The organism is Pelagibacterium xiamenense (genome assembly GCF_021166475.1).
GTDB lineage: Bacteria > Pseudomonadota > Alphaproteobacteria > Rhizobiales > Devosiaceae > Pelagibacterium > Pelagibacterium xiamenense.
Map to the genome: position 1 here is coordinate 1,572,802 of NZ_JAJOYS010000001.1, position 49,704 is coordinate 1,622,505.

At 63.2% G+C, this 49,704-nt stretch carries 46 protein-coding genes and 1 tRNA gene (1 of these 47 only partly in view); 22 read left to right on the top strand and 25 right to left on the bottom strand.

Features of this window, described 5'->3' with window-relative positions; translation table 11 throughout:
* Positions 1-485, bottom strand: partial view of a MarR family winged helix-turn-helix transcriptional regulator gene (locus LSG43_RS07680; protein WP_231802655.1) — the 5' portion only. It extends 121 nt beyond the left edge of the window; the window shows 485 of its 606 coding nt (coding positions 1-485); the start codon lies at positions 483-485; its stop codon lies off the left edge, out of view.
* A 106-nt stretch (positions 486-591) separates the two neighbouring features.
* Here LSG43_RS07680 and LSG43_RS07685 point away from each other — a divergent pair, with 106 nt between their 5' ends.
* Positions 592-2,103, top strand: a complete 1,512-nt coding sequence (locus LSG43_RS07685; RefSeq protein ID WP_231802657.1) for an MDR family MFS transporter — start codon at positions 592-594, stop codon at positions 2,101-2,103.
* 27 nt (positions 2,104-2,130) lie between these two features.
* Here the strand turns inward: LSG43_RS07685 and LSG43_RS07690 are convergent, their stop codons facing one another.
* From LSG43_RS07690 to LSG43_RS07710, 5 genes are all read right to left on the bottom strand, one after another.
* Positions 2,131-3,432: a surface lipoprotein assembly modifier gene (locus LSG43_RS07690; protein WP_231802659.1), complete on the bottom strand. Its 1,302-nt coding sequence runs from the start codon at positions 3,430-3,432 to the stop codon at positions 2,131-2,133.
* 56 nt (positions 3,433-3,488) lie between these two features.
* A complete protein-coding gene (locus LSG43_RS07695) occupies positions 3,489-4,295 on the bottom strand; it encodes a transferrin-binding protein-like solute binding protein (protein ID WP_231802661.1) in 807 nt (268 codons plus the stop codon).
* 146 nt (positions 4,296-4,441) lie between these two features.
* A complete protein-coding gene (locus tag LSG43_RS07700; RefSeq protein ID WP_231802664.1) occupies positions 4,442-5,215 on the bottom strand; it encodes a transferrin-binding protein-like solute binding protein in 774 nt (257 codons plus the stop codon).
* A 50-nt stretch (positions 5,216-5,265) separates the two neighbouring features.
* Positions 5,266-6,048 carry a transferrin-binding protein-like solute binding protein gene (locus LSG43_RS07705; RefSeq protein ID WP_231802666.1) on the bottom strand — a complete coding sequence of 261 codons (783 nt, stop codon included), beginning with the start codon at positions 6,046-6,048 and terminating at the stop codon, positions 5,266-5,268.
* 371 nt (positions 6,049-6,419) lie between these two features.
* Positions 6,420-7,259, bottom strand: coding sequence for a transferrin-binding protein-like solute binding protein (locus tag LSG43_RS07710; protein ID WP_231802668.1), 840 nt, complete (start codon positions 7,257-7,259; stop codon positions 6,420-6,422).
* A 289-nt stretch (positions 7,260-7,548) separates the two neighbouring features.
* Between LSG43_RS07710 and LSG43_RS07715 the strand changes: the two genes are divergently transcribed.
* Both LSG43_RS07715 and LSG43_RS07720 read left to right on the top strand, forming a co-directional pair.
* Positions 7,549-9,645, top strand: coding sequence for a molybdopterin-containing oxidoreductase family protein (locus LSG43_RS07715; RefSeq protein ID WP_231802669.1), 2,097 nt, complete (start codon positions 7,549-7,551; stop codon positions 9,643-9,645).
* Positions 9,642-10,640, top strand: coding sequence for an acetyltransferase domain-containing protein (locus LSG43_RS07720; RefSeq protein ID WP_231802670.1), 999 nt, complete (start codon positions 9,642-9,644; stop codon positions 10,638-10,640). Before LSG43_RS07715 ends, LSG43_RS07720 begins: the two co-directional genes overlap by 4 nt.
* Here the strand turns inward: LSG43_RS07720 and LSG43_RS07725 are convergent.
* Positions 10,637-11,401: a sulfite exporter TauE/SafE family protein gene (locus LSG43_RS07725; protein WP_231802671.1), complete on the bottom strand. Its 765-nt coding sequence runs from the start codon at positions 11,399-11,401 to the stop codon at positions 10,637-10,639. The genes LSG43_RS07720 and LSG43_RS07725 overlap by 4 nt on opposite strands.
* 323 nt (positions 11,402-11,724) lie before the next feature.
* Between LSG43_RS07725 and LSG43_RS07730 the strand changes: the two genes are divergently transcribed.
* The 7 genes from LSG43_RS07730 (at position 11,725) to LSG43_RS07760 (ending at position 19,647) form a co-directional block, all read left to right on the top strand.
* Positions 11,725-12,147: a glyoxalase superfamily protein gene (locus LSG43_RS07730; RefSeq protein ID WP_439652016.1), complete on the top strand. Its 423-nt coding sequence runs from the start codon at positions 11,725-11,727 to the stop codon at positions 12,145-12,147.
* A gap of 146 nt (positions 12,148-12,293) precedes the next feature.
* Positions 12,294-12,995, top strand: a complete 702-nt coding sequence (locus LSG43_RS07735) for a glutathione S-transferase N-terminal domain-containing protein (RefSeq protein ID WP_231802673.1) — start codon at positions 12,294-12,296, stop codon at positions 12,993-12,995.
* Positions 12,996-13,103: 108 nt separating this feature from the next.
* Positions 13,104-14,153, top strand: a complete 1,050-nt coding sequence (locus LSG43_RS07740; RefSeq protein WP_231802674.1) for an ABC transporter ATP-binding protein — start codon at positions 13,104-13,106, stop codon at positions 14,151-14,153.
* Positions 14,154-14,264: 111 nt separating this feature from the next.
* Positions 14,265-15,245 carry an ABC transporter substrate-binding protein gene (locus LSG43_RS07745; RefSeq protein WP_231802676.1) on the top strand — a complete coding sequence of 327 codons (981 nt, stop codon included), beginning with the start codon at positions 14,265-14,267 and terminating at the stop codon, positions 15,243-15,245.
* Positions 15,246-15,253: 8 nt separating this feature from the next.
* Positions 15,254-17,011, top strand: coding sequence for an ABC transporter permease (locus tag LSG43_RS07750; RefSeq protein ID WP_231802678.1), 1,758 nt, complete (start codon positions 15,254-15,256; stop codon positions 17,009-17,011).
* 134 nt (positions 17,012-17,145) lie between these two features.
* Positions 17,146-18,186, top strand: coding sequence for a LacI family DNA-binding transcriptional regulator (locus LSG43_RS07755; RefSeq protein ID WP_231802680.1), 1,041 nt, complete (start codon positions 17,146-17,148; stop codon positions 18,184-18,186).
* Between the two features lie 183 nt (positions 18,187-18,369).
* Positions 18,370-19,647: an HAD family hydrolase gene (locus LSG43_RS07760; protein ID WP_231802682.1), complete on the top strand. Its 1,278-nt coding sequence runs from the start codon at positions 18,370-18,372 to the stop codon at positions 19,645-19,647.
* Positions 19,648-19,652: 5 nt separating this feature from the next.
* On the opposite strand, the gene LSG43_RS07765 is transcribed toward LSG43_RS07760, so the two are convergent.
* Positions 19,653-21,599 (bottom strand): DUF5054 domain-containing protein, encoded by a 1,947-nt coding sequence (locus LSG43_RS07765; RefSeq protein ID WP_231802684.1) that lies wholly within the window; start codon positions 21,597-21,599, stop codon positions 19,653-19,655.
* 27 nt (positions 21,600-21,626) lie between these two features.
* Entirely contained in the window at positions 21,627-22,703 is a 1,077-nt protein-coding gene (locus LSG43_RS07770) for a LacI family DNA-binding transcriptional regulator (RefSeq protein WP_231802686.1), read from the bottom strand.
* 249 nt (positions 22,704-22,952) lie between these two features.
* Between LSG43_RS07770 and LSG43_RS07775 the strand changes: the two genes are divergently transcribed.
* Genes LSG43_RS07775 through LSG43_RS07785 form a run of 3 tightly spaced genes read left to right on the top strand, consistent with a single transcriptional unit; the run spans position 22,953 to position 26,096 of the window.
* Positions 22,953-24,290 carry an extracellular solute-binding protein gene (locus tag LSG43_RS07775; RefSeq protein WP_231802688.1) on the top strand — a complete coding sequence of 446 codons (1,338 nt, stop codon included), beginning with the start codon at positions 22,953-22,955 and terminating at the stop codon, positions 24,288-24,290.
* A gap of 1 nt (position 24,291) precedes the next feature.
* A complete protein-coding gene (locus LSG43_RS07780) occupies positions 24,292-25,248 on the top strand; it encodes an ABC transporter permease family protein (protein WP_231802690.1) in 957 nt (318 codons plus the stop codon).
* Positions 25,249-25,250: 2 nt separating this feature from the next.
* A complete protein-coding gene (locus LSG43_RS07785; protein WP_231802692.1) occupies positions 25,251-26,096 on the top strand; it encodes a carbohydrate ABC transporter permease in 846 nt (281 codons plus the stop codon).
* Between the two features lie 6 nt (positions 26,097-26,102).
* Here the strand turns inward: LSG43_RS07785 and LSG43_RS07790 are convergent, their stop codons facing one another.
* Positions 26,103-27,548, bottom strand: coding sequence for a CehA/McbA family metallohydrolase (locus tag LSG43_RS07790; protein WP_231802694.1), 1,446 nt, complete (start codon positions 27,546-27,548; stop codon positions 26,103-26,105).
* 284 nt (positions 27,549-27,832) lie between these two features.
* Between LSG43_RS07790 and LSG43_RS07795 the strand changes: the two genes are divergently transcribed.
* On the top strand, positions 27,833-28,393 hold the full coding sequence (locus LSG43_RS07795; protein WP_231802696.1) for a bifunctional transcriptional activator/DNA repair enzyme AdaA: 561 nt from the start codon (positions 27,833-27,835) through the stop codon (positions 28,391-28,393).
* A complete protein-coding gene (locus tag LSG43_RS07805) occupies positions 28,393-28,908 on the top strand; it encodes a methylated-DNA--[protein]-cysteine S-methyltransferase (protein WP_255714058.1) in 516 nt (171 codons plus the stop codon). The genes LSG43_RS07795 and LSG43_RS07805 overlap by 1 nt, the downstream gene beginning before the upstream one ends.
* Positions 28,909-28,955: 47 nt before the next feature.
* Here LSG43_RS07805 and LSG43_RS07810 read toward each other — a convergent pair.
* Positions 28,956-29,045 (bottom strand) — tRNA-Ser (locus LSG43_RS07810).
* A gap of 138 nt (positions 29,046-29,183) precedes the next feature.
* Here LSG43_RS07810 and LSG43_RS07815 point away from each other — a divergent pair.
* Positions 29,184-29,492, top strand: a complete 309-nt coding sequence (locus LSG43_RS07815) for a hypothetical protein (protein WP_231802698.1) — start codon at positions 29,184-29,186, stop codon at positions 29,490-29,492.
* On the opposite strand, the gene LSG43_RS07820 is transcribed toward LSG43_RS07815, so the two are convergent.
* Positions 29,489-30,148 (bottom strand): phosphoribosyltransferase, encoded by a 660-nt coding sequence (locus LSG43_RS07820; RefSeq protein WP_231802700.1) that lies wholly within the window; start codon positions 30,146-30,148, stop codon positions 29,489-29,491. The genes LSG43_RS07815 and LSG43_RS07820 overlap by 4 nt on opposite strands.
* 75 nt (positions 30,149-30,223) lie before the next feature.
* Positions 30,224-30,922 carry a FadR/GntR family transcriptional regulator gene (locus tag LSG43_RS07825; RefSeq protein WP_231802702.1) on the bottom strand — a complete coding sequence of 233 codons (699 nt, stop codon included), beginning with the start codon at positions 30,920-30,922 and terminating at the stop codon, positions 30,224-30,226.
* 203 nt (positions 30,923-31,125) lie between these two features.
* On the opposite strand from LSG43_RS07825, the gene LSG43_RS07830 reads away from it, so the two are divergent.
* Together LSG43_RS07830 and LSG43_RS07835 are read left to right on the top strand one after the other, a co-directional pair.
* Positions 31,126-31,929 carry an NAD-dependent epimerase/dehydratase family protein gene (locus tag LSG43_RS07830; protein ID WP_231802704.1) on the top strand — a complete coding sequence of 268 codons (804 nt, stop codon included), beginning with the start codon at positions 31,126-31,128 and terminating at the stop codon, positions 31,927-31,929.
* Positions 31,926-33,443, top strand: a complete 1,518-nt coding sequence (locus LSG43_RS07835; protein WP_231802706.1) for an aldehyde dehydrogenase (NADP(+)) — start codon at positions 31,926-31,928, stop codon at positions 33,441-33,443. The genes LSG43_RS07830 and LSG43_RS07835 overlap by 4 nt, the downstream gene beginning before the upstream one ends.
* Positions 33,444-33,503: 60 nt before the next feature.
* Here the strand turns inward: LSG43_RS07835 and LSG43_RS07840 are convergent, their stop codons facing one another.
* The 10 genes from LSG43_RS07840 to LSG43_RS07885 form a co-directional block, all read right to left on the bottom strand.
* Positions 33,504-34,229 carry a PRC-barrel domain-containing protein gene (locus LSG43_RS07840; RefSeq protein ID WP_231802708.1) on the bottom strand — a complete coding sequence of 242 codons (726 nt, stop codon included), beginning with the start codon at positions 34,227-34,229 and terminating at the stop codon, positions 33,504-33,506.
* A gap of 256 nt (positions 34,230-34,485) precedes the next feature.
* A complete protein-coding gene (locus LSG43_RS07845; RefSeq protein WP_231802710.1) occupies positions 34,486-35,358 on the bottom strand; it encodes an SMP-30/gluconolactonase/LRE family protein in 873 nt (290 codons plus the stop codon).
* Complete coding sequence (locus LSG43_RS07850; protein WP_231802712.1) at positions 35,355-35,960, bottom strand: 2-dehydro-3-deoxy-6-phosphogalactonate aldolase; 606 nt, start codon at positions 35,958-35,960, stop codon at positions 35,355-35,357. Before LSG43_RS07850 ends, LSG43_RS07845 begins: the two co-directional genes overlap by 4 nt.
* A complete protein-coding gene (locus LSG43_RS07855; RefSeq protein WP_231802714.1) occupies positions 35,957-36,880 on the bottom strand; it encodes a 2-dehydro-3-deoxygalactonokinase in 924 nt (307 codons plus the stop codon). Before LSG43_RS07855 ends, LSG43_RS07850 begins: the two co-directional genes overlap by 4 nt.
* A gap of 52 nt (positions 36,881-36,932) precedes the next feature.
* A complete protein-coding gene (locus LSG43_RS07860) occupies positions 36,933-37,982 on the bottom strand; it encodes an osmoprotectant NAGGN system M42 family peptidase (RefSeq protein ID WP_231802716.1) in 1,050 nt (349 codons plus the stop codon).
* Complete coding sequence (locus LSG43_RS07865) at positions 37,979-38,803, bottom strand: FadR/GntR family transcriptional regulator (protein WP_231802718.1); 825 nt, start codon at positions 38,801-38,803, stop codon at positions 37,979-37,981. The genes LSG43_RS07860 and LSG43_RS07865 overlap by 4 nt, the downstream gene beginning before the upstream one ends.
* A 7-nt stretch (positions 38,804-38,810) precedes the next feature.
* Positions 38,811-39,614 carry an ATP-binding cassette domain-containing protein gene (locus tag LSG43_RS07870; RefSeq protein ID WP_231802720.1) on the bottom strand — a complete coding sequence of 268 codons (804 nt, stop codon included), beginning with the start codon at positions 39,612-39,614 and terminating at the stop codon, positions 38,811-38,813.
* Positions 39,611-41,401, bottom strand: a complete 1,791-nt coding sequence (locus LSG43_RS07875; protein ID WP_231802722.1) for a dipeptide/oligopeptide/nickel ABC transporter permease/ATP-binding protein — start codon at positions 41,399-41,401, stop codon at positions 39,611-39,613. The genes LSG43_RS07870 and LSG43_RS07875 overlap by 4 nt, the downstream gene beginning before the upstream one ends.
* On the bottom strand, positions 41,398-42,345 hold the full coding sequence (locus LSG43_RS07880; RefSeq protein ID WP_231802724.1) for an ABC transporter permease: 948 nt from the start codon (positions 42,343-42,345) through the stop codon (positions 41,398-41,400). The genes LSG43_RS07875 and LSG43_RS07880 overlap by 4 nt, the downstream gene beginning before the upstream one ends.
* A 68-nt stretch (positions 42,346-42,413) precedes the next feature.
* On the bottom strand, positions 42,414-43,967 hold the full coding sequence (locus tag LSG43_RS07885; protein WP_231802726.1) for an ABC transporter substrate-binding protein: 1,554 nt from the start codon (positions 43,965-43,967) through the stop codon (positions 42,414-42,416).
* A 127-nt stretch (positions 43,968-44,094) separates the two neighbouring features.
* Here LSG43_RS07885 and LSG43_RS07890 point away from each other — a divergent pair, with 127 nt between their 5' ends.
* From LSG43_RS07890 to LSG43_RS07900, 3 genes are all read left to right on the top strand, one after another.
* The gene (locus tag LSG43_RS07890) at positions 44,095-44,736 is read left to right on the top strand and encodes a DUF1028 domain-containing protein (RefSeq protein WP_231802728.1); all 642 of its coding nucleotides are present in this window, start codon (positions 44,095-44,097) and stop codon (positions 44,734-44,736) included.
* Between the two features lie 173 nt (positions 44,737-44,909).
* Positions 44,910-45,827 carry a pseudouridine-5'-phosphate glycosidase gene (locus LSG43_RS07895; RefSeq protein WP_255714136.1) on the top strand — a complete coding sequence of 306 codons (918 nt, stop codon included), beginning with the start codon at positions 44,910-44,912 and terminating at the stop codon, positions 45,825-45,827.
* Positions 45,824-46,726: a carbohydrate kinase family protein gene (locus LSG43_RS07900; RefSeq protein ID WP_231802732.1), complete on the top strand. Its 903-nt coding sequence runs from the start codon at positions 45,824-45,826 to the stop codon at positions 46,724-46,726. The genes LSG43_RS07895 and LSG43_RS07900 overlap by 4 nt, the downstream gene beginning before the upstream one ends.
* Here LSG43_RS07900 and LSG43_RS07905 read toward each other — a convergent pair.
* Together LSG43_RS07905 and LSG43_RS07910 are read right to left on the bottom strand one after the other, a co-directional pair.
* Positions 46,723-47,652 (bottom strand): electron transfer flavoprotein subunit alpha/FixB family protein, encoded by a 930-nt coding sequence (locus tag LSG43_RS07905; RefSeq protein ID WP_231802734.1) that lies wholly within the window; start codon positions 47,650-47,652, stop codon positions 46,723-46,725. The two genes, LSG43_RS07900 and LSG43_RS07905, sit on opposite strands and share 4 nt — an antisense overlap.
* On the bottom strand, positions 47,649-48,398 hold the full coding sequence (locus tag LSG43_RS07910; protein WP_231802736.1) for an electron transfer flavoprotein subunit beta/FixA family protein: 750 nt from the start codon (positions 48,396-48,398) through the stop codon (positions 47,649-47,651). Before LSG43_RS07910 ends, LSG43_RS07905 begins: the two co-directional genes overlap by 4 nt.
* 222 nt (positions 48,399-48,620) lie before the next feature.
* On the opposite strand from LSG43_RS07910, the gene LSG43_RS07915 reads away from it, so the two are divergent.
* Positions 48,621-49,704, top strand: a 1,084-nt coding sequence (locus LSG43_RS07915) for a Cache 3/Cache 2 fusion domain-containing protein (protein WP_231802738.1), incomplete at its 3' end; no start/stop codon positions are given.

The following is a 49,704-nucleotide window of genomic DNA, read 5'->3' on the forward strand; positions in this document are numbered from 1 at the left end:
GGCACGAAAGCAGTGATTTCCGCTTCGGTCCAGTCCGAGAGGAAGTCCCCCATCATCAGCCACTTATACGACTGCACCGCCCGCACCACGGCCTCTCCGGCAGGCGTTAATTCGAGTATCGACCGGCGCGCATCCGCCTGCGAAACCGCCCGGCGCACATATCCGGCAGCCACCATCTCGGCAACGATCCGGCTCGCCCGCGAGGGGTCGATGGCCAACCGCTCGGCCACGGTCGAAACCATTGTTTCGCCTTCGCCCGGATCGAATTCCCTCAGCGGCGCCGCGATGGCAAAGAGCACGTCGAGCTGTGCCAGTTCGATATCGAGATTGAGCAGCGCAAGCGCCCGCTTGCCCAGTTCGCGCTTGGAAATCCTGCGGCGCCATTTCTGCAGCGTCGCATCGATATCCATCACCGCCTCGATCACTTTGGGATCGGCGCCTGCGCCGCGCAAAAGGCTCTGGATATCGTCTTCGGGCTTGGACATGGGGTTCCTTCCGGACAGAAACATGCAACCAGCAATTGCGTGCTATTGACATGTAATATCGGCAAGCCGATACATCAATGGAAAATACGTGCCCCTGGAGTAAGCCGTGACAGCGCCATCGGACAACCCCGATCATCACCCCGACGCCGGCGTCGCCCTGACCATGGGCGCGGTCGTCAGCGTTCTCCTCCTTGCGGCGCTCGGCCAGACGATCATTACCGCAGCGCTGCCGATCATCGTGGGCGATCTCGGCGGGCTCGAGCACATTTCCTGGGCCATCACCGCCTATCTCCTCGCCGCCACCGTCGCCTCGCCGGTCTATGGCAAGCTCGGCGACATGTTCGGCCGCAAGATCGTCCTGCAGGCGGGCATTCTCGTCTTCCTCGCCGGATCGCTTATCGCGGCCTTCTCCTTCAACATGACGATGCTCGTCATCGCCCGTTTCGTTCAGGGGCTGGGCGGCGGAGGCCTCATCGTCACCGCCATGGCCGCCGTGGCCGATGTCCTGCCGCCGCGCCAGCGGGGCAGGGCGCAGGGCGTCCTCGGCGCGGCGTTTGGCCTGTCGACTGTCATCGGCCCGCTCCTTGGCGGCCTTATCGTCGATCATCTCTCCTGGCCGTGGCTGTTTGCCGTCAATCTGCCGGTCGGGCTCGTCGCGCTCGCCGTCATCGCCTTTGCGTTCAAGGGCAAGCCCGAGCGCGTCGCGCGCAAGATCGATTATCTCGGCGCCACCAGCCTCGCGGCCTTCCTCGCCGCCCTCGTGATGGTCACGAGCCTGGGCGGCACGGTCGTGCCCTGGCTTTCGCCCGTCTCGATCGGGCTCGCCGCCGTCGCCATTCTTGCGCTTGCGACGTTCATTGTCGCCGAGAGCCGCGCCGCCGAGCCGATCCTGCCGCTCTCGCTTTTCCGCAACAACGCTTTTCTCGTCTCCAACGCGGTCGGCTTTGCCGTCGGCACGGCCATGTTCGGTGCCATCACCTTCGTCCCGCTCTTTTTGCAGATCGTCAAAGGCTTCTCGCCCACCCAGGCGGGCATGGGGCTCCTGCCCATGATGCTGGGGCTGATCGGCGCCTCGACCGCTGCCGGCCAGATCATGGCGCGCACCGGGCGCTACAAGCACCTGCCCATCGCTTCGACGGCGCTCCTCGCCATCGGTGCCTTGCTGATGTCGACCATTACCGCGCAGACGCCATACCCGCTCGTCATGGCCTATCTCGCCACCATCGGCTGCGGCATCGGCCCCGTGATGAGCGTCGGCGTCACCGCCATCCAGAACGCCGTCCCGCGCGCCGTCATGGGGGTCGCCACCGCCAGCGCCAATATGTTCCGCCAGACCGGCGGTTCGGTCGGCACGGCGGTGCTCGGCGCCGTCTTCGCCCACCACCTCGCCCTTGAGGTCGGCGAAACCGGCACGCGCGGCCTGAGCGCCGAGGTCATCGCCCGCATGCCGCCCGAGACGGCGCAACGCGTCATGGACGGCTACGCCGCTGCCCTCCACCCGGTTTTCTGGATCGCCGCCGCCGCTGCCCTCTTCGCTTTCGCAATCGGCTGGCTGCTGGTTGAAGTGCCCCTCGAGGACACGTTCGAGCCCCGCAACGAACCCTCGGCTGCGGAGTAAAAGGGCACCCGAGCGTTAGCCTCGGCCCTAAAAACGCGTCCGGAATGTCAGCCCGATATCGTGGCTGTTGTAGTCGTAATAGATGTTATCCGACCAGCTCCGCGTATACTGATAATAGACCGACGGCATCACCGGCCCGATCGCAAACTCGCGGTGGCTCAGGTCGATCCTGCCCGTTAAGAACGTGTCCGTCTGGTCGGCCCCCTGCGAGAGCGGCGGTGGGCGGTTGTGAAAGCGGCGCCCGATCGTGCCCTCGAGACCCACAAGCAGCCCGTCCCACAAAAGCGTGTCGAGCCGCCCGCGCGCGCTCACCTCGAGCGTGTGCAGTGTCGCATCGTCGGTATGGTCGAACTCCGCGTCGAGCGCCGTCGTGAGCATGACGGTCTCGGTCAGGACCGTGGTGAGCGCCACGGACCCGTCGATCGAATACCCGTTCCGGCGCGGGTCCTCCGGCCGCTCGAGCGCGGCGAAAGTGAGCTCCAGCGCCAGCCGCTGTTGCTCGGAAAGCGACAGCGACGCCCGGTTGCGCAGCCCGATTTCGGTGAGCGTGTGCACATTGTCGGAAAGCCCGAACCGTACATAGGGGGAGGTCGCATAGGTCGTACCTGCGTCGCGCCGGAATGTGAGCGGCAGTTCGGCCGTGAAATAGGGATCGAATTCCTTGTCGACCGTCGAATACCGGACATCGGTCCGCAGCACGCCCGAAAGATAAAGGTCGTCCGTGCCCCAAAGCCGCTGCGCGACCGCCGCCCCGGCCTGGAAGATCACCCCGGCCTGACCCCGCGCTTCCTCCGGAATGATCCAGGGCAGTCCGGGGATCAGTTCGTTCTGCGACGTCTGCCGGTTGGCGTTCGAGGACGGCACGACGTTGAAATATCCGCTCACCGTCGGCTGGAACCGCGCCTCTTCGTTCTGCAGAAGCTGATCGACCACATCGCGTTCCGGCCCCGGCGGAATGACCCCCGAAAGCGCCCGCAGCCGGTCGGCGGCGACATCGCTGCGCCCCAATTGGCTGTAGCACCGGTAGGCGATCATATAGGCGGGCGCGAAAAACGGAATCGCGGCGATCACCGCGTCCGCAAGCGTTGCCGCCTCGACGCATCGCCCCGCTTCCTCATAGCGGGCCGCGGCCACATAGGCGGCGAGAATGTCGCCCCGTCCGGCCTCGGCATCGATCTGCCGCGCCATCGCGTCCGCCCGCGTCCAGTCGTCCGTCGCCATCGCCGCGACGACATCAGCGAGCGCTGGAGTCTGGGCACGCACGGAACCTGTCGCGGCAACGAGTGCGATAGCGGTGGCAAGCACGGCGAAGATGCCCTTGAACGCCATCGATCCCCCTTTTTACACCATTTTGGGGGCGGCACAGGCCGCCCCCTGAAACGCAACTATCGCTGATGCCCGTAAAGAACGCCATAAGTCGGCTGACTGCCGGCGGCGGCCTCGTCGCCCACGATAATGCCGGCCATTTCCTCGGCGTTGGGGCCGTAGAAATTGCCCGTGACGTTGTTGTTGCTGTCCTTGTCGAACACGCCTTCGTTCAGATCGAAGGTGCTGTCGAATGTGCTGCCGGAGATCGAGCCATAGCCGTTGCCGGCATAAACGGCGTCTTCGTTTCTGATGGTGAAGGCGATCGTCCGGGCATCGAAATTTGCATTCGCCTGGTAAATGCCCACGTCGTTATCGCCTCCGCCGATATGTGCGATCTCCCACGCGCCCTCATAGACCGCGCTCTGGTTGGGCAGGCCGCTGGTGGGCGTCTGGACGCCCCCATGCATGATGTAAATATTGGTGCGGCTTTGATCGAGCATGCCGGCCACCGCCATATACTCCCCTGCAATGACCTCGGCGCCGTCGGCACCGCTCTCGAACTGGTAGACGTCATAGCGGACCTGGTTCACCCAGTGCGGATTGGTGACCGATGTCTGCCAGGTCCCCTGCATGTCGTAGACCCGCCCGTCGATGGCTACCCGCAGGTCGTCGCCATTGCGGTCCATGGTGACAGTTCCGGTAGTGGTCGCAAGCGAATTCTGATTCGCTCGAACTGCGTAGGCGGACATCCCGCTCTCGAGCGCATCGTAAATATCCCGGTCGGATCCGCCGCCGCCGCCTCCGCCACCACCGCCGGTGAACGAGCAACCGCCAAGCAAAAGCGCGGCGAGAACGGGTAAAGCGAGAGTATGCGGATGTGTCATGGAAGCCCTCCAACACATTTGCCCCCGCGAGCTCATGAAAGACGCGCTTTGCACGTCCGGTCAAGCCCGGTTTTGGGTGCTTGGGTTTGATCGTCGCGAGGCAGGAACGCGGGCGCGCCATATTGGCTCCCCAAAATCATGCCGCACTATTTTTTTTGTCCGAACAGAAGACCCGCGGAGGCTTCTCCTCCCCCGGTCCCCGCGATCAGGCCCGCCATTTCTTCGGCGGACGGTCCGTAGAAATTTCCCTCCACGGTATTGTTGCTGGTATTTGGTCCGCTAGTCAAATTGTACGAGCTCGAAAACGTGTTGCCGTCGAGTGTACCCGAGCCGCTCCCGAGCGCTGCCGCGCCGTCCGCGTCGCTGATTGCGAATACGATCGTGCCCGCGTCGAAATCGGCCGTCGCGTCGAAGACGCCTTCGGCGGTGCCGAGCGCGCCGGAGACCCCGCTGATCGTCCAGAACCCCTCATATTGCGCGCGGGTCTCGGGCAATCCGGCTGCGGGCGTATTGAATCCGCCCTGCGCGATAAGCGTATTGCCCGCCGCGCTCGCCACTGCGGTCACCACGTAGGTCCCGATGATCACCTCCGCGCCGCCCGATGGCCCGGCAAAGCCGAAAACGGTAAAGTCCCCGGCATCCTCCCATCCGGCGACGGAGAACGGCGCCCCGGCGCGCTCCAGCGCCATCGTATAGTTCGCATCCCCCGCCGCGACGGTCATCGTCGCGCCGTCCTCGGCGATCCTGAGGCTGGCCAGTGTCCGGTCGGCGTCGGTTCCGTCGCTCGAAAGGGCAGGGACCGTAATCCCCTCCGCGAGCGCCGTGGTAAGGTTGGGTGAGCCGGTTCCGGTGCACGCGGCAAGTCCCGCCGCAAGGGGGAGGGCGCCGAGGGGCATCAATCGCCTCGTGATGGCCGCCATTCGCAGCCGCCTGACGCCGGCCGGCCCATCAACTGCGCCCGAACGAACCGTCATTTCTGATGTCCGAAAATAAAGCCGAATGTCGGTCCGGTGCCGTTCCCGGCGACAAGTCCAGCCATTTCTTCGGCATTGGGGCCGTAGAAGTTGCCATCCACGTTGTTGACGCTGGTGTTGATGCCGCTTGTCACGTTGAACGAACTGGCAAAGGTGCTTCCGCTCACAGTGCCGGCGCCAAGACCGATCTGCGTATCGCTGTCGTCGTGGATAGCAAACGCGATCGTCCCGGCGTCGAAGTCGACGCTGGCGTCGAAAACGCCGTCGACGTCCAGCCCTCCGGTGTCGTAGACCTCCCAATAGCCCTCATAGGCCGCCGTCTGCGCGGGCAGCCCGTCTGCCGGTGTCTCAAGTCCCGCTTGTACGAGGTATTCGGTGCCTGTCGCGGCGATATTGGCGCCCCCCACGGCCATATACCGCCCGACATAGAGACCGCCGGCATTGGTGCCATCGTCGAACTGATATTCGGTATAGTTGGCGGGGTACTCCCAAAGGGGCGAACTCACCAGTTCCGGGTCACCGTCTGGTCTCAGGGTATAGTCTGTGCCGCCGACGCTGAGCGTGAACGACCCGCCGTCCTGGTCCATCTGGACTCGCGCCGTCGTACGCCCGACAGCCGCGCCGTCGTAATAGACCGCATCGCTTTCGAGGCCATCCGCAAGCGAGGACGAGACGCTATCTGGAAAAGGCTCTGCAACCGTACCGTTCGTCATGCGGGTGCATCCGCTTGCACCAGCCGCCACGAGCAGAACCGGCACGATAAAACGCAGTCGGATCATCGGGATACTCCCCTTTGTGCTCCCATTGCGGGACCATAGGAAACCCCGGGACGCTGCGGCAAACGGCTACTGGTCGGGCTGGTTACCCTTTTCATAAAATGGGTCTGGCCATTGCCATTGGGATAATCGTCCTTTTGGCAATTAATACCGCTATCACAAAGGGTTAAGGAAGAACCCGGAATCGTGCCGTCAGGCATTTGAATCAATATTTGAGCGAGTTGAATCAATTTCCGAGGCAACTTGGTTCGCTGGTGCTGCGCACCCGCGGGGAAGCGGCGCTTGAAATTGCGCCGCCACCCGATGATGCTCCCGGCATCAACGCTGCCCGCATTGGGCCGACTTGCCGGCGCTGCGGGCCGAACCTGGAGGCACTATTGCTGGTGCCCGAAGAGATAGCCGAACGTTTGTCCGGTCCCGCCGGTCCCCTGAATGAGCCCAGCCATTTCGTCCGCATTCGGGCCGTAGAAATTGCCATTCACATTGTTGGTGCTCACGACACCGCCGCCCGTGAGGTTGAACGAACTGGAAAACGTACTGCCGGAAATCGTACCCGCGCCGGCGCCCAGTGAGGTGCCAAAATCGTCTTCGATGGCAAAAGTCATGGTGCCGTCATCGAAGTTGGCGCTGGCCTCGTAAATACCGGCCTCGCTGAGCGCGGCAATTTCCGAAACGAGCCACGCGCCTTCATAATTCACCGTCATGTTCGGCAGACCGTCGGAGGGCGTTTCATTACCGCCCTGGGTCAGATAATAGTCACCCCCCGCATCGACCATGGCGCCGATGAAAAGATGCTCGCCCAAAAGGAATGCGCCGTCTTCGGTTCCTGAACTGAGGGGATAGCGGGTGTAATTGACCGGTTTGGACCAGCCTGGCTCGGTCACAACGTCACTCGCCGCGTTGGCCACCAGGACATAGCTTGAGCCATCGACAGTGATGGTAGCCGCGCCGCCACCTTCATCCATTTGCCACGAGCCGGTGCCCGAAGTAATCACGGCCGCGTTGCTGTGAAGCGTGGTGATATTGTCGAAACCCGCCGCCAGCGTTGCGTCGACATCATCCGGAAAGGGGTCCGGAGTTGGCCCCGTCGATGCACAGCCGCCTACACATAACGCTGCCAGTGCTGGCAGAAAGGTATAATTCAAGCGTCCCACAATACCCTCCTGAATAGGGATACCGGCGGCAGTTAAGCGGAAAAGTATACGGTCAGTCAATATTGTTAATTGTTGTTAATCTTTGCGTACAATGCGAGTCAAAATCAGACAAGGACTCATGATAAGGTTATATAATCACTTTTGGTGACTTAATATGATTATCGATATGAAATCGAAGGAGAATTGTTATTGCTGGACGCAGCGTTGCGCTCGGTGGCGTGGCTTTTGATTGTTCGCCGGTGCCGGGACCGCGGGGTCCGCATCGCGCTCGGTCCAGCGCTTGCTGCCCGCTGACACACGGCCCGCTTCAGCCTACAATGGCCGCCAAATCAGGGAACGACCTCGCCATATGAACAAGCCTTTCGCGCCCCGCACCGCTCGCTCCGTCTGCCCGCACGACTGCCCCTCGACCTGCGCGCTCGATATCGAGATCGTCGACGCCAACACCATCGGCCGCGTGCGTGGTGCCAAGGACGACCCCTATACGGCAGGCGTCATCTGCGAAAAGGTCGCCCGCTATGCCGAGCGCGTCCATCACCCCGGCCGGCTCCTCCATCCCATGCGCCGCACTGGAAAGAAGGGGGCAGGGCAGTTCGAGCGCATCTCCTGGGACGAGGCGCTCGACGAAATCGCCCGCCGCTTCCTTAAGATCGAGGCCGAGTACGGCCCCGAAGCCATCTGGCCTTATTACTACGCCGGCACCATGGGCCACGTGCACCGCGACGGCCTCAACCGCTTGCGCCGCGCCAAGGGCTATTCCGAGCAATACGACACCATCTGCACCATGATCTCCTGGACCGGCTACATCGCCGGGACCGGCATGCTCACCGGGCCGAACCCCGAGCAGATGGCCGAAGCCGACGTCGTCGTCATCTGGGGCACCAATCCGGTCAACACCCAGATCAACGTCATGACCCACGCCATCCGCGCCCGCCGCGAGCGCGGCGCGAAGATCGTGGTTGTCGACATCTACAGGACCGCCACCATGGAGCAGGCCGACATACCGCTCCTTATTCGCCCCGGTTCTGATGGCGCGCTCGCGCTTGCGGTCATGCACGTCCTCCTGCGCGACAATCTCGCCGATACCGCGTTCCTTGAAACCCACACCGATTTCGATGCGGGCTTTGCCACCCACCTGGGCACCCGGACCCCCGAATGGGCCGCAGGGATAACCGGTCTCGCTGTTGAAGATATCGAAGCCTTCGCCCGCCTCGTGGGCGAAAACCCCAGGACATATTTCCGCCTCGGCTATGGGTTCTCGCGCCAGCGCAACGGCGCCACCAACATGCACGCCGCGCTCTCCATCCCCGCGATGACCGGCGCATGGCAGCATCGCGGCGGCGGCGCCTTTCATTCCAATTCCGGCGCATGGGGTTTGGACAAGTCGTCCATCGTCGGGTCATCGTGGAAAAACCCGGAGGTCCGCGCGCTCGACTTTTCCCGTATCGGCCCCATCCTCACCGGCGACGCCAAAGCCCTCAAGAACGGCCCTCCGGTCAAGGCGCTTCTGATCCAGAACACCAACCCGATGGTCGTGACTCCCGATCACAGCCTCACCCGGCAAGGCTTTGAGCGCGAAGATCTTTTCACCGTCGTCCACGAGCAGTTCATGACCGAGACCGCGCAGATGGCCGATATCGTCCTGCCCGCCACGACCTTTGTCGAGCACAACGATTATTATACCCGCGGCGGCCACACCCGCGTTCTTTTCGGCCCCAAACTCATCGACGCGCCCGGCGAGGCGCGGCCCAACAATTTTGTCATCGAGGCCATCGCCGAACGCGTCGGTGCACCCGAGGCCGTGACCGGGAAAACAGACCGCGACCTCGTCGCCGAGACCTTCAGGAAATCGGACTATGGCGAGCTCGACGAAATCGCCAAAACCGGCTTCGTAGATCGCGCGCTCCCCGATGAAAAAGCTCGCTTTGCCAATGGCTTCGGCTGGCCGGACGGCAAATTCCGCTTCAAGCCCGACTGGGAAGAAACGCGCATCAAACGCGGCACCGAATGGGTCTGCGACCCGGCCGAAATGCCCCGCTACGCCGACTATATCGACTGGAACGAGCCCACGACGGAGCAAACCCCGTTCCGCCTCACCACCAGCCCCGCGCGGACCTTCCTCAATTCCACCTTCGGCGAAACCCCCGGCAGCCAGAAGCGCGAGGGCGCGCCGTCGCTTCTCATGCACCCGCAAGACGCTGAAAACCTTGGCCTTTCCGAGGGCAGCTACGTCACCGTCGGCAACCACCGCGGGGCTGTCGATCTCACCCTGCGCCTCTTTGACGGGCTCCGCCCCGGCGTCGTCGTCGCCGAGGGCCTCCACCCCCACAAGGCCCACAGAAAGGGCAGGGGAATCAACACACTGATCGGCTCGGACCCCGTCCGCCCCTTCGGCGGCGCGGCCTTCCACGACGCCGCGGTCTGGATAAAGGCAGCCGACGCGTGACCAGCACGACCGACCTGACCGGCGGCCCGCGGCGCCCCCGCCTCGCGGTCATCGACATCGCCCGCGGCCTCGCGATCCTCGCCATGGTCGTCTACCATTTCGCCTGGGATCTGGCCTATCTCCAGTTCATCGCGCTCGATCTGCGCGCCGAAATCGGCTGGGTGATCTTCCAGAAACTCATCGTCGGCAGCTTCATATTCCTGACCGGCGTTTCGCTCGTTCTCGCCCACGGCGACGCCATCCGCTGGCGCGCCTTCTGGCGCCGTTTCGCCCTCGTCCTGGGCGCCGCGATGCTTGTCACCATCGGCACTTTGTTCTTTTCCCCCAATGCCTTCGTCTATTTCGGCGTCCTCCACGCCATAGCCCTGTTCTCCCTCGCCGGCCTCGCCTTCCTGCGCGCACCGCTCTGGCTCGTCATCGCCCTGGGCGCCGCAATCCTCGCCACCGCGACATTCGTCCAGCACCCGCTTTTCGGCGAAAAGATCTGGTCCTGGATCGGCCTATGGGACGAACCGCCCCCCGCCGAGGACCTCGTGCCCATCTTCCCCTGGTTCGGCGTTGCGCTCTTCGGCATCGCCTTCGCCCGCTGGGCCCGCACCTCGGGCCTCTTCGACCGCCTCGCCGCCATCCCTGCGAGCGCCACGCCCGCGCGCGGCCTCGCCAAAGCTGGCCGCTGGAGCCTGCCGATCTACCTGATCCACCAGCCCATCCTCCTCGCCATCCTGATGGGCATCGCCGCGCTCACCAACCCCGGCGCCGCCATGCAGAGCCGGCTCTTCACCCAAAGCTGCGAGCAAAGCTGCCGGCAATCGGCCGGCGACGCGGCCTTCTGCACCGCCTATTGCGGCTGCGCGCTCACCGAGATCGAGGACAACGCCCTCTGGCCGCTCGTCAACAATCCCGCCCGCACCCCCGACGAGGACCTGCGCCTCACCGAGATGGTCAACCAATGCACCGCCGACGTGATCGAGGGACGCCTCGCTCCGGGCAACTAACCGTACGTCGTCCAGAAGAAATAAGCCGTCAGCCCGACCCCGTAGACGATCACGAACCCCCGGATCACCTTCGCCGGCACAAGGTGCGAGAAATACGCCGCCGCGAACCCGCCGACGACCGCCCCCGCCAGCGCCACCGACCCCTCGACCCACGCGATCGACCCCGTCGCCGCGAACCGCGCCACCGCCGTCACCGAGACGAGCGCCGAGATGAAGAGCTTGAGCCCGTTCATCGCGTGCACGTCCTCGAACCCGGCCAGCGCCAGATACGCCAGGAGGATGATCCCCAGCCCGGCATTGAAGAACCCGCCGTAAAACGAGATCGCCAGCAGGACCAGCGCCAGCCCCAGCGCCCCGGCCCGCGCCGCATGCCTCGCCCCGCTCGACCACCCCCGGACCCACCGGTTGATCCGCTGCCCGAAGACGTAAACCGTCACTGCAAATGCCATAAGCCACGGAATGATCGCGGAAAATTGCGCGTCGGAGGTCCGCATCAGCGTCTCCGCGCCCAGATACCCGCCGATAAGCCCGATCACCGCATAGGCGATGAGCTTGTCCCGATAGGGCGCGATATGCTTCCAGTACCCGACCGTCCCGCTCATATAGCCGGGCAGGCAGGCATAGGTGTTGGACGCATTGGCGAGCACGGGCGGCACGCCGGCGAACAGCAGCGCCGGAAACATCACGAACGACCCGCCCCCGGCCAGCGAGTTGATGGCGCCGCCGAGCACTCCGGCGGCAAAAAGCAGAATAAACGTCACGACTTGACCCCACTCTCAGTCAGGCGAGCTATACGCGGCATGGGCGCGATGTCCAGTTCCGCGTTCGGCCAGGATTGGGGAACCAGTGCGCTCCGCATGCCAGCCATGCGTTGACAAACCCCGCCCTCGCGCCTATTTCCCGCCTCGGTTGAAGCGCCGGCCGCCTGCGGGGTATTGCCCTATGGTGAACGCTTCCACGCCGCGAAATCCCGCCGCGTGCCCCATTTCATCGTCCTTCTCGTCCGGCGGTGCATGGCAATGCAGGCTCCCAGGCAGCAAATTCCCGCCGTGGAGAACTGACGATGCGCAAACCGGCATCCTCACTGACCACGACCGACCTCAAGACCGAAGCGCGCCAATACCGCGTCGACCAGGCCCAGGCCGGCCACCCCGTTACCCATTCCCAGGCGCTCGAGATGGTCGCGCGCTTTCACGGCTTCCGCGATTGGAACACCGCCTCTGGCGTGCTCCCGATCACGCGCGGCCCCGCCTTCGCGGTCGGCCAGCGGGTGAGGGGGCATTACCTCAAACAGGCGTTCAAGGGCACGATCATCGGTGTGAGTGCCCTCGGTTCGGGCGAAATGCACCGGCTCACCATCCAGTTCGACGATCCCGTCGACGTGGTGACCTTCGATAGCTTTTCCGCCTTCCGCCAGCGGGTGACGACCACCGTCAACCGCGACGGCGTCTCCCCGGGCCGCACGAGCGACGGCGAACCGCATATGCGTCTGGCGTCGCTTTCCTAGAACATTAGACGCCGGTGCCGCCCCCAAGGCACCGGCGTTTTTCGTTCCGGCCCTTGCATTCATCGGCAAATACCGATGAAATGGTGCCGTGCGTCCGGCCGGGCGCGACTCGATTTCCGTCAAAGTACAGGAGCGGTCGATCTCTCATGACCACCCAGACCAAGCCGATTGAGCTTTACTATTTCCCCACCCCCAACGGCCACAAGATCACGATCATCCTCGAAGAGCTCGCGCTGCCCTATAACCTGCACCCGATCCATATCGGCAAGGGCGACCAGTTCAAGCCTGAATTCCTCGAAATCTCCCCCAACAACAAGATCCCCGCGATCGTCGACCCCGAGGGCCCCGGCGGCGATCCGATCTCGGTCTTCGAATCCGGCGCCATCCTCAAATATCTCGCCGAAAAGTTCGGCAAGTTCTATCCCGCCGACCCGCGCGCGCGCGTCAAGGTCGACGAATGGCTCTTCTGGCAGATGGGCGGCTTCGGCCCCATGCTCGGCCAGAATCATCACTTCAAGCAGTACGCCCCGGAAAAGATTCAGTACGCCATCGACCGCTACGTCAACGAAACGCACCGCCTCTATGGCGTGCTCAACAAGCAGCTCGAAGGCCAGGATTTCATCGCCGGCGAATATTCCATCGCCGATATGGCCACGCTGAGCTGGTCGCTGGGTTGGGAAAAGCAGGGCATGGACCTTGCCGAATTCCCCAACATTGCCGCCTGGCATGAGCGCCTCAAGGCCCGCCCCGCCGTCGCCCGTGGCCTCGCCGTCAAGCTCCCCGAGGAGCAGAAGATGAACCTCGCCGAGGACAAGGACGCCCAGAAGGTCCTCTTCGGCCAGCGATAGAGCCTGGCAGCGCCGCACGCGCCAACCGGCGCTGCGGCGCACCGCGGGCCCTGTCGTCAAACCGTCGCAAACCCGCGCTAGCGCTCGGGGCAAAACGACGGGCGGGCAATGGCTGGCATCGCACTCAACCGCATCACCAAGCGCTTCGACCGCAAGGCCGTGGTGTCCGGTGTCGACCTTACGATCGACGACGGCGAATTCCTCGCGCTTCTTGGCCCCTCCGGCTGCGGCAAGACCACGCTCCTGCGCATGATCGCCGGCCTTGAGCGCCCCACAAGCGGCGAAATCCGCATTGGCGCCGACTGCGTCGCGTCGGACACTGTCTTCGTTCCACCCGAGCGCCGCAACCTGGGCATGGTTTTCCAGTCCTACGCGCTCTGGCCGCACATGACGGTCTTCGGCAACGTCGCATTCGCGCTCCGCGTGGCCGGTATGCGGGGCAGGGCGCTCGAAACCCGCGTGACCGAGGCGCTCGCCGCGGTGGGCCTTGCCGATTTCGCGGCCCGCAAGCCCGAGCACCTTTCCGGTGGCCAGCGTCAGCGCACGGCGCTCGCCCGCTGCCTTGCCATGCGGCCGCGCCTCATCCTTCTGGACGAGCCGCTGGCCAATCTCGACGCCAATCTGCGCGGCACCATGCAAAAGGAATTCCGGCGTCTGCACCGCGAATCCGGCACGACCTTCGTTTTCGTCACCCACGATCAGAACGAAGCCATGGCGCTCGCCGACCGCGTCGCGGTCATGCACGACGGACGGCTGATGCAGCTTGGCACCCCGCAGGAGGTTTACGCGCGCCCCGCCAGCGCCACTGTCGCTAGGTTCGTCGGCAAGGGGGCGCTGCTGCCGGTCAGGGTCACCGAAACGCTGGGGCAGGGGCGCCTGCGCGCGCTCCTGTCCGAACGGGCCATCGACGTCTCGGGCCCCGAGGGTCCTGGCGAGCGCACTTTGTGCCTGCGCGCGGGCGATATCGACCTGACGGCCTCCGATCCCGCCTTCGGTGCGACCGTAACCTCGGTCGAATACCGCGGCGGCGCCTTCACCCTCGAACTCGCTCCCGACCACCTGAATGGCACCCGCCTCGAAGCGGTTTCCCCCGTCCCCCACACCGAAGGCGACCGCATCGCTTTCGGCATTAAAGGCGGCTGGGTTCTGCCGGATTAGGGGCGTGAGCGGCTCCCGCCAATCAACCCCTGCACTGTCACCGCACTGTTACCGACGCTCAATACGACTGCGCGCGTCATCGGTAACACACACCTCCGAAAGGCCATTGCCATGCATCGCCATTTCCTCCCTGCCACGCTTCTCCTCGCTGGCCTCGCCGCGCCCGTCTTCGCGCAGGACGGCACCATCACCGTCTACACGTCCCAGCCGACCGAGCAGATGGAAGCCGTCGTCGCGGCGTTCAACGAAGACTATCCGGACATCACCGTCGAGGTCTTCCGTTCGGGCACGACTGAAGTCATGACCCGCCTGCAGTCGGAAATCGCCGCCGGCGACGTCCAGGCCGACGTCGTGCTGATCGCCGACGCCGTCGCGATGACGCAGCTCAAGAATCAGGGCCAGCTCCACACCTATGCGGACGCCCCGGTCGAAAACCTGCCCGCAAGCGTCGTCGACCCCGACATGACCTTCTTCGGCACCAAGCTCATCACCACCGGCATCGTCTACAACACCGACCTTGTCGAAGACGCCCCGGCCTCCTGGAGCGACCTGACCACCCCCGAAGTGGCCTCCGGCCTTATCATGCCGAGCCCGCTTTATTCTGGCGCCGCCGTCATCCACGTCGGTACCATGGTCCAGCAGCCCGAATTCGGCTGGGACTACTACGAAATGCTCGCCGATAACGGTGCCATCGCCGGTCAGGGCAATGGCAGCGTGATCGAAGCGGTCGCGCGCGGTGAAAAGCCCTATGGCATCATCATCGAATACATGGCCTTGAACGCCAAGGCCGACGGCTCTCCGGTCGAATTCGTGTTCCCCGCCGAAGGCGTCTCGTCGATCACCCAGCCGGTCGCGATTATCGAAGGCACCGACAATCTCGAAGCCGCCCAGGCTTTCGTCGATTGGCAGCTGTCCGAGGCCGCTCAGGAACAGTCGGTCGCCCAGGGCTATTTCCCCATCTATAACGGCGTCGAACCCCCGGCGGGCTACCCGCAGGTCTCCTCGCTCTCGATCCTCGCCGCCGATCCCGCCGCGATGCTCGAAGCCGATGAAGACAACAAGCGCGCCTTCGCCGACCTCTTCGGCGGCTAACGGCCGCAATGGCCGCAGCCGCAAGATACCAACGCATCCTGTCCGGCGAGAACCTGGTTCTCGCCGGCCTTTCTCTTTATGTCCTCGTCATCGTTGTCCTGCCCCTCGCGCGCCTTCTTCTCGAAGGCCTCGCGCCGGGCGAGGAGGGGCAACTTCTCGGCCTCGCGCGCGACACCTGGGGTGGCCGCTCGGTCGGTCGCGCCCTCACCAACACCATCGTCATTTCCACGTTGAGCACGGCGGTATCTGTGGCCGTCGGCGTCGCCCTCGCGCTCTGCGTGCGCCTCACCGACATGTGGGGCCGCAAGGCGATCGTCTTCCTCGCCATGCTCCCGATGCTGATCCCGCCGCAGATTTCCGCGCTGGCCTGGATCGAACTCCTCGGCCCTTCGAGCGTCATCCTCCAGTTCGCCGGTCTCGCGCCGCCACCCGGCACCACCAACCCGCTCTATTCGATGGGCGGCATCGTCTGGGTCATGGGGCTCGAGCACGCCCCGCTGGTCTTCCTCGCGGTCACCGCCGCCGCGAGCGGGCTGTCCAACGATCTCGTCGAGGCCGCCCGCATTGGCGGGGCCGGCGCCTGGCGTATCGTCCGCTCCGTTATTCTCCCGCTGCTCGCGCCGTCGGTCGTTGCCGGCGCCGCGCTCGCCTACGTCTCGGCCATCGGCAATTTCGGCGTTCCCGCGCTTTTGGGCATCCCGGGCCGCGTTACGGTCCTGACGACCCTCATCTACCAGCGCCTCAACGGTTTCGGCCCCTCGGTCCTTGGTGAAGTTGCCGCCATCGCCTATCTCCTCATCGGCCTGGCCGTGCTCGGCATCCTCGTCCGCATCGTCTTTGAAACCCGAAGCCGCACCGCGCAGGCTCGCGTCGGCCCGCCCATACGGAGCTTTTCGCTGGGCCGCTACCGCGTCGCCGCGAGCGCGCTGGTCTGGTTCGCGACGCTCTTTCTGTCGATCCTTCCGCTCGTCGCCCTCGCGTCGCGCGCCCTCGTTCCAGCGCTCGGCGTCAAGCTGAGCCTCGAAACGATCTCATTGGAGAATTTCGCTTTCGTGCTGTTCGAAAGCGCCGCCATTCGCCGTGCCTTCGCCAACAGCTTCGCGCTTGCGAGCGCTGCCGCCATCCTCCCCGCGCTCGCTGCGATTCCCTTGGCCTATTTTTCCACCGTTTGCCGCGCCCCCCTCGCGCGCCTGCTCGACGCCGCGGCGGACGCTCCGTATGCGGTGCCCGGAACCGTCCTCGCCATCGGGATCATCCTCGTCTTCCTGCCGCCCCTGCCGTTCCTCGGCTTCTCGCTTTACGGTACGATCTGGATTCTCCTCATCGCCTATCTCGCGCGCTTCCTGCTGCTTGCGCTAAGGCCCGTCGGCGCCGCTTTCTCGACGCTCGAAACCGGCCTCGACGAAGCCGCCGCCATTGCCGGCGCCCGACCCATGCGCCGGCTTGCCGCCATCGGCACGCCACTGGTTGCCCCGGCCGCGGTCGCCGGCGCCATGCTCATCTTCATGACCGCTTTCAACGAACTGACCCTCTCGGCGCTCCTCTGGTCCACCGGAAACGAAACCCTCGGGGTCATGGTCTTTTTCCTGCAGTACGAGGGCAATTCCCCAGCCGCCGCGGCGCTCGCCACCGTCGTCGTCGCGGTCACGCTCGCCCTGGCCCTTCTCTGTGACATATTCGGCCGCCGCTATGCCCCCGCGGCCGTCCCCTGGCACATTGCGGCATCGGTCCCCGACTTATCCCCGCGCCGGTCAGGCGTCGAATAATCTTGAAAACGGTTTCAAGCTTGCGCTAGGCTGCTCGCAACGCGTTTTCGGCCCGTTTTCGGGCGCCACGATTGTGTCATTGTCGTCAGCGTCGCCCGCTACGATGACAGCGTACCGCGAGGAGGGTCAGTGTCGTGATCACGATCAAGGATGTGGCCCGCACCGCCGGTGTCTCGATCGCCACGGTCTCGCGCGTGATCAACGACTACCCCCACGTCCGCCCCGAAGTCCGGACCCGCGTGCAGGCCGCGGTCGCCAGGCTGGGCTATGCGCCAAACAAGCTCGCCGCGAGCTTCCGCACCCAGCGTTCCCGGGTTGCCGGGGTTTTCCTGCGCCAGCAGCGCACGCCGTTTTCGAGCGCATTGGCCTACGCCATCGAGTCCGCGATGTTCGACGCCGGCTACCGCGCGCTGCTGTGCTCGACCAATGGCGACCCCGACCGTGAGGAAGCCTATGTCGAATCGATGATCGAGTTGCGCGCCGAGGGCGTCGTCATTCGCCCCACAGGCGCGCCCACCCGCACCGCCCGCCACGTCAAGCGCCTCAAGGAGGCTGGAATTGCTGTGGTTTTCGCCGATATGAAGCCCAGGTTACCCGGGATCAGCGCCGTCATCTGCGACAATGTTTCGGGCGGCTACGAGGGCCTGCGCCACCTCATCGGGCTGGGTCACCGGACCATCGGCGTCATTGCCGGCCGCCAGGCCCAGGCCGAGGGCGTCAACCCCGGCAATGTCGGCTCCGAGCGCGTGCGCGGCATGCTCCAGGCTGCGGGGGATCTTGCCTCCGGCGTCGAACTCGTCTTTTCCGGACCGTTCGAGGAAGCCAGTGTTGATGTCGGCGCGCGCGAAACCGCCGCGATCCTTGACGCCCGGCCGGACGTCACCGCCATTTTCGGTACCACCGACATCCTCGCCATCGGCGCCATGCAGGCCGCGCACCAGCGCGCCATCCGCGTTCCGGGCGACCTGTCGATCCTCGGCTATGACGGCATCATGGAATCCGGCATCACCTTCCCGACGCTCTCCACCGTCCGCCAGCCCATCCACGAAATGGGCACGCTCGCCGCCCGCACGCTCCTGAGCCTCATGCGCGACCCGAACGCTCCGGCCCAGCAGGTCGTCCTCGAAAACGCAATTCTCACCCGTCAATCGTCGGGCCCCGCACCTGTGCGATAATGGAACCGAGTCGCGCGCTACGATGAAAAAAGTCGACTTCGCGGAAAATCCAAGCGTGGAAAATAGAGGTGAGAAAGGCGTATGAATGGACGAAAATTGAAATCGTTTTCAAAAATCTGTAACAGAACGGCAAACCCGGCGGCCTATTAAGATCACCCGCCACGACGACGATGAGACCGATCCATGCCCTATGACCCCCGTGCCGCCGTCAAGGCGCTCCCGACGCAGGCCGACATCGACCTTGCACGTCGCCTCGCGCCGGTCATCCGCTTTGCAGCGAACGAGCCCTTTCTGCCCGGCAAGGTCGGCATCACGGTCCTTGATTCTCCAGGCGTTTCGCCCACCGCACCGCGCGAGATCGCCTTCGAGCCCGGCGTCTCAAGGGTCATCGAATACGCCATCTGGTGGGACTGGGACATCCAGCACCTTTATGAACTCGAACACGTCTGGCTCAAGCTCGACGAGAACGACGCCCTCGTCGGCGTCGACGCCAGCGCCCACGGCAGGCTCTTTCCCATGCGCCGCCCCGATGGGTCGCTGCCTATCGAAGAGGGCAGGGTGACCCTCTATTCCGAGCCTGGCAAGCACGCCTTCCACGCCGCGCCCGAGCCCATCCGGGAGCGCGAGGCCCAGCTCACCGCATCCTGTACGTCCATGACCAGCGCCGGCCGCGTCCTCGTAAATCACATGTTCGAGGACGTGTTCGATATCGCGCCGGAAGATCACCGCGCCGTCCGCCGCCACCTGCAGAGCCGCGCCTTCGTTCCGTCCTACGATTTCACGCAGGCCTTCGATCTCGCGGGCAGCGACTTTGTCTCCTGGCCCGACCTCCACGCCTACATCGCGGTCCGCGTGCCGCAGGTTCTCGCGCAGGTGAAAGCCGATCAGCCGCTTATCAGGGCCGTCCTGCTCGACAGCGGCGACACGATGGTCGACGAGGCCACCGAGGTGCGCGACGGGGACGATCATGTCATTGAGGCGAACCTCATCCCCGGTGCGAAAGAAATGATCGAAACTCTTGTAAAAGAAGGCTACCGTATCGCGCTTGTTGCCGACGGCCGGGTCAAGAGCTTCGCCAACGTCCTGGGCGGACACGGCATATCCGGGCACTTCGAAGCCGAGATCATTTCCGAAGCGCAGGGCGTCGAAAAGCCCGCCGCAAAGATGTTCGAGGCAGCACTCGAAGCCCTGGGGCTGACCCGGGACGATGCTCAGCAAGTGGTGATGGTCGGCAACCATCTGGGGCGCGACGTCAAGGGTGCCAACGCCATGGGTATGACCTCGATCTGGCTCGACTGGGCGCCGCGCCGCCACAAGGTGCCGGTCGATCCGACCGAGCACCCCGACTACACGATCACGAACCCGAGCCAGCTCCCCGTGGTCCTCGCCGAAATCGAGTGCGCGATGGGGCGCGTATCGCAAAACCCGCACATTGCCATCGCCCGGCGCGCCGCCGAATAGGCGGCTCAGCCGCCGGTTGGCGTGAGCACGAACCGGAACACGAAATCGCCCTCGCACCACATCGAGAAATTGGTGCCCCATTTGTTGTTGAAGACCGCAAACCGGCCGCCCTTGGCCATGTCCGGAAGGTCGCGGGCGAATATGAGGAAGGGCTGACCGCCGGGCACAAACAGCGGCGCGTCGAGCGTCTCGAGCGCGAACCCGCCCCCGGAACTCCGGGCCGTAATCCGGTCCACGGCATGAAGCTGCCGATTGCCGTTGGCGATGACCGAGAGCGGATCGATCTCGAACCCGAGCTTACCCAACCGCCAGCTCTCGGGATCGGCCTTGGCGGCAAAGGTGATGAACCCCGCCTCGGGCATCCTGTTGGCGGGCTTGTCCAAAAGCGCAACACTCACCGAAAGCGCGTCGCCCTCGACCGTGTAGGTCGTCTGGATCGTCGCGGGCGCACCAAGCGTGTCGACGGCGTGCGGGTCGCCATCGGCGATGACCGTAATGGCGCCGTCTGTCGTGGCGATCCGCGCATGGGAGGCTGAAAACCGCCGGGAAACGGCCGTTACGGCATTCTCCAGACCCGGTTTGCCGTGATCCTGAATGCCCCAGCGATAGCGCGCCGTAAGGTAGCTGTCCTTATAGGCGTCCATATCCCCGGCGTCGTAGCTCTCATAGGTGAAACCGAAGAGCCCCGGGCCACCGTCCAAGGCGGTCGCCACGGCTTTCCCGTCACGAGCAGCGCGCCGCAACGCGCCGGTGTCCGGATCGAACTGCAACGTCCACCCGCCTATCGCGTAATCGTGCTGCGCAGTGATCGGCCCGCCGCCCGTAATTCGTTCGATTTGAGGAGGCGTCTCGACTGCACTTCGGTCCTCATCGCCCAGACACGCCAGCGCTTCGTCAACGATGGCATCCTGCTCAGCCCAGGCGCCCTCTGTAATCGCAAAGCGTGGATCGGCCGTCCGCGCCGCCTCGAAGTCAGTCCGGTCCCAGGCCGTCTCGTCGCGCAGATACACCTTGATATCGACGCCCCACGTATGCTCTGCGACCTCCAGAAGCTTGCGCCCGAACGCGCGCCGCTCTGGCGTCGGCGCGTCCTTCGCAAAGCCGTCGAACGCCCGCCGCGCCGCCAGAAAACGGCTCATCCGCCTGGGTGCCGAGCCGGCGCCGTGGATCCAGCTATCGGCGATCTCCTCGGTGACGACAGGAAAGCCTTCTTTGTGCGGAGCGAGCGCAGCGGCAAACGCGTCAAGCGTCGAGGCCTTGATCTCAAAGCCCGGATTGGCTTCGCCAAGCTGATAGAAACTGTCGACGACATGGCCCACGTTTTGCGGCCCCATATTGTCCATGGTGTGGGCAAACGCGATTCCGTCGTCCATGCCCTGGGGCACGAAGGTCGTGCCGTATTCGCTCTGATACATGACCGTTATCTCTTCGCCGCTGGGCGCCCGCCAACGGAAGACCGGCGGCACCGCCGGCGGCGTCGAGGCCGAATTGACGCCGATATGAAGGAAATCTATCCCCGCCTGCGCCAGCAGCGGTATCATCCCCAGTGTATGCCCGGGCACATCCGTCATCTTGGCGGCCCGGGTTTTGACGCCGAACCGGGCATCGAGCTCTCTTGAGATCGAAAGGCCTTCGGCAAGAAGAGCGGGGGACATGAGTTCAGTGTGTGTGGTGAAGGGTAGCCCGTGCCATCGAATGATACCGTTTTCAATGGCGCGCTCCAGGCGCTTCACCTTTTCGGGCGGCTGGGTTTCGAGGTGATCCCAGATGAGCCACGAACCGGTCGTCCAGATGAATTGCGGAGCGCCCGCGTTTTCCCTGAGAAAATGCTCGCCCGTATCGAGCGCCATGGGGATGAAGTAATCGTGGTACTGCGCGCGCACAGCGCTCGCGTAGCCCGTGAAGCCCAGATCGAGATGGGTCTTGAAGATGAGATGGAGGGTAGGGGACATAAACGACTCTCTGGAAAACGATATTGCCTAGACGCTCGAGCGCACAATGAGGCTGGCGGTAACGGTTTCGACCCGCGCGGGAGCGCTCGGATCCGCCATCCGGGCCTTGACCAGGCGCATCAGCGCCGCAACCCGCGCTTCGACCGAAACGCCCACGGTTGTGAGGTCGTAGGCGCGCCACGACGCTTCACGGATATTGTCGAAGCCGACGACCCCGTACTGTTCGGGCACCGCGAGCCCCAGATCGTGACGCAAAGCGTCCAGCGCGCCGAAAGCCGAGATATCGTTGGCCGCGAAAAAGGCATCTGCGGCCCCGCCATTGCGGACGTAGTGCAGCACGCGCTGCCGCGACGTCTCATAGTCGAACTCGCCCTCGATCCGCGCCTCGAGCTCCATTCCGTGCTCGACGAGAGCGGCCTGCAGGGCTGCAAACCGGTCGTGGTCGGAATTGGCGTTTTCGGTACGGCTGGGAAGTCCGGTATCCGCGCCCGCGACATAGGCGACGCGCCGTTTGCCGGTTCCCTTGAGGAGCTTGACGGCGCTGCGGATGCCTGCGTGCTGGTTGACGTGCAATCGGTCAACGAGCTGTCCCGGCTGCGTTTTTGGCGGTTCGGCGCCGAAATGAGGGTAGATCGCGGGCGAATTGCCGAACATCGGGACAAGATCTTCCGGGCCGATCAGATCGAGAAACGCAATGACGGCAGCGGGTTTGTAGGCCCGCACCTGCAAAAAGGCCGCCTCGGCCAGATCTTCTGCCGCGACGTGAAAGAGCAGCGTCGCCATGCCCTGGCGCTGGAGCGCCGTGATCAGGGCGTCGACCTCCTGCGATTCCCACGCCCGCGCGATCGACGGAACCAGAACGGCGACGAGATTGGACCGTCCGGTGACCATCGAGCGCGCGGCCATATCCGGGTGATATCCGAGCCGCTGCGCGACCTTGAGAATATGTTCGCGTTTGTCGGCCTTGACCGAGGCATTCGGGTTGAATGCCCGCGATACCATGATGCGCGACACCCCCGCCGCGCGCGCGACGTCCTGCGCGGTCGCCTCGGCGCGCGGATCGGTTTCAGAGGGCGGCGTCCGGCCCAAGAGGTTGGAATTCAAGCTGAACTCTCATGAACACGTGATCAACAGGTAAGACTTTACGTCGAAAGCGGATACATCCGCAACATACCAGTTTTGTGACAAAATGGCGACAAGCCTTGTGCCTTGCCACGAGAGCGCACGATGGCTAATAATGATAGCGTGGTCATTTAACTGTCATCTGCCACCAATAATTTGCGCCAATGCAATGCCCGGCCGCCTTCAAACGGCGCGAACCGGGAGGCGAGTTCACAAGGGAGAGCACCCACAATGAAATCCGTTATTTCCGCCACCACCCTGGCCCTTCTCGGCACAACGCTTCTTACAACGGCCGCCGCCGCGCAGGACCTGCGCATCCTGACCGCCGTAACCGGCGGCAAGGACGCCGCCGAACACGAGCTGTTCGTCGCCGAGCTGGAAGAGCACCTCGGCCTTGAGATCGAAATGATCAAGCCTGAAGCCGACTACAATCAGGTGATGTTCACGTCGCTCGCGTCCGGCGAGCGCTTCGACCTCATTTATGGCGATAGTTCCATGATCCCCACGCTGGTCGAGCAGGGCGCCATTATCGAAGTGAGCGACATCATCGAAAATTCGCCCGTCCTCTCCGATACCTCGGTGATTCCGGCGGGTGAATGGGATCTCTTCGACGTCGACGGCGCCATCTATGGCGTGCCCAATAAGTTCGAAGGCGGCACCATGCCGACGATCCGCCAGGACTGGCTCGAGGAGTCGGGTATGGAAGATCCCGACAGCCTCGAAGACTGGCGTGCCTTCTTCGAATGGGCCCACGAGAACAAGGACGGTGCCTACGGGCTTTCGACCGCCGGACTCTACGATATTCAGGGCTTCATGTCCGCTGCCGGCGTCAAGGCCGGCTACGTCGTCGACGAAAGCGGTAACCGCACCATTCCCTACGCCACCGAAGCCGCGGCCCCCGTCTATGACTGGTTCGGCGAACTCTATCGTGACGGCCTTCTCGATCCCAATTTCGCAACCAACGGTTCGGGCGAGTTCCGCAACCTGTTCATGAGCGATCGCGCCGCTGCCGTCACCTATTGGGACGCCTGGGTGGGGCTCTTCAACAACATCATGGCAACCGAAAACCCCGACACCGAATTCGAAGCACGCGGCGTGGCGGGCGTTCCGGGCCCCGATGGAGATATCATCCTGCGCCGCGGCAACGCCTCGCTCTGGTTCATTCCGGCCAATGCCGAAAACGTCGAGAACGCGGTCAAATTCCTCGAGTTCTGGCACTCCGAACCCGGTTACGTGATGGGCACGCTTGGCGTTGAGGGTCACGACTACACCATGGAGGGCGACGAATACGTCCTCACCGAGATCGGACAGGCCCATAGCTGCGATCACGGGGCCCCCCGCGTCGCTTCAACGACCTGGGAGAACCCTTGCGGCGTTCTGCCCGGCGTTGCCGAGGCCGAGGAGGTCATCATGGAACATGCCACGGTAGAGTATCTGCCGGCTGACTGGACCGATGCCCAGCCGATCGTTCAGAACTACGCCTATCAGGCCATGAGCGGTGAAATCACCGGCGCGGAAGCCGTGGCCGCCATGCAGGAAGAGCTGCGCTCGGCTGGACTGATCGACTGACATGACGGCGACCGAACATCAGCCTCCGCGCCTCGGCGCGGAGGTCGTTTCCAAGGGCGGTGCACGCCGGTTTATTGCCGGCGCGCGCCGCCTCTGGCCGTACTACGTGATGGTCGCGCCGGCCCTTCTGTGGCTCGCCGTCTTTCTGGTCTGGCCCATGATGCAGGGCTTTCTGATCTCGTTTCAGAAGTTCGGCCTGATGGGCTCACAGGGCTTTATCGGACTTGAAAACTACCAGAAGGCCTTTTCCGACCGCACGGTGATCCAGGCCTTCATCAATACAGTTTCGATCACCGCCGGCATCACCATTGCCGGGACGTTCCTGCCGATCATCCCCGCCATAGCGCTCGCCGAAATCACCCCCCGGCCAATGCGGCAGGGGCTGCAATCGGTGATCTACGCGCCGCATCTGCTCGGCTGGGTGATCATCATCGGTATCTGGATGAACGTGATGTCGCCCATCGGCCTCGTCAATTCGATCCTGCAGGGGCTCGGGCTCATCGACAACCCGATCCCGTTCTTCTCGCATCCGGCGTGGGGACAACCGCTGGTGATCGGGCTCACGACCTGGAAGGATCTGGGCTTCCACGCGCTCATCTATTACGCGGCCCTTATGACGATCAACACCGAGTTGATCGAAGCCGCCGCAATAGACGGCGCCAACGGGCTTCAACGCATCCGCGACGTGGTGATCCCGCACATCACGCCGGCGATCCGAGTGGTGTTCCTCATTACGCTGCTCGGTGCGTCGCACACCTTCGATTCCGCCTTCCTGATGCTCAACGGCCGAACCGCCGAAACCGTGCGGACCTTGGCGATCTTCACCTATGAGCGCGGCATCCTGCGCTTCGATCTCGGAATAGCGAGCGCGGCGGGGGTGATCCTCCTTGTATTTTCGATCCTGCTGGGAACCATAGCCCAGTTCCTGCCCGGCTTCCGGCCTAAGAAGGAGGCGTAGCGATGCTTCAAAGCCGCGGCATTCGCATTGCCTCCTGGGTCATCCTCATTGCGCTCAGTCTCACCATGATCGTGCCGCTGATCAACGTGGTGGCGACCTCGTTCACCTCCAAGGCGGGGAGCTTGCAGCCCGGCGTGATCCTCTGGCCCGAACCGTTCAGCGTCGAGGGCTACTTTACGCTCATGAACCGCATGCGCATCTGGCTGCCCTTCATGAATACGATGTACGTCACCATCGTAGGCACCGCGCTGCACGTCGTGCTCTGTGCTGTGGCTGGCTACGCGCTGAGCAACGAGAACCTGCCCGGCCGCAACTGGATCGTAGCTGCCATCCTCTTCACACTCGCCATTCCGACCCAGACCATCCTCGTGCCACTCTTCATCGTCTTCCGCGATTTCGGCCTGCTCAATACGCTGCTCTCGCTGATCCTCGTGGACCTCGTGACCGCATTCTCCATCGTGCTGATGAAGACCTATTTCGAGCAGGTGCCCAAGGAGATTATCGAGTCCGCGACAATGGACGGAGCAGGGCACCTCCGGCTCTTCTGGAACTTCTACATGCCGCTCGCGCTACCGGGGGTGATCACCATCACGGTGTTCCACATGGTGACCAAGTACAACCTCTTCATCCACCCGCTTCTCTTCATCTCTGACCCCGACAAGACGACGCTGCAGATCGCGCTGCAATCGGTTGTGGGCGGGGAGGGCTCGACCTTTACGAGCGACTTCATCGCGCCCAATGTGATGATGGCCGGCATCGTCGCCGCGCTCATTCCGCTCCTGATCTTCTTCGCCTTTTTCCAGCGTTACCTGATTTCCGGCGTGACAGCGGGTGGCGTGAAGGGTTGATAAGCCTCAGCCTATGTAGATCGGGCTCGTCAATGCACGGCGGATCGGGTGGTCCGATCCATCGTCCCAGTGCGAATGGCCAGGACGCTTGTCTCCAAGATAACCGATGAGGTCGGAGACGATCGCCTCGTGGCTTGCCTTGGCGATAATCTCGGCGCGGACGAATGTCTGCGGGGTGTCGAGATCGAGCGTTGCGGTGAAGGGGTCGGCATCGATAACGCGCGTCGCAACGACGCCAGTCGCGTCGATGAGACACACCATATCGCCAACCGCGCCGCGCGTCTCTACCCTGACTGACATCGGTCCCGGCGGAACCTTCCCGCCCAACATGGCTTCACCGGCGGAGATCGTCAGCATCGGGCCGTCGGGCGCGTCGGTCACGAAGCTCCGGCCGGCGCGCAATGCATCGAGAACAGCCGGAACCGACAGGTCTTCGAGCCACAAATACGTGCAGGGCCGGGCAAGGGTGAAGGGGTTGCCTTCGGGCTCGGCGCCCGGCTGGTGGAAGTCAGACGCTCCGATCGCGGTTACACGCTCACCACGCACGAGCCGCTCCTGGTAACGGGCAAGCGAGATCCAGTTGCCTGACAGCCAATGCCCCTGCCAGACCTCCATGCAGTCGATCTGCGGAACATCGTACTGGAACGGGATCACCGGCTTATCGTGATTGGGGGAAAAAAGCGCGCCGCTCTCTCGGATGCGCCGGACCATCTCTACGGCGTCGTCATTGCTGCGAACGCGGAAGTCGAACACCTTGGCCGGGCCGAAGACATTGGCGTGGCCGAACTCGGTGGTGAATTCATAAGCCGGTACGAATATAAGTTCGTGCGAGTTTGCCGCATCGAAGTAGGCCGCATGCGCGGTCATCGTGTTGTGGTCGGTAACCGCGAGAAAGTCGAGCCCTTCACGACGTGCGGTCGCATGCAGGTGCTCGGGCGCCCCCTTCGCGTCGGAATGAAACGTATGGCACTGCAGGTCGCCTTTGTACCATCCGGGCTCCTTCCGTACTGTGGGGGCAGGCGGTCGCGCGGCGGCCGGTGTGCGCGGGTCGAACGAAAACCGGATATCGATCTCGACCGGAACCGGCGTCTCGGGCATCCGGTAAAGTCCGAGGATCACCTGCCACGTCCCCGCTTGGATCGGTCCGGCCACATAACCGGGCGTTGCTGCATCCACACCGACGAAAATCTCGCTGCGCGCCCCGCCACTCCAGCCCCGCAGACCGCCCTCGGAGGGGAATGGGGCCAGTTCCGAATCGCCCAGTCCCAGATCAATTACGGACACCTCGGACTTGGGATAGCGTAATTCGATGGCAATCCGCGTTGCGCCTTCGGGCACTTCGAAAGGAACGTGGAAATAGGGATCGCGAGCCTTGTCTGCTGCGCTTAACGTCCGGGCGATCGTTATGTCGGGCGCAGTCTTTTCGACCGGTGTGAGGGAGTTCTGTGTCATGGGGTGTCTGGATTGGTATCGAGGACGGCACGCGCCAGCATGGCACGTGCCGGGCGATGTTTCGAGAGGCCGGACGGCCTAAGCCGCGGTTTTTATTCGCTCACTGATTTGAGGGTGTATTCCGCAGCGTCGAAGGTCGGCGGATCCGCTCGCTTTTCGAACCGATTGCCATCCCCTTTTTGCAGCTGTTCTCGAACCCACCAATCGCGCCGGACCGGTCGTTTTCGGACCTGATCATCGCCTGAGGGCTCGCACGTCACGCGCCCGCGCGCTATCGTGTTGTCATGCTTGATTTTGACACATGCGAAGCAGCACGTTTGAAGCGCGATCCAGCCTATGACGGGCGGTTTTTCGTTGCCGTGCGCACGACGGGCATCTATTGCCGCCCGGTCTGTCCTGTAAAGCAGCCCCTGACGCGCAATGTGATATACTACCCCTCGGCTGCGGCGGCGGAAAAGGCCGGCTATCGACCCTGCCTGCGCTGTCGGCCGGAGACTGCGCCCTTTTCCGCGGCGTGGAACGGCACGCAAACCACAGTGACCCGTGCGCTGCGGCTTATTGAGGACGGCGCGCTCGACACGAGCGGCGTTGACGACCTTGCCGCCCGTCTTGGCGTTGGCGCCCGCCATCTCGGCCGTCTCTTCGCCCGTCACGTGGGGGCGAGCCCGTCCGATGTGGCGCGCACCGCCCGCATCCAGCGCGCCAAGCGGCTCCTGAGCGACGGAGACTTACCGATCGCAGAGATTGCCGTCCGCGCTGGCTTTCGCAGCGTGCGGCGTTTCAACGCCGCGTTCACCAAACTCTACGGACGCCCACCGTCTGCGTTAAGGCGCACCGTCGCATAATGGGGACGCGGCTGGCCTATTGCTGGTTGGAGAGTCCGGTGGGGCGTCTGCTGCTTGCGGGCGACGATGCTTCTTTGCACTATGTCAGCTTCCCGCGCGGCTCCAGAACTTTCCTGCCGCGCGATGAGTGGGTGCTCTCCGAAGCGCCGTTCGATCGCGCAAAGGCCCAGCTCGCGGCGTATTTCTCTGGCGAACGTCAAGAATTCGACCTTGAACTGACCTTCCACGGCACGGCCTTTCAAAGGCGCGTCTGGAGGGAGTTGCAGGCGATTCCCTATGGCGAAACCTGGAGCTATGGCGAACTGGCCCGTCGCCTTGGCCTCCCAAACGCCAGCCGCGCCGTCGGTGCCGCAAACGGTGCGAACCCCATTCCCATCATCGTGCCGTGTCACCGGGTCATCGGATCGACAGGCAAACTTACGGGCTTCGGTGGAGGCATCGAAACCAAACGCTTCTTGCTGGCGCACGAGGCTGCAAATGCACAGGGGCAAGGGGCGCAGTTGCGCCTGTTGTAACCCATACGAAGGTTAAGCAAATGCGGGATCGCACATGTGAGGGAAAGTGGCGGAGAGGAAGGGATTCGAACCCTCGAGACACTTCCGCGCCTACGCCCTTAGCAGGGGCGCGCCTTCGACCACTCGGCCACCTCTCCGCCGCCGCTTAAATATCAACTCCGGTCGCAAAGCAAGACTTGCCGGAAAATTCTTTGGGATGCCGCCGGGTTGAGCCGACCGATGCAACGCGTCTGGCGTTCGGGCGTTGTGGGATTAAAAGGCAATGAGGTTTGCAAATGCATATCTACCGGCTTTATCCGGTTGCCGGACGCGGAACTTCGAACTGGGACATCGCCGCCAATCGCGGAGAAGTCGTCGTGCGCGCCAGGACCACGGGCGACGCGCGGCTCGTCGCGGCTGAAGCCGAGGCTCGGTCAGCCGGTGACGGGCGCCATGAGAATGACGATGTCTATTCGGTGAGGTCGAGCGCCTTCACCGACGAGAAGATGTATGGCGTTCAGAGGATCGAAACACCGCAATACGCCGAAGACGGCGACAGAATGGTCCTCTCTGGCGACCTCTCGGTGTCGTTTGATGACCGCTAGACGCGCTCGGCGGCGCTCTTCATCAGGGCGGTGACGATGTCATCGGAGATCTGATCAAACTGCTCGTAGTACTCGCCGACGGCCCGGAATTTGGTTGGCCTGTGAAGGCACACCACGGCATCGGCGTCCGCTTCCATCCGGTTGGCGCCCTCGGGCGGCGCCACCGGTACTGCCAGCGTTATCCACCGTGCGCCCGCAGCGCGGAGCGCCCGAAGCCCGGCCAGCGCGGTACCCCCGGTCGCGATCCCGTCGTCGACAAGGATGACGGACTTGCCCGCAGCCGGTAACGGCGAGCGTTCGCCGGCATAGCGGCGGCGCCTCTGTTCGATCTCTTTGAGTTTTTTGGCGACTTGCGCATCGATATACGCCTGGGTCACGCCAGCGACGGACATGGCATTGTCGTTGAGAACGATTTGCGGGGTTGCCCCGTCGACAACGGCTCCGATCCCGTATTCGCCATGTCCTGGGGCTGGAATCTTACGCACCATCAAAAGCTCAAGCGGCAGGTTGAACGCCGTCGCGATCTCGTAACCGACGGGGACACCGCCGCGGGGAAGCGCGAAGACAATGTCGGGCCGCGGCGCGGCGCTCAGTGCGGTGGCGAGCTGTTTACCCGCATCGGTCCTGTCGAGAAAAAGCGCGAGATGTGTCCGCATGGCCAGCCTGCATGCCGCCTTGAATCGTTCTTGCCTTAACGCCTACCCAAGCCGGGCCGTTGCATGTCGGCGCTTTTAGCTTGCTTGCAGCAAGGTGCGATAGCGCCGCTGGCTGCCCAGCAGGTGCTCGCGCATAGCGGACCGGGCCGCCTCAGCATCGCCGTTCGAAATCGCTGAGACGATCGCGGCATGCTCGGCATTGATCTGGTCGAGGTATGCCGGCGATGCGCGGTCCTGGGCGCTCGCCTTGAGCGCGGCGCGCGGTATCGCGGTCTCACCAATGAGTTCCATGAACTCGGCAAAGCGGGGATTGTTCGTTGCCTTGGCGATGGCGAGGTGCAGGGCGAAGTCGGCCTTGGCGGTCGGCGCGTCGGCAGCCATCGCGGCCTGAACGGCATTGTGCCGGTCCAGAATATCTTCGTCCTGGGCTGGCGACCGACGTACCGCCGCCAACGCCGCCGCCTCGGACTCGACCGCGGCGCGCAACTCAAGGAGCTCAACGATAGAAGAAAGGCGGTCATGGTCTATGTCCTGGAAGGGCGGCGCAGCCGTCGCCACCGGTTCGAGAACAAAGACGCCGGCACCCCGCCGTGGCTCGACAAGTCCATCCGCACGCAAAGCGGCGATCGCTTCGCGAACCACTGTGCGGCTCACCTTGTGCGTTTCTGTAAGGCGCGCTTCGCTGGGCAGTTTGTCGCCGGGCCGGAAAGCGCCGGCCATAATCGCTGTCCTGAGAGCATCAGCAACTCTGACGACAAGAGTTCCTCCACTCATAGGCCGCGAGCCTCGATAAGTCGTCCCATTCTGAACCCCGTTTTCCAGCTTATCAGACACGCCAGCCCCTTGTTCGTCAAGCTAATCCCCGTTCGGCCACCAAATCCGTCTGACAGATTGACCCCGGTTGTCTAATCTATACTATGGCGCCTGCCGGTTCGGCAAACATCCAGCGCCAAGACACCATCCCAAGGAGTGAGGCCTTGAAACGACTCCTGATCACCGGAGCAGCGGGCGGCGTGGGCCGCGTCATGCGCAGCCGGCTTGCCCATCTCGCCGAAACGATCCGCGTCTCCGATGTCGCCCCCTTGGGCGATGCCGCCGCGAACGAGGAATGTATCCAGTGCGATCTGGGCGACGCCGACGCGGTCGATGCGCTGATCTCAGGCTGCGACGGCATCGTCCATCTCGGTGGGGTGTCGGTAGAGGATACATTCGAAAAAATCAATAACGCCAATATTGTAGGGCTCTACAACCTCTACGAAGCAGCCCGCGCACATGGCATGCCGCGCATCCTTTTTGCGAGTTCCAACCACGTGGTTGGTTATTATCGCCAGGACGAATATCTGGGGACCGATGCGCGGCCCAAGCCCGATGGGCTTTATGGTGTTTCCAAATGCTTCGGCGAAGCACTCGCTTCGATGTACCACGACAAGTTCGGCCAGGAGACGGCGCTTGTGCGCATCGGCTCTTGTTTCGAGCGGCCTACCAACCATCGCATGCTTGCCACATGGCTGAGCTATAATGACTTCGTAGCATTGGTCGAGCGCGTCTTTGCGGCGCCCAAGCTCGGATGTCCTGTAATCTGGGGCGTTTCGGCCAATGACACCGCTTGGTGGGATAACAGTGCAGCGCGTTATTTGGGCTGGACACCGAAGGACAACAGCGCCAAGTTCCGTGCCGAGCTCGAACAGAGCGTCGAGCGTCCCGACCAAGGGTCCCCGCATGCGATCTGGCAAGGCGGGGTGTTCACGCAAGACCCGATCTATAAGGAAGACAAATCATGAATTTCACGCCCCACGGCAAGCATCTGATCGCCGGCGACTGGGTTGCCGGAGAGAAGACGTTTCCGTCCGAGCCCGCGACCGGGCCCGCACATGACTTTGCCGTCGGCACTCCCGAGCTTGTCGACGCGGCCTGTGAAGCGGCCGAAGAAGCGTTCTGGACCTATGGCTACTCTTCGCGCGCCGAGCGCGCCAAATTCCTGAACACGATCGCCGATGAGATCGAAAAGCGGGCAGAAGCCATCGCGCAGATTGGTTCTCAGGAAACCGGCCTACCCGAGGCACGGCTCAATTCCGAACGCGGACGCACGACAGGGCAACTCCGCCTGTTCGCGACCCACATCGAAAAGGGCGACTACCTGGATCGGCGTCATGACGAGGCGTTGCCCGACCGCCAGCCATTGCCACGCCCGGATTTGAAAATGGTTCAGCGCCCGATCGGTCCGGTCGCCGTCTTTGGCGCTTCCAATTTTCCGCTCGCTTTTTCGACCGCGGGCGGCGATACCGCCGCGGCGCTTGCAGCAGGCTGCCCCGTTGTCGTCAAAGGACACTCGGCGCATCCGGGAACCGGAGAAATCGTCGCCGAGGCGATCCACGCCGCGCGTGAAGCCTGTGGCCTCCCCGAGGGGGTCTTCTCGCTGATTCAGGGGGGCAACCGCGAGGTCGGTGCCGCACTCGTCCAGCACCCGCGCATCAAGGCCGTCGGCTTCACCGGATCGCTCGGTGGCGGCCGGGCGCTCTTTAACCTCTGTGCTGCACGCCCTGAGCCGATCCCGTTCTTCGGCGAGCTCGGCTCGGTCAATCCGATGTTCCTCTTGCCCCAGGCGGTCGCCTCGCGCGGCGCCGAGATCGGCAAGGGCTGGGCTGCATCGCTGACGATGGGGGCAGGGCAGTTCTGCACCAATCCCGGCATTGCCGTGGTGATCGATAGCCCCGAAGCCGATGCCTTCATCAACGCCGCCAAGGAGGCACTCGGTGGTGTCGGTCCGCAGACCATGCTGACAGACGGCATTGCCGAGGCATACCGCAAGGGCCGAGATCGGGTCGCGGGTGGCACCGGCGTTCGCGAACTGCTCGCGACGAGCTGTGATCTGCGCAACGCCACGCCCTACCTCTATGAAACCACGGGAGAAAACTGGCTGGCCAACCACGAACTGGGCGAAGAGGTTTTCGGCCCGCTTGGCCTGATCGTGCGGGTGAAGGATGCCGATGAAATGCGGCAGATCGCGCGCAGCCTGGATGGGCAGCTCACCTGCACGCTGCACATCGATGCGGGAGACACGGAGCTTGGCCAGTCGTTGATGCCGATCCTCGAACGCAAAGCGGGGCGTCTGTTGGCCAACGGCTTCCCGACGGGCGTCGAAGTTGCCGACGCCATGGTACATGGCGGCCCGTATCCGGCCTCGACCAATTTCGGTGCGACGTCAGTCGGTACGCTCTCTATCCGCCGGTTCCTGCGGCCGGTCTGCTACCAGGCGATGCCAGATGCTCTGCTGCCAGGTGATCTGCGCGGCTAGCGAAACGCAAAAAAACGGCGGGCTGTTGGCCCGCCGTTCTTGCTTTCAATCATCAACCGGTCAGCTGGAGCTGGCCGAGAGGCGGTCGTAGTCGAACGTGTCGAGAGACTGAATTTCACTCTCGCCGTACGGCACAGCATATCCGCGGGAATGAGGATCCCAGGATGCCTGGGTCTCGTACGGATAGGCGTAGTAGCCCGGTGCGCCATTATAGCTCGACGCATCGATAACGATCGACTGTATCCGTCCGTCACCCACGATGAGGTCGTTGACATAGCCGTAAGGGACTTCTTCGGGAAGATAGGCGTAGTCGCCGATGAACTCGTTAGCCTTGAAAACATTTGGGCCGGCTTCAAGGTCATCATCGACTTCCGACACATCCTGGGCCGAGTCTTGCCGGAATACCTCGTCGCTGAACCAGTTCTCGTCCGAGAACATGGCGTAGTCGCCCACAGAGTCTTCGGTAACCGGTACGGTGGCCATCTGGCCGTCCGCTGAGACTTGCACCTCATCCCAGGGAACACTCACGTGGGTGTCGCCAATGTCCCAGAAGCCGCCGACCTCCGCGATGAGGGCCAGCGCCTCGCCGTCATCCGAAAAGATGACGTTCTCCACGTTGCCGATCTCGTCGCCATTGGGGCCTTGTACGGTACCCGACCAGATAAAGTCGTCGACACTCCAACCGTTGCTGTAAAGCCCCTCATAGGACCAGTTTTCAAGAACTGTTACGCTCTTGTTCGAGGTGTCGGCTCCGTTCTGATTGCCAGGCTGATCGTTTTGGGCCATGGCCGATCCTGTCGCCAGGACGGCAGTGAGGCTTGTCGCAAACATCAGGGTCTTTTTCATCGTCACCTCCATTGGCTGATGCGGCCGTGCGGGTTTCGCACGGCTCTGTCTTCCCATGGCCAACGGAGAGAATTGTCGAGAGTTCCACCGCCTTGCGCGGATCGGTGCCGTCTGACACGCAGGCGGCGCGATCGGGCGCATTGGCGCGCCTGACGCCGGCAAACCCGGGTGTGGGCGTGCGGCTAACCTGGGTCAATCAATCGGACGAGAGAGTGACCTGGTGCTCGGCCTGGCCTTTCGCATAGGTCTGGGCCATGAACGTCATCCCGCTTTGCGGGTGACGTTCCAGCGCGCCTGCGTCGAGGCCTTCTTTAGCCGTGGTGCAGAATATCGTGGACAGGTCCGGCCCGCCGAATGCGGGGCAGGAGGTGTGAGGTGCGGCGAATCCGATCGCGTCGACGAACTGCCCATCCGGTGCGTAGGCAGCGACGCGCGCTGCGCCCCATTGGGCGATCCACGTAAGCCCGCTTGCGTCGATCACAGCGCCGTCGGGATTGAGGCGCTCTTCTGACAGATCAAGGAAGATACCTGGTTCGCCGACGGGCCAGCCATCCTTGGGATCGAGCGCGACGCGGTAGACCACAGAGGTTCGGGTATCGGCGAACTGGCCGTAGGACCTGTCCGGCGCAAAGCAGATGGCGTTGGGAATGGTGATGTCTGGAAAGAGCTTCCGCACCTCGCCGCGGTAGTAACGATAGATGGCCCCGGCGCCCGGCTCGCTCTTTTTCCCCATGGTTCCGATCCAGAACCCGCCCCAGGGGTCTGCACGTCCATCGTTGGAGCGCGTCAGCGGCATATCGGCTTCGAGATCGCCGACGCGGGTATGGTCGCCGGTATCGATGTTGAAATCGAGAAATCCGGTTTCGGACGCGATAAAAAGTCGGCTGTCATCGAGCCAGCCCGCTGCCGAAACCATCTCGTCGAACGTCCAGGCATCCGTTTTTCCGTCTTTGGATGTCAGGAGCGTCCTGTTGACAATATCAAACCAGAAAAGCTGCTCGCGCGTCGGGTGCCACAACGGCCCTTCGCCAAGAAAACAGTCGCGGTCGTCAAAAAGCTGCGTCGTCATCCCATAACCTCGTCATATGCCGTAACCAGAGCCTTCGCGCGTTCCGCAACCTCGCGAGCCGAAAGCCCCGGCGTATATAGCGCCGTGCCGATGCCGAACCCGTCGGCGCCTGCTTTTTTCCACTCGTTGAAATTTTCCGGCCCCACGCCGCCCACCGCGAAGACCTGCGTGGTCGAGGGCAGGACGGCGCGCAGGGCCGAGAGCCCTTTGGGACCCATTGTAAAGGCGGGAAAAATTTTGAGCCCGTCCGCACCTGCCTTGAGCGCAGCGAAACATTCGGTGGCCGAGAACACACCCGGCCAGGATTGCATGGCTCGCGCCTTGGTCCGGGCGATCACCTCCGCGTCTGCATTGGGCGAAACGACAAGCTGTCCGCCGGCATCGCCAACTGCGTCGACTTCCGCCGCGGTCAACACTGTGCCGGCGCCGATGAGGGCGTCGCTGCCGAACGCCTTCGCCATCGCCGTGATGCTTTCGAGCGGCTGGGGCGAATTGAGCGGTACCTCGATTCGGGTGATGCCGTTTCCTATGAGCGCTTCCGTAACCCCCAGCGCATCGTTCGGCGCAAGCCCCCTGAGGATCGCGATCAATGCCCTGCTCATACGGCGGTCTCCTTGAGTGACAAATAGGCAGCCGACAGTCCACGGACCGTCAGCGTGTCGGCGTCTTCGATTGTCGACTGTGCACCGCTGAGCGCAAGTGCGTCGGCGTAAAGCTGTGCCAGCTTGCCGTTCCCGATAATGGCGACCGGTATTCCACCGTCCCAGCGCGCGCGTGTGCCGGCAAGCTCGAGTCCAATCAGGAGCCCGGAAAGCCGCGCGCGGGCTGCGTCCGCGGAGAGATCGGCCAGAAGACTTTGGGCGCGTAGAGCGAACAGCCGGCCAGTGACCAGCTCCGGCGCGGCAAGCGCATCCGCCACCCCCGCCTCGAAGGACACCTTGTCCCAACCGTCACCGACAGAATGGCGCAGCACGGATCGCTCACTCAGGAGTGCAAAGAGCTCGCCCGTCATGACCGTCGAGAAGTCCTCGACTTCGCCGCCGCGCAAGTCGGCCCATTTGGTGTGCGTGCCCGGCAGGCAGACCGGCCCGGAAAACCCGGGCCGTTGAGCCACAAACCCGGCAATCTGCGTTTCCTCGCCCCGCATCACGTCGGCGGGCGTGTCCTGTCTGAGGCCGGCAACGATCCGGACACGAATGCGCGGATTGCGCGTCGGCGCGTCGGTCAGCGTGCCGCCAACCGGTGGGCAGGGGACGGCGCGATAGCTCGCTTCGGTCCAACCCTGTCGCGCACCGACCATGCCGCATGCGATGACTTCGGTGACGCCGTCAGGTTTGAGCCAGGGCGCGACGACCGAAAGCAGCGCACCTTCGAATTGTTCGGGCCTGAGCGAACCCATGCCGGCATTCGACTCGCCATGAGCGAGCACGGCGCCGCCCGCGCCCATGGCCCAGGCGCGCATGTTGCTCGTGCCCCAGTCCACCGCAATCCAGTCCGCGACGATATCGGATACCTGCGACAAACATGTCCTCCCTTGCCCGGACTTATCTGCGCGATCGTGCACGCCGCGTCAATCACTGACCGGGCAGGGGGACAAGATCGCTTTCGATATAGCTGACAATGAGCTTGGTAAGCTCGGTCAGCGAAGCGATGTGCGTACGCTCCCAGCCGTGCGAGGAATCGAGCGCAAAGCACGCGAGTCCCACGCGCAAATCCCACCCAGCGTCGATGGCCGCTGCGCTGTCCGACCGGTAGGACCGGAACGTATCGCGGACGTGCTTTATGCCGTTACGCTCGCACAGCGAAACCAGGTGCCGCGCAATCGGCAGGTCAAACGGCCCGGTCCTGTCCCGGAACGCAATCGTCACCGAATCATCGCGCGTCGCCTGTCCGGGGCCGGTCACGCCATTGTCGACGGCAACGAGCTCCTGCACATCCGGGCCGAAGCCGTGTGTGCCGCCGATCCCGACTTCCTCCGAGATCGTGAACATGATCTGCACCGGGATGTCGGGCACCGTGCCCATATCGGTAAAGTGCTTGAGCGCTGTGAGCAGGCAGGCGACCCCGGCCTTGTCGTCGAGGTGCCGCGAAACGATAAAGCCGTTATCGAGAAATTCCGGCTGTGCGTCGACCGCAACGATGTCACCGATATCGAAACCGTGTGTGACGAGGTCCTCTCGGGTGTCGCAAGGGAGATCCAGACGGACTTCAAGATTGTCCCAGTCTGCTGGCTGGGTGTCGACCTCGGTATTGTAGAGGTGTCCCGATGCCTTGAGCGGCAGGATCGTCCCGCGCGCTTCGCCTTTGTCGGTAAAAACGGTCACCCGTGCACCTTCGGCAAACCGCGCCGCCCATGTGCCGGTATTGCGCAGTGCGAGCCGGCCATTATCCTTGAGTCCGGTTACCATAGCCCCCAGGGTATCGATGTGCGCCGCCAGCGCCCGCTTGGGGTTTCCCGCGCCCAGCGTGACCGAAAGAACGCCGCGCCGCGTATGGGACACCGCGTAGCCCATTGCTTCGAGCCAGTCAGCGACCTTGGCGGCGCCGCGCTCTGTCATCCCCACGGGGCTCGGGGTCAGAACCAGCGCTTCAAGCCGGTCCTTGAGATAGTTCGCATCGATCATGACAGCGCCTTGCGCCGTTTCTCCCCACGCCCGCGCGCCACCGGATCGTGGATGAAATTGCCCAGCAATTCTGCCTGCAGATCCAGCATCGCGTGCTCGGCATAGACCATGTGGTCGGTCATCACCTTGTGCACCCGGGCCCCGTCGCCCGCCCTCATCGCTTCGATAAGTTGGCGCTGATACTCTATGCCCTGCTGTCGCAGCACGGGTTTGGGTTGCATGTAGATGTCGCGGCAGACGGCGAGCTCCTTCAACAGACGCTGCAGGAACCGGCATACGAAGGCCATAAGCGCGTTGTCCGCATATTCTGCCACGACGGCGTGAAAATCGAGCTCCGCCATGCGCTGATCCCAGCGCTCCTGCGCATCAGCCGGCTCATGGTCGTAAATTGCGATGATGTCTGTGAGCCGCTTGTAGCCCGCCGCATCCATGTTCGGCATCGCGCTCACCGCAACGAGCGGCTCGAGCACTTTTCTCAGCGCATAGATATCGGCGATCGACATCGACTTGGCGAAAAGGAAGTTCGAAAGGAGGCTCATTGCGCGGCTCTCGGACATGCTCTCGATGAACGCCCCGCCGCCCGGGCCGGTCCGTGTCCGGATGAGCCCCTGGACCTCGAGCGCCTTCAGGGCTTCCCTGATTGTGCCCTTGCTTGCCTGATACTGCTCCATAAGCTCGCGTTCCTGAGGCAGCCGGTCGCCAGGTTGTAGCCCATGTTCGATGATCGTCGTCTTGATCGCGTCGACGATCTCGTCGGTCCGCTTGCGGCGGATGGGGGGAGCGGTGGGATGGACTGGGAGGGGAGGACGGGAAGGGGACATATCGCTCTTATTCGGCAGCAGCGCTCTCTAGGCGTGGAGCGCTTGCGATCAGCTCTCTTGTATAGTCGTGGCTTGGCGTCCGGAACAAGGTTTGCGCCGTATCGAGCTCCACCATCTCCCCCAGATACATGACCGCAACGCGATCCGATACCGATTCAACGACCGCAAGGTCATGGCTGATGAAGAGGTAGGAAAGGTCGAACGCGCGCTTCAAATCGTCGAGCAGCAGCAGAACCTGCGCCTGAACACTCACATCGAGTGCCGAGACAGGCTCATCGAGTACCATGATCCTCGCCTCTGCCGCCAGCGCGCGCGCGATTGCGATCCGCTGCGCTTGCCCGCCCGAGAATTCGTGCGGGTACCGCTCGAGCGTATCGGACGGCATCTGCACGGCGTCGAGCAACTCCTTTTTTCGCGCGGCGCGCTTGCCTGCATCGTACCCGCACAGGAGTCGCAAGGGCACATCGAGAATATTGTCGATCGTCTTGCGCGGATTGAGCGAGGCGACCGGATCCTGAAACACGTACTGAACGACCCGTCCGAACACCGCCGAGCCTTGCGCGCGGAGCTCCTTGGCATCCTGCCCGTCGATGATCATCTCGCCCGAGGACGGCGTTTCCAGGCCCACCAGCATGCGCGCGATGGTGGATTTGCCCGATCCGCTTTCTCCAACGATGGCGAGGGTTTCGTTTTGTTTGAGTTCGAAGGAGACGCCTTTGACGGCATGGAGTTCATGGGTCCTGCCGCCAAAGAGCGTCCGGCCTCCCCCAAAGGTCTTCACTAGATCTCTGACAACGATCGCGTCGCTCATTGCGCGGCCTCCGCGAAAAGGGGTCTGACGCCATCGAGGAACGCCTTGCCCTGTCCAAGTTCGGGCACACAGGCCTTGAGCTTCTGGGTGTAGGCGTGCTGTGGGTCGCGCAGCACCGCTTCGGTCACGCCGGCCTCGACGATCTCCCCGTCCTTCATGACTGCGACCTTGTCGCAAACTTGCGCTACGACGCCGAAATCGTGGGTGATGAGCAAGAGCGCCAGGCCACGCTTTGTGCGCAAATCCTGCAACAGATCGAGGATCTTGGCCTGCACGGTCACGTCCAGCGCAGTCGTGGGTTCGTCCGCGATAATGATGTCAGGATCGTTCGCCAGCGCCATGGCGATCCCGATACGCTGACGTTGCCCGCCCGACATCTGATGCGGAAACGCATCAACGCGCTCGGCCGCATCGCGAATGCCGACCTGTTCCATCAGATCGACGGCTCGCTTTTTCGCTTCGTCCTTGCTCACCGGCTGGTGCGCGAGGATGGCTTCCGCGATCTGGTCGCCAACCTTGTAGAGCGGGTGCAGCGTCGTGAGAGGATCCTGGAAGACATAGGCGACCTTGGCGCCCCGCAGCGCCCTTATTCCCGTCTCGGACTTGCTCAGCACATCCTCGCCTTCGATATAGGCGGCCCCCTCCGTGATGACCCCGGGCGGGGAGGCGACGAGGCCGAGGAGCGAAAGCGCCGTCACCGATTTCCCCGATCCCGATTCCCCGATGAGCCCCAGGCATTCGCCCTTCTTGACCGAGAACGAAACGGATTTCACTGCGGGAAAAGCCGATCGTCCCCGCTGGAAGCTCGTTTCAAGTCCCCGGACGTCGAGGATGGCGTCGGTATCGATCGTGGACTTGGGTTTCGTCTTCCGTTCGATCCGCGTAACGGCACGCGGCCGCGTCAGGTCGCCGGCGCGCAGGCGGGGGTCGAGCACGTCGCGCACGCCGTCTCCGAGAAGGTTGATGCTCATCACGAGCGCAAAGATCATCAGCCCCGGAATGATCGAGACATGCGGCGCGTTAAAGAGCAGGCTGCGCCCTTCCCCGAGCATCGACCCGAGGTCCGATTGCGGCGGTTGTGCGCCAAGCCCAAGAAAGGACAGGCCGGCGGTTTCGAGGATCATCCAGCCCACTGTCGTCGACATGGTGATGACGATCACCGGCAGGACGTTGGGCAGCACCTCGGTAAAGAGGATCGCCAACCACGATTTGCCCGAAAGCCGAGCCGCATCGACAAATTCCCGGCTCGCCAGCCCGATCGTCACCCCGCGCACATTCCGCGCAAAGAAGGGGATATTGACAATGGCGATGGCGTAAAGCGCGTTCAGGAGCCCTGGCCCGAGTACCGCAACGATGGCCAGCGCAAGAAGGATGTAGGGAAACGCCATCAGCATATCGATGAGGCGCATCAGGATGTTGTCCGTGCGCCCGCGCGCGAACCCGGCAATAAGCCCGATCAGCGAGCCGGCAAGCGCCGCGATCGCGGTGGCGGAAAGTCCTACGGCGATGGAGACCTGTGAGCCCCAGATCAGCCTGGAGAGAATGTCGCGTCCCAACTGATCCGTTCCGAGCAGGTGGCCCTCGGAAAAAGGCGGCTGCAGCCGGTCCGCGGGTGCGGTGGCGTTCGGGTTGTCAAGCGGCAGGAGGGGCGCGAGGATCGCCAGGAGCGCGATGATCCCCAGCACGATGAGCCCGCCGGTCGCGAGACGGTTGTTGAGCAGAAGGCTCCAGCTCGAAAGCCGGGCGCTCGGTTCGGTAGCTGGTGATGACGCGGCAATCTGGCTCATGTCTTCAGCCTCGGATCAAGCAGGGCCTGACAGACATCGGCCACCAGGTTGAAAAGCACATAGCTCGCCGCAACGAGCAGCACGCCGCCCTGAACGAGAAGGATATCGCGAGTCGAAATCGCGTTAACCAGCATTGCCCCGATGCCGGGCCACTGGAACACTGTCTCGACATAGACCGCGCCTCCCAGCACGAAACCAGCCTGGATGCCGATAACAGGAATGACGTTGACGAAAGCGGCCTTGAAGGCGTGTGCATAGATGACCTTGCGCTCAGAGAGCCCCTTGGCCCGAGCCGTCCGCACAAAATCCTGCCGCAAGACTTCGAGCATCGATGCTCGCGTCAGCCGGGCGATCACACCGGTCGCGACCACGGCGAGGGTCACCGCGGGCAGGATGAGATGCCGAAGAAGGTCCATGAAGTCGCCCCCGCCATAGACCGCGAACATCCCCGAGGCGGGGAGGATGCGCCATTGCACGGCAAAGAGCAGGATGAGAAGCAGCCCCAGCCAGAAGGCGGGCATGGAGATGCCGATCAGAACGAAGAAGGTGATGATCCGGTCGGCCCATCCAAACTGCCGCACTGCCGAAACGATGCCTGCCAGCAGCCCGAAAATCGAGCACAGCACCAGCGACACACCCGCAAGGACGAGCGTAGCGCTGTAGCGCTCGAGAATTTCATCGAGGACCGGCCGGTTGAGATTGTACGACCGCCCGAAATCGCCCTGAAGCACATTGGTGATCCAGACCCAGTACTGTTCGGGCAGGGTCCGGTCGAGCCCCAGTTCTCGATTGACCCGCGCGACATTTTCCGGCGTCGCATAGGCGCCCAGAATAGCCGTCGCGGTATCCCCGGGGATCAGAGCCATGATCCCGAATACGATGATCGACAACCCGAACAATACGGGTATGGCGGCCAGAAGCCGTTTGGCTATATAGGCCAACATGATGTGGCCTCCCCTATATGCCTCCTCAGGGGACCGGCAGCGACCCGCCGGCCCCGGGATTTCCCGGCTTAGGGCTTGGACACGTCAGCAAGCTCCAAAAGGAAGCTCGGCTGCAGCGCGAAGCCTTCGACGGCAGCGGACGTCACCGCGTTCTGTTTCCAGTTCGCAACGAAGATCCAGGGTGCATCCTCATAGACGATTTCCTGCATCGCCTTGTAGAGATTGCCGCGTTCCACGATGTCGGTTTCGACCCGGGCCGCCTCGAGCAGTTCGTCCACTTCCGGGTTGGAATAGTAGGACGAGTTGAACCCGCCCGCCTCCGGCCAGGCATCGGTGCGCAACGTCAGGTACGGCAGGACGTCCGGATCGTTCGTCATCCACGCCATCTCTGCCATGTCGGCGTCTTCACCGAGCCCCGGGTTCACGATGCCCAGAAACGTGTTCCACTCATAGGTCTCGATCGCCACGTCGAAGCCGACCGCTTCGAGATCGGCCTGGATCGCGGTACCCATGGTGATCGGATCGAGCATGCCCGATCCGCCTTCGGTAACATAGAACGTCACGGACGGGTTCTCGACACCGGCCTCGGCCAGGAGCTCTTCGGCCATTGCTGGATCGTACGGGTAGGGCTCGAGCCCCTCGTTATACGCCCAGTTGAATGCCGGTGCGACCGGGCTGTCGGCCACCGTTGCCGTCCCCTGCAGGATATCCTCGACGAGCGCCTCCTTGTTGACCGCATAGTTGGCGGCCTGCCGGACGAGCTTGTCGGTGAACGGTCCGTGCTGGGCGTTGAGCATCACATACCAGACGTGCGGTCCGGCCTGCTCGTAGACCTCGAATGCTGCATCGGACGCGAACTGGTCCACATTGTCGGGCGGCACTTCGACCATCACATCAATGCCGCCGGACAGCATTTCAGCGACACGTGTGTTGGCATCCGTGATGGGGCGGAAGACCACGGCCTCGAGGTTGGGCGCACCGTCCCAATAGTCCGGATTTGCCTCGGCGACGACACGCGTATTCGACTGCCACTCTATGAAGCGGTAGGGGCCGGTTCCGACGGGATTGCGGCCGTAATCCTCACCATACTGTTCTACCGCCGCGGGTGAAACAATCAGCCCGGTCGGATAGGCAAGGTTCGAAAGGAACGGCGCATAGGGTTCGGAAAGGACGAACTCGACCGTAAATTCATCGATCACATTGACGCTGTCGACGGCCGCGAAATTGAACGAAAGCGGGAACGGACCTGTGTCGTAGTACGGGTGGTTCTCGTCGAGCATACGGTCGAAGTTGAATTTCACCGCCTCGGCGTTGAACGGCGTCCCGTCGTGGAAGGTGACGCCTTCGCGCAGATTGAACGTGTAGGTGAGCCCGTCTTCCGAAATTTCCCAATCGGTCGCGAGCGCAGGCTCGACCTCGAGCGTGCCGTCGGCATAACGCACGAGGCCATCGTAGATGTTGACCGCGATGCGGAAATCGTTGACCGCGGTTGCAACTTGCGGGTCGAGCGTCTGGGGTTCAGCGATCTGCCCCACGACCAGAACGTTTGGCGGCGTCTGCGCCACCGCCGGCGCGGCAGCCAGAAGCACCGCGAGCGCTACCCCTCGTAGCAGAATTTTCATGACAACCTCCTTGAGCGGGACCGTGCCCCCATTGCGTCAGGAGCAAGTGTCCAAAAATTAATTTATCAGCATAAATGGACAGCGCAACCGATTTATCAGTATAAATAGACATCATCGGAGGAGCGCTATGACCTATTCCATCGTCGCCAGGGACCCGCGCTCGGGCGCTTTCGGCGTCGCGACGGCCACTGGCGGTCCGGTCGTAGGGTCTCTTGTGCCACATGCAAGAGCCGGGGCAGGGGCCTTGGCGACCCAGGGCTACACCAATCCGCTCTACGCGTTTGATGGCCTTGCTGCACTTGAGAACGGCGAACACGCCGAAGCGATCGTCACCCGGCTAACGCGCAACGACGAGGGCAGGGAAGGCCGTCAGTTCATCGTTGTGGACAGGATGGGGCAGACCGCGGGCTGGTCCGGGAACGACCTGACTCCGGTCGTGGGCATGCTGCTCGAACCCGATGTGGCCGTCGCGGGCAATCTGCTCGACAATGACCGCGTGCTTCCCGCAATGATGGGCGCGTTCGGCGCTGCGGAAGAAAAAGGCCTGGAAGAACGCCTCCTCGCCGCTATGCGCGCCGGCGAAGACGCCGGCGGCGATGCACGGGGCACGCGCTCGGCGGCGCTCAAAACCTACACCGACCAACTCTATCCAGCCATCGACATGCGTATCGATTTTTCAGCCACCCCGGTCGTCGATCTTGCCGACCTCCTTGAGGAAGTGCGTGGGCGATCCTACGCTGATTTTTTCGCCGGGCTCCCCAAAAGGTGAATTTTGCCAACGCTTCGGTGGGTGTCTGTGTGTACGACAACGTTTTGATCGCCGGGCCGTTGCCTGTCATGGTGACGCTTTTTGACCGTTTGATCAAAGAAGCCTTGCGTCGCTGCCCTGCCTGTGGTTTGCAATCGCCTCGATTTTCATAAGCCAGAGGCCACCGCGTGACGCTGAACCGTTTTCTAGAGATCAGTGCTGAAGTCCAGTCGGCGCTCGATGCCGGACGCGCTGTCGTGGCCCTCGAGTCCACCATCATCACCCACGGCATGCCCTATCCGCAAAACCGGGACACTGCGCTTGCGGTTGAGGCCGTCGTGCGAGAAAACGGCGCAATCCCAGCGACCATCGCCGTCATGTGCGGCAAGCTGCGCGTCGGCGTTTCGGGACACGATCTCGATGCGCTGGCGAAAACCGGGCTCGACGCTGCCAAGGCGTCCCGTCGCGACCTCGCCGCCATCCTCGCGAAGGGTCAGACCGCCGGGACGACGGTTGCTACCACGATGCAAATCGCCGCCATGGCAGGCATCAAGGTTTTTGCCACTGGCGGTATCGGCGGCGTCCACCGCGGCGCAGAGACAACATTCGATATCTCCGCCGATCTCAACGAACTCTCGCAAACGCCGGTCGCCGTCGTCTGCGCCGGCGCCAAGTCGATTCTCGATATCGGAAAAACGCTCGAGGTTCTTGAAACCAATGGCGTTCCGGTCATCGGCTTCAAGTCCGACGCTTTTCCCGCGTTCTTCGCCCGCGAAAGCGGATTCGGCGTCGACTACCGGCTTGACACCCCCCGCGAGGTCGCCGAACTGATTGCGGTTCAGGCCGATCTCGGCATGGCCGCCGGCGTCCTGGTCGCCAATCCGATCCCCGAGGCCGACGCGCTTGACGCTGCCGAAATCGACGGACGCATTGCCGCTGCGATCGAAGACGCGGACAACCAGGGCGTCACGCGTAAGGATTTGACCCCCTACCTCCTTAACCGCATTTTCGAGTTGACCGACGGCAAGAGCCTCGTGGCCAACATCGCGCTCGTCAAGCACAACGCCGCCGTCGCTGCGCAGATCGCTACCGCTTTGGCCGAGCGGGCATGACACGCAAGGCAGGGCGCATCCTCGTTGTCGGGGATGTCATGACCGATATCGTCGTTCTCCCTGAGGGGCCGATTGCCCGCGGAACGGACAGACGCGCGACCATCCGCAGGATGCAAGGCGGATCGGGTGCCAATCAGGCGCTTTGGCTCGCTGCCGAAGGTGCGGACGTCACGCTTGCAGCGCGGGTCGGATCCGGGGACGCCGAAATGCTTTCGGCTCACTTCGCATCCCAAGGCATCACACCGAAGCTCGCGACGGATGTCATCCGTCCCACCGGCACGCTCATCTGCATCGTTGATCCCGACGGCGAACGCAGCTTTCTCACCGACCGTGGCGCGAACGCTGCGCTGGGCGCGGAGGATTTGCCGCTGTCGCTGCTGGACGACGTTGGGTTCCTCCACGTTTCCGCCTATGCCCTCGTCGAGCCGGGACCCCGTGCTGCCGTACTCGCACTTATGGCGGCAGCGCGCCAAATGGATATTCCCATCGGCCTCGACCCTGCCTCGACCGGCTTTCTCGAGGAAATCGGCTCGGCTGAATTCCGGGTCTGGACGAGCGGCGCGCAGCTCTTCTTCCCCAACGCGGACGAGGCGGGGCTCCTCACCGGCAAAGCAGAACCCGACGATCAGATTGCGGACCTTCTGAACGACTACGAAACCGTCATCCTCAAGGCGGGCGAACGCGGCGCAATCCTCGCCCGTCGCGACGGATCGAAGATCGTTCAGCCAGCCCGCGCCGTCACGGCCGTCGATAGCACTGGCGCGGGCGATGCCTTCGTCGCCGGCTTTCTTGCCGGAAAAATGCGCGGCGCGGCGGACGCCGATGCGCTTCGTGCGGCCGTCGATGCTGGCGCCAGGGCCGTTTCCCAAATCGGCGCCCAGCCGGAATCCGGGTCTTAGAGCGCCTTTGTAAGCTCCGGCACCGCTTCGAAAATGTCGGCGACGAGCCCGTAGTCTGCGACCGAGAAAATCGGCGCGTCGGGATCTTTGTCGATGGCAACGATAACTTTGGAATTCTTCATGCCCGCAAGGTGCTGGATCGCCCCGGAAATGCCGACCGCTATGTAAAGGTCCGGCGCGACGACCTTGCCGGTCTGCCCCACCTGCCAGTCATTGGGTGCATACCCTGCATCGACCGCCGCGCGGCTGGCACCGAGCGCTGCGCCGAGCTTTTCGGCAAGCGGGCCAAGAAGAGCGTTGAACTGCTCGGCCGAGCCGAGCGCCCGGCCGCCCGAGACAACGATCTTCGCGGTCGCAAGATCCGGACCTTCGCTCCTGGCGGCTTCACGCGAGACAAACGTCGTCTTGGGCGCTGCGGGCACGAACGAAACCGTCTCGACCCCGGCATTTCCGCCGCGCTGCGCCTCGTCGAACGCCGAGGCGCGGATGGTGAGGACGATCTTCTCCGCGGTCGCTTCGACTGTCTGGACCGCGCCGCCGGCGTAGACGGGCCGCTCGAACGTCGTATCTGAAACGACCTTCGTGATGTCGGAGACCTGCATCACATCGAGCAGAGCGGCAACGCGCGGCATGACGTTCTTGCCGAAGCTGGTCGCTGCAGCTGCGATGTGGCTGTAGTCCGGAGCGAGTTCAAGCAAAACGTCGCCCAGGGGTTCGGCGAGCCCGTTCGCGAACACCGGATTGTCCGCGAGAAGGACCTTGTCGACACCCGCGAGCGTTGCCGTTTCATCCGCTACGGACCGGCAATCGTGTCCGGCAACGAGGACATGAATGGGCGCGTCGAGAGAAGAGAGTGCGGCAACCGCCTTGGCTGTCGCCGGGTTCAGGGCTGAATTGTCGTGTTCCGCAAGGATCAGGATGCTCACAGGACCCGCGCCTCCGTCTTGAGTTTTTCGACGAGTTCAGCCACCGAGCCGACGGTCGAACCTGGCTTGCGCGCCGGGGGTTCGGCGGTATTGAGAACCTTGAGCTGCGGCGCGAGGGATACTCCGAGGCTATCGGCCTCGATCTCCTCGAGCGGCTTTTTCTTGGCCTTCATCACGTTGGGCAGCGAAGCGTATCGCGGCGTGTTGAGCCGCAGATCGGTCGAGATGACTGCGGGCAGGGGCATTTCAAGTGTTTCGAGTCCGCCGTCCACTTCGCGGGTCACAGTCGCCTTGCCGCCGTCGATGGTGACCTGGGAGGCGAACATCGCCTGGGGCCAGCCCAGGAGCGCCGAGAGCATCTGCGCAGTCTGGTTGGCGTCGTCATCGATAGCCTGCTTGCCCATGATGACCAGGTCCGGCGATTGCCGCTCCACCAGGACCTTGAGAATCTTGGCAACGGCCAACGGCTCGACGGCAATGTCGGTCTTGACGAGAATTGCGGTATCCGCGCCCATCGCGAGTGCTGATCGCAGCGTATCCGCTGCCTGCACCGGCCCGATCGAAACCGCGATTACCTCGCTGGCGATACCCGCTTCCTTGAGCTTGATTGCTTCTTCGACAGCGATCTCGTCGAACGGGTTCATCGACATCTTAAGATTGGCGAGCTCCACGCCAGACCCGTCGGGTCTGACCCTGACGGCTACGTTGGCGTCAAGCACGCGCTTGACCGGAACGAGTATTTTCACGCTGTCCTCCGGGGTGGGCGTCTCTGGCTTATCTGGCGTTTGGCACCTCGCGGCGCCGAACGCAAGTCGCTTCCGATAAACTGCAGTTTAAGAGATTTCCTCACATAGTCAGTCAAGATTGACCAGGGCCCTCCAAATCCCTGCGATCTGGTGCAAACAACTTTTGGGAATCTCATGAATCGCCTGGCACAAAAATTTGGCAGCGTCCGCCTGACGGCGGCTATGAACGGCATGGTCCTTTCCGCAATCGTTCTATCCGTGATGGCGATGTGCGCCGCCGTATATTTCTACCTCCACGTCACAACACTCGGGAATGCCCGGGAGCGGCAGGAGACCAACATCAAGATTGCCGCCACCATCGCCGAAGCCGGCCTCGGCGGTACCCAGGTACGCTGGGCCGAGGACGGCTCGATCGAGAGAATCATCACCTGGGCCCGTCCGGGCGGTTTCATGAACCACAATCTTGTCGATTCCATCGCGCGGATCACCGGCGAAACGGCCACTATCTTCGCCTATGACGAAACCAGCGCGGACTTTGAGCGCGTAACGACTTCGATCGTCAACGAGGAAGGTGAGCGTGTGGTCGGCACCATGCTTGGGCAGGACAGCGCAGCGTACGACAGCGCCATTAACGGCCAAGCCTATTACGGTGAGGCCACGATCCTGGGTAAGCCGTACTATACTGTCTATCAGCCCCTGGTGGATATGAACGGGGAGTTGATGGGGCTGCTGTATGTCGGCGTGGACAAGGACGCCATCTACAGCGTTGTGCAGAACACGCTTCTGGTTCTGATCGGTGTCGGCGGTGTCGTTCTTGTCGTTCTTGGTACGCTCGGCTTCTTCACGTCCAGGGCTTTGACACGGCCGATCCCCCGGCTCGCTGGTGTCATGAATACGGTGGCTGGCGGCGACTTCCAGGTTGACGTGCCTTACGCCTCCCGCACGAACGAGATCGGCGAAATGGCGCGCGCGGTGGAGGTCTTCCGCCAGAACGGGTTGAAAGTTGCTGAAATGACCGAGGCTGAGGCGGCCCGCATTGTCGAGCAGGAGGCCGAACGCCGCAGGATGATGGCCGAGCTTCAGCAGTCCTTCGGCGCCGTCGTGGACGCTGCCATTGCCGGCGACTTTTCCCGCCGGGTCGAGGCCAATTTCGCCGATGCGGAACTCAATGCACTGGCGGGCGGCGTCAACGATCTCGTCGAAACCGTCGAGCGGGGCCTGGGTGAAACCGTCACGGTGCTTGGCGCTCTGGCGCAGACCGATCTCACCCGGCGGGTCGAGGGCGAATACCAGGGCGCGTTCGCCC

What these genes read in the sequence shown, in the direction of transcription:
- LSG43_RS07690 (WP_231802659.1), bottom strand. Translation starts at nt 3,432, where the DNA reads ATGGCGTTCAAGGGCATCTTCGCCGTGCTTGCCACCGCTATCGCACTC.
- LSG43_RS07695 (WP_231802661.1), bottom strand. Translation starts at nt 4,295, where the DNA reads ATGACACATCCGCATACTCTCGCTTTACCCGTTCTCGCCGCGCTTTTG.
- LSG43_RS07700 (WP_231802664.1), bottom strand. Translation starts at nt 5,215, where the DNA reads ATGGCGGCCATCACGAGGCGATTGATGCCCCTCGGCGCCCTCCCCCTT.
- LSG43_RS07705 (WP_231802666.1), bottom strand. Translation starts at nt 6,048, where the DNA reads ATGATCCGACTGCGTTTTATCGTGCCGGTTCTGCTCGTGGCGGCTGGT.
- LSG43_RS07715 (WP_231802669.1), top strand. Translation starts at nt 7,549, where the DNA reads ATGAACAAGCCTTTCGCGCCCCGCACCGCTCGCTCCGTCTGCCCGCAC.
- LSG43_RS07735 (WP_231802673.1), top strand. Translation starts at nt 12,294, where the DNA reads ATGACCACCCAGACCAAGCCGATTGAGCTTTACTATTTCCCCACCCCC.
- LSG43_RS07740 (WP_231802674.1), top strand. Translation starts at nt 13,104, where the DNA reads ATGGCTGGCATCGCACTCAACCGCATCACCAAGCGCTTCGACCGCAAG.
- LSG43_RS07745 (WP_231802676.1), top strand. Translation starts at nt 14,265, where the DNA reads ATGCATCGCCATTTCCTCCCTGCCACGCTTCTCCTCGCTGGCCTCGCC.
- LSG43_RS07750 (WP_231802678.1), top strand. Translation starts at nt 15,254, where the DNA reads ATGGCCGCAGCCGCAAGATACCAACGCATCCTGTCCGGCGAGAACCTG.
- LSG43_RS07760 (WP_231802682.1), top strand. Translation starts at nt 18,370, where the DNA reads ATGCCCTATGACCCCCGTGCCGCCGTCAAGGCGCTCCCGACGCAGGCC.
- LSG43_RS07765 (WP_231802684.1), bottom strand. Translation starts at nt 21,599, where the DNA reads ATGTCCCCTACCCTCCATCTCATCTTCAAGACCCATCTCGATCTGGGC.
- LSG43_RS07775 (WP_231802688.1), top strand. Translation starts at nt 22,953, where the DNA reads ATGAAATCCGTTATTTCCGCCACCACCCTGGCCCTTCTCGGCACAACG.
- LSG43_RS07780 (WP_231802690.1), top strand. Translation starts at nt 24,292, where the DNA reads ATGACGGCGACCGAACATCAGCCTCCGCGCCTCGGCGCGGAGGTCGTT.
- LSG43_RS07785 (WP_231802692.1), top strand. Translation starts at nt 25,251, where the DNA reads ATGCTTCAAAGCCGCGGCATTCGCATTGCCTCCTGGGTCATCCTCATT.
- LSG43_RS07790 (WP_231802694.1), bottom strand. Translation starts at nt 27,548, where the DNA reads ATGACACAGAACTCCCTCACACCGGTCGAAAAGACTGCGCCCGACATA.
- LSG43_RS07795 (WP_231802696.1), top strand. Translation starts at nt 27,833, where the DNA reads ATGCTTGATTTTGACACATGCGAAGCAGCACGTTTGAAGCGCGATCCA.
- LSG43_RS07805 (WP_255714058.1), top strand. Translation starts at nt 28,393, where the DNA reads ATGGGGACGCGGCTGGCCTATTGCTGGTTGGAGAGTCCGGTGGGGCGT.
- LSG43_RS07815 (WP_231802698.1), top strand. Translation starts at nt 29,184, where the DNA reads ATGCATATCTACCGGCTTTATCCGGTTGCCGGACGCGGAACTTCGAAC.
- LSG43_RS07820 (WP_231802700.1), bottom strand. Translation starts at nt 30,148, where the DNA reads ATGCGGACACATCTCGCGCTTTTTCTCGACAGGACCGATGCGGGTAAA.
- LSG43_RS07825 (WP_231802702.1), bottom strand. Translation starts at nt 30,922, where the DNA reads ATGAGTGGAGGAACTCTTGTCGTCAGAGTTGCTGATGCTCTCAGGACA.
- LSG43_RS07835 (WP_231802706.1), top strand. Translation starts at nt 31,926, where the DNA reads ATGAATTTCACGCCCCACGGCAAGCATCTGATCGCCGGCGACTGGGTT.
- LSG43_RS07840 (WP_231802708.1), bottom strand. Translation starts at nt 34,229, where the DNA reads ATGGCCCAAAACGATCAGCCTGGCAATCAGAACGGAGCCGACACCTCG.
- LSG43_RS07845 (WP_231802710.1), bottom strand. Translation starts at nt 35,358, where the DNA reads ATGACGACGCAGCTTTTTGACGACCGCGACTGTTTTCTTGGCGAAGGG.
- LSG43_RS07850 (WP_231802712.1), bottom strand. Translation starts at nt 35,960, where the DNA reads ATGAGCAGGGCATTGATCGCGATCCTCAGGGGGCTTGCGCCGAACGAT.
- LSG43_RS07860 (WP_231802716.1), bottom strand. Translation starts at nt 37,982, where the DNA reads ATGATCGATGCGAACTATCTCAAGGACCGGCTTGAAGCGCTGGTTCTG.
- LSG43_RS07865 (WP_231802718.1), bottom strand. Translation starts at nt 38,803, where the DNA reads ATGTCCCCTTCCCGTCCTCCCCTCCCAGTCCATCCCACCGCTCCCCCC.
- LSG43_RS07870 (WP_231802720.1), bottom strand. Translation starts at nt 39,614, where the DNA reads ATGAGCGACGCGATCGTTGTCAGAGATCTAGTGAAGACCTTTGGGGGA.
- LSG43_RS07875 (WP_231802722.1), bottom strand. Translation starts at nt 41,401, where the DNA reads ATGAGCCAGATTGCCGCGTCATCACCAGCTACCGAACCGAGCGCCCGG.
- LSG43_RS07880 (WP_231802724.1), bottom strand. Translation starts at nt 42,345, where the DNA reads ATGTTGGCCTATATAGCCAAACGGCTTCTGGCCGCCATACCCGTATTG.
- LSG43_RS07885 (WP_231802726.1), bottom strand. Translation starts at nt 43,967, where the DNA reads ATGAAAATTCTGCTACGAGGGGTAGCGCTCGCGGTGCTTCTGGCTGCC.
- LSG43_RS07890 (WP_231802728.1), top strand. Translation starts at nt 44,095, where the DNA reads ATGACCTATTCCATCGTCGCCAGGGACCCGCGCTCGGGCGCTTTCGGC.
- LSG43_RS07900 (WP_231802732.1), top strand. Translation starts at nt 45,824, where the DNA reads ATGACACGCAAGGCAGGGCGCATCCTCGTTGTCGGGGATGTCATGACC.